Origin of the sequence: Sporosarcina sp. P29, assembly GCF_002743265.1 — a bacterium.
Classification (GTDB): Bacteria; Bacillota; Bacilli; order Bacillales_A; family Planococcaceae; genus Sporosarcina.
The window spans coordinates 1-57,671 of sequence record NZ_PDYX01000005.1; the positions used below are offsets into that span (position 1 = coordinate 1).

Here is a 57,671-nt window from a genome sequence, read left to right on the forward strand (position 1 = left end):
CAAACTCTCCATAAGAGAAATTCGATTAGCTCGAGTTTCATTTGCTGGCATCAATTAAGATACTCATTTTGTTTGTGTCACCGTTAGGTGCACAAACTGTATTTCGTTAACGTTTTGCTGTTCAGTTTTCAAGGATCATTTTCTTTTAAAAATAATGGAGCGGGTAGGGAGAATCGAACTCCCATCATCAGCTTGGAAGGCTGAGGTTTTACCACTAAACTATACCCGCATAAAAGTTGTAATTATATTGTAATGGTGAGAATGTTTGGTGCGGTAAAGAGGATTTGAACCTCCACGGGGTTAACCCCCACTAGGCCCTCAACCTAGCGCGTCTGCCGTTCCGCCACTACCGCTTTGTTTCAGCGACAATTACTAGTATACACCTTCAGTTTAATAAGTCAAGAACTTTCTCGAAAACTTTTTAAAATGAATGGTGAGCCGTACAGGATTCGAACCTGTGACCCTCTGATTAAAAGTCAGATGCTCTACCAACTGAGCTAACGGCTCGTATTAAAATGAAAGGAACAAATCGTTCCAAATACCTTTGATCTCTCTAGTGCGTGTAACACGCAGTAAAAATGGCTGGGGTAGCTGGATTCGAACCAACGAGTGACGGAGTCAAAGTCCGTTGCCTTACCGCTTGGCTATACCCCATCAATGATAACCTACTATCAAATCTTCAGGGATTTGTTCGTTTTATTGAAAGTGACCCCTACGGGATTCGAACCCGTGATACCGCCGTGAAAGGGCGGTGTCTTAACCGCTTGACCAAGGGGCCTTTATTATATTGTCGCTTCAGCAAGTAAATCGTTTGTTGCGCTTGTCTTAGTCGACTTTTACTATTATAGACAGGGTCTTGCCATTCGTCAACCTTTTTAAGCAATCTTTTTAAAATAACTTTTCGATATGCTTTAAAACACTGATGCGACAACCTTTCCACTTGAAATATTCTTTAATGAAATTGCCTTCTTTCACTTCTGTTTGCCTAATTATATAAAAGGCATCCAATCGCTATGATTGAATGCCTTTTATGCCTTACTTCACTTTTGTGATCTCCCCAGCACATTTTCCACAGCGATATTTCGTACAATCCATTCTTCTACGCCTGGGATAATCTAACCCACAAGCTGTACAGCGATATAGATGGATGATTGTACTTTTCGCTCTGCGTTCCGTAAGCGGCTTACAATGACGGGGGGAATTTGTCTCTTTAAGGAGCTCTTTAAAGTCTGGATCTCCATGTTTATATCCCTTACCTTCTATATGAAGGTGATAGTGGCAGAGTTCATGTTTAATGATCCCGACTAATTCTTCCTCATCATGAAGCTTAATAACTAACGGATTAATCTCTATAAAATGATTGCTTAATTTATAGCGACCACCCGTCGTTCGCAGTCTGCTATTAAAAATCGCTTGATGGACAAACGGCTTATGGAAGATTTCCAATGAGATCTGCTCAACCAGCTGCTGTAAATGTTCTTCTGACATGCTGATTCTCTCCTTTATTTCTTAAGAGGAAGCATAGATAATGCAATACGCCCTTTTTGACGATCGACAGAATCAATCCATACTGTAACAATGTCACCTGATGCAACTACATCTAATGGATGTTTGACATACCCATTTTTCATTTTGGATATGTGTACTAATCCGTCTTCTGAAACGCCAATGTCTACAAATGCACCGAAATCCACTACGTTGCGTACTGTTCCCTGCAGTTCCATTCCTTCATGTACATCTTTGATATCAAGTACATCCGCCTTCAATAAAGGCTGTGGATAATCGTCACGCGGGTCACGATTCGGACGCTGCAATGTCTGTATAATATCTTGCAACGTGATTTCCCCGACGTCTAGCAGCGTAGCAAGTTGTGGAATATCCACGTGTTCTAGAGCAGTCGTCGCTTCTTCTGTGCCGAGCTGGGATTTGTCGAGTTGCAACTCTTTCAATACTGCTTCCGCTACTTTATAACTCTCTGGATGAATGCCCGTCGAGTCAAAACGCTCTTTTGATTCTGGTATGCGCAAGAAGCCAATTGCCTGTTCGTAAGTTTTCGCACCGAGTCTCGGGACCTTTTTCAACTCTGTACGTTTCGTGAACTTACCTGCTTCCTCTCTTGCTTTTACAATGTTCTCCGCCACCGCTTTTGATAGACCAGAAACATACTGTAACAACGAAGATGAAGCAGTATTGACATTAACCCCCACCCGGTTCACCGCAGTTTCTACAACAAATGATAAAGATTCAGTCAGATTCTTTTTCGCTACGTCATGTTGGTATTGTCCTACACCAATAGATTCCGGGTCGATTTTTACGAGTTCAGACAGTGGATCTTGTAGCCTTCTCGCAATAGATACCGCACTTCTTTGCTCTACCTGCAGATCAGGGAACTCTTCTCGCGCTTTTGCAGATGCTGAATATACACTCGCTCCTGCTTCGTTGACAATTACGTAGGAAACAGGTTCGTCCACTTCTTTAATTAGATCAACGATGAACTTTTCTGTTTCACGTGATGCAGTTCCATTACCAATCGCAATAATGGATATCGGGTATTTCTTTAATAGATCCAGTATTACTTTTTTTGATGCTTCTTTCTGTGGTTTCGGTGGGTGAGGATAGATGACAGAGATATCATGAAGCTTTCCCATTTCGTCCACTACTGCCAGTTTACATCCCGTTCTGAATGCCGGATCTACACCTAGTACTGTTCTACCTTTTAACGGTGGTTGTAATAGAAGGCTACGAAGATTTTCCGAAAACACATGAATTGCCTGCGTTTCTGCTTTTTCGGTTAATGTCGTGCGTACTTCTCTTTCTATTGAAGGAGCGATTAATCGTTTAAACGAATCTTCTAACGCTTCTTTTATATACGTTGTAGATGAAGAAGGGTGTCGTTTTAGATACGTACGCTCGAGATCCCCAACGATGCGATCTGTTGGGAAACTCACCCCTACACGTAATACATCTTCTTTTTCTCCTCGATTAATAGCTAAAACACGGTGAGGCACTATTTTACTGAGAGGCTCTTCATATTCGTAATAGTTTTCAAAAACTTTCCGTTCATCTTCCGCGCCTTTTTTTAGGACAGCCGTCAGTTTCCCAGAGGCCCATGTGATTTTACGGATTTTCTCACGCATCGTTGCGTCTTCCGATACTCTTTCCGCAATGATGAACTTAGCACCTTCTAATGCATCTTCAATTGTATGGATTTCTTTTTCAAGATTGATATAGGTTTGTGCCGCAGCTTCAATATTCGCTGATGACTGTTGCATTAATTGGTCAGCAAGAGGTTCCAAGCCATTTTCAATCGCAATCATCGCTTTCGTACGTCGTTTTTGTTTATAAGGGCGGTACAAGTCTTCGATTCGTTGCAATACCGTCGCACGCTCAATATCTGCCTTTAACGTGTCATCTAACTTTCCTTGTTCATCGATTAAACGCAAGACTTCTTCTTTCCGTTGTTCAAGCGACTTAATATAATGATAGGCATCTTCAATATCTTTGATCTGCACTTCATCGAGCAAACCTGTTGCTTCTTTTCTGTAACGCGCAATAAAAGGTACAGTGTTGCCTTCTTCCAACAGAGCGATGACACTTGCCGTTTGGCGTTTACTGATTCCCGCTCGGCTTGCTGTTGCTTCCATAAAATCCTTTGACAATTCAACCACCCTTTCTTCTTTCCATATAATAGCATGTTTCCAATGCAGTTTCCTTCTGCAACCATTTGTTTTCAGACACAAAAAAGCCGCTTCAACTTAATGAAGCAGGCTAGCTGCGATGAATGTCGCATCATCAGTATCTTCAATCGTACGTTCCACCTTTTTATACAATTGATAAGGAGTAGAGTTTTCTTGTAAGTACTTTTTAGGACTTCGCAAGTTTACGCCATCAGAACGAAGGAAGAACCGGTCGTTCTTATTATAAGGATATCTTTGTGTACGGGGCGACTGTGGTCGTCCAGAAAGATAACCCATTACCGGTAAAGGATAAATCATCTGACCATTTGATTGCAGAATATAGATACGAATGTTACCAACACAACTATATTCTAGGGTTTGCTGTTCGAAATACACTTTAACAATCCCCACTGCTGCACCACGTTTATGCAACATCTGTTTATTGCAGCGTAGTAACAAATCGTCAGGTGATTCATGATGATACAACTTTAAGACTTGTGGAATTATTTCAGCAGATTCTTTCGCTTCCGTTCCACTACCCAATCCGTCTGCAATCGCACATATGAAATAATCTTCTTCTGAATGAATGTAGTATGCATCCCCAGAATCTTTATTACCTTTTTTGGACTGTTGGTATATATATGCCTCTACATAGTCATTCTCAAAAGTTTCCACTAATTTGCACCACCGCTCGTTAGGATTACTTCTCGTAACTTCTTGATAGCTTTACGTTGCAATCTTGAAACATGCATTTGGGAAATGTCTAGTAATTCCCCAGCTTCTTTCTGGCTCATTTGATCGATATATGTATATTGGATAATCTGACGTTCGCGGTCACTTAAAACGTTCAGTGCATTCAAAACAAGCATGCGCTGATCTGTTTTCTCAAAACCCCCATCAGTCTCACCGATGATATCGAGCAGTGTAATGGTTCCACCTTCTGAATCCGCATCTAGTGTATGGTCAATTGACAGCGCCTGATAACTTCTGCCCATCTCCATCGCTTCAAGCACTAATTCTTCGTCGGTACCAAGATATTCTGCTATTTCATAGACCATTGGCGAACGTTGAAATTCAGTCGTTAACGTTTCAACAGCCGCTTTTATTTTAGGCCCTAACTCTTTGATTCTTCGCGGTACGTGAACAGCCCATGTCTTATCACGCAAGAAGCGTTTAATTTCCCCTATTATTGTCGGTACAGCAAACGCTTCAAAGTTCCGTCCTTGTTCAGGATCATATCTTCGAATCGCTCCTAGTAATCCGAGCATTCCGGCCTGGACGATATCCTCATGGTGAGATTGCCCACGGGAATATTTGCGCGCGATAGAGTGTACCAGTCGCTCATAATGCAGGACTAGTTGTGTTTGCGCATCGTCGTCATTATTCTTTTGATATTCATGTATCCATTTAAGGACTTGTTCTTTTGTCTCGCTGTCACGAGAAGACTGTTGATTTGACATGGTCCTCTCCCCGCTCTCTGCCCAAATATTTGGTCATGAAAACAATGACACCCTCCCCATGGTCAACTTTGACTTCATCCATTAAAGTTTCCATCAAGTAAAGTCCTAAGCCACCTTCTCTAAGTGGTGATTCCTCATTCCAATCTTGATAGGGTCCAATTTTTTTCTTTGTTTCTTCAAAATCAAAACTCTGACCATGATCCGTCACGACAATTTCCAAGCGGTCTTTATAAAGGGCGCATCCTAAAATTACTTCACCCGTTTTTTCATCATTGTACGCGTGTTGCACAGCATTCGTCACCGCTTCACTAGCAGCGATCTTCAAATCTTCAATTTCGTCGTATGTAAATCCAATACGACTCGCAAGACCAGAGATAGCTAAACGTGCGACACCTACGTACTGGGCTTTTGCCGGAACTTTTATTTCGATATAATCAAACGCCTGCATTATCTTCGCCACCTTTAGATTGTTCTATCTCCATAATCTCACTGAGGCCCGTGATTTCAAACAATCGGTAAAGGCGTTGGTTTAGTCCTGTAATAACTAATTTCCCATTATACGCTTTCACTTCTTTATAGTATCCGACAAATACGCCTAGGCCTGTACTGTCCATGTAATTTACTTCGGATAGATCTAATTCTACTTCGATTCCTTCTACCAATTCTAATGTAGCCAAATGCTCTTTCAATTTTGGCGCTGTATATATATCAATCTCTCCGATAACTTTAAAGTTATGCACGAGATCTTTATCGACTTGCTCAACTTGTAAATTCATTTCGCCACCCCGATCGTTTTCTCTATTTTCTATGAATGTATAGCGTGATAATACCCACTACACACTCATTGTTTTATACCCAAACAAAATCTTTTTAAACCTTCATTTTGTTTTTTTCAAAATTACAAGTGTGAAATCATCATGCAATTCATAATTCTGCATTTTAGAAAGCTCGCTAAATAAATAGTCAACCATCGCTTGCGCACTTTCCGAACGCACTTCGCGCAATAAGTTTTCTATAACATTCATTTCAATGAAACCCTTATCGGTCCTAGTTTCAGTTACACCATCCGTCATAATCACAACAAAATCATTGTTTTCAAGACGTACTGTCCGTTCTTCATATACCGCTTCTTCTTGAACGCCAAGCAATAGTCCTTTGCTTTCTAGTAAACTGTAAGCGTCTTCTGAATCACGATAAAAAAGAGCCGGCTCATGTCCTGCCGAAGAATAGCGGAATACAGAGTTTTCCGTATCGTATTTTCCGTAAAACATGGAAATAAACATAGAATCAGCAATGCTCTGTTCTACCATTTTATTAATAAAGCTCAACACTTCAAAAGGATCTCGCTTCTCATATCGCAGACTATCCATACCAAATTTCACCATGGACATGTGCATAGCTGCAGACATGCCTTTTCCAATGATATCAGCAACTGCCAAACAAACTTCTTGTTCTGTTTCCTTTAGAAAGTATACATAGTCACCGTTCATTTGCTTCGATGGTCTGGAAATCCAACCTATGTCCAGACCCTCCAACACAGGAGTTGTCGTTTGCAACAAAGTATTTTGTACTCTAACAGCAATATCCATCTCTGTTTGAATAGCTTCTTGTTTGCGGATCAAGCTCTGATGCTCTTTAAGTGCTAAACCGTAATGAATCATCATTTCGATTAAAAAATCGAAAGACACGCTGACGTCGGCAGGTAGATCTTTAATTAACTCTTCAATAGACGTTTTATGAATACTGATGACATCTTCCGGTGCGATACTTTTTTCTATGAAGCTGCGGCTGAATTGCTGTCCCAAATAGAGATCTTCTTCTCCTTTGGAGTGCAGATAATTCTCCAGCATTTGCTTATACTGCTTACCCGCCTCTTGTGGCAATACCCTTCAACTCCTAGTGCAACCATTTAGTTGCTGTAATAGTGGTACCTACGCCCACTTCTGTTTCTACAGTAAAATCATCCATTAATCGTTTGACTCCCGGCATTCCTGCACCCAGTCCTCCTGAAGTCGTATATCCATCTGTCATAACTTTTTGCAAATCAGCAATTCCTGGTCCTTCATCAGAAGCAGTAATTAGTAAACCCACCCGTACACCTACTGTAATAGGCACAATTTCAATACGACCTTTTCCTGCGTAAAGATATATATTTCTTGCCAACTCACTAATGGCAGTCGTAATTCTAGCTTGGTCGACTGTCCCAAAACCCGTACTTTTCGCCTCATTACGGCCTAACTGTCTAGCGGCAACAATATCCCACTCTGTCTTGATCTCTATAGAAGACCTGTGTTCCATGGTCAGGCCTCCAATTCTCTAGTCAATTTCTCTAGCCCATTCTCTAGATCTAATGCAGTTGTCACGTTCTCTAAACGGATACCTAATTCAATTAGTGTGATGGCTACAGATGGTTGAATACCTGTGATGACAACTTTCGCCCCCATTAGACTTGTCATATGAATAACATCCCCAAGCACTTTTGCAATGAATGAATCAATGAAGTCGATTGGTGTCAAATCAATCACAACGCCCCGTGCAGACGTTTTATGCAACTGATTCAATAAATCTTCTTGGAATTGTAATGCCGTCTGATCATCAAGCTCCACTTGAATAGATACAATCAATGTGTCTTTTAGCTTTAGAATCGGAATTCGCATCTTCATACTACTTTTCCTCCTCCACAATTGTCCGACCTGTCATTTCAAGTGCTTTCTGCATACCTCTGCGCAACGTGCTTGTTGTTGAGAAATCTGTAAGGTTAATACCAAGCGTTACAATAGTCTGCGCAATTTCTGGACGAATGCCAACTAGCATACACTTTGCCCCAACTAAACGTACCGCGTCTGCCGCTTGGATAATATGATGGGCAACCATCGTATCGACTACAGGAACACCTGTAATATCAAGTAACACGACTTCAGCACGCTGCTTAACAACGCCTTCCAATAAATTCTCCATGATCAATTTCGCACGCTCTGTATCGATTGTACCGACCAATGGCATGACAGATATCTTGTCGAATACCGGAATCAATGAAGCCGATAATTCTTGCAATGCAATCTTCTGCAAAATGTCCGTACGCTCCCACTTCGTAGAATATTCTTCTATGATGCTTTCTCTTAACGGATTGATCCAGTTTGAGAAGATAGTAATTCCTTCACGCAAGTTGGACTCTCGCAAAATCCCCGTTTCAAAGAACAGGTCATATACGACCGTAGAAAACGTATCTATAGCCTGATTGATAAATTTAATAGACCATCCAAAATGAATGATTTTCTCCGTGAACTCATTTAATCTTGCCTTGTCCACTTTTTCGCGGTACGAAAGATTAGACGTCATCAGTTCCGTAAATTCCCTACTAGTTGTTGCTACTACAGATGCCGGCATCAATTCCAGAAAACGCTCATCAGCATTCTCTTTCATTCCCTCTACCCAGCGTGCAGTAATTGTGTCTATATTCTCGGCTATACCTTTTCTCATGACTTCGTTCATCGTTATTTGTTCCTCCCTACATCTTCAGTTATCTCCATTGTATCGAATTTCCCTCCAAACTACATGTTTTTAATCATTTTTTCTCAAAAATACTATAAAAAAAACACTATAACCGGTTGGCTATAGTGTTTTAAGCAGCCATTACTTACTGGCGCCGTCTGCAATAAAAGTTATTAGGATATGTATGCTAAAATTTAATAAGCCCGAAGCTTACTTGTAAAGCTTCATCGACTTGTTTCATTAACGCATCGTCTAAGTGTGTTATTTTGTCTGTGAGCCTCGACTTGTCGATTGTGCGGACTTGCTCGAGCAGGATAACTGAATCCCGCTCGAATCCATGCCTGGCCGCTGTAATTTCGACATGTGTCGGCAATTTTGCTTTTTGTATTTGTGCAGTAATGGCTGCCACAATCACTGTGGGACTGAATCGATTACCGATATCATTTTGGATGATCAGTACCGGTCTGGTCCCACCCTGTTCAGAACCGACTACAGGTGACAAATCTGCAAAAAAGACGTCTCCGCGTTTAATTGCCAACTTTTCATCCTCCGCTGACGCAACGTTCTACGGTATGCTGAGCTTCAAATTCCGCATATAAACATTCTGCCGCTATGTTGAGGTTGATTTGCGACATTTCCACATAACCTCTTTTCATGGCTTCACGTAATAGAGAAGCTTCACCATGTTCGATATGTTTCACATCTGTCATATAAACGAAATCTTCTTGCACTTGCTCCCATTGAAAGATTGCGTCTTCATTTTGCTGTTGCAATCTGGTTGAGGCTATACTAAGTATTCTTTTATCGTTTTTATCCGTACGCAAATCGAGCACCTCCGACAAACCCATCCCTCTATTTCTATATCATTTCTATCTTACCATTTATATTGGAATATGAAAAGACAAGGTTTGAAGTGTTTTGACAAGAAATACTAGTTTCGTCAGTAGAATGTCGAATCAAATGATCGTTGCGTCCTATATTTCGCCAGATAGTTTCGACCTTTTTTACGTATAGACTCTAGGTATCCGTGTAGAAAATGTTACAGCTAGTTCATAGGGTATTGTGTTTAGGCGTTCAGACCATTCCTCTAAAATTATTTCTTCGTTACCCTGTTTTCCAATCAATATTACTTTTTCGCCTTCAGGATATTTACGAGGTAATCGGATCATGCATTGGTCCATGCAAATAGTGCCGACAATTGGTACCCTCTTGCCATCAATTAGTACTTCTTGACCTTTAAGCGAACGCTTCAGCCCGTCGGCATAGCCGACCGGTAATGTACCGATCCATTCTCCTTCAACCGCTTGATACGTACCGCCATAGCTAATCTCCTCACCAGCAACCATCTGTTTCACGTAAGTTAACTCCGTTTCAATCGTCAATGCCCGTTCAAGCTTAAATGGCAACTGCTTTGCGACGGTATGAGACGGTGGTATGCCATATAAACTTATGCCAAAACGGACAGCGTCTAAAGCATATTCAGGAAACACCAATGTTGCTGCGCTATTAGACGCATGAACAAGACGCGGTTTTTCTGGTAAACAATTCACTAGGCGCATGAATCGTTCAAACTGTCGACGCGTCGGTTCTCGGTTTTCTTCATCTGCACGCGCAAAATGTGTGAATACACCATCAATAATTAGATCGGACTGTTGAATACACTTCACCAATTGCATGAATTCTTCTTCAGTCCGCACTCCAATTCTACCCATTCCGCTGTCGATTTTTACATGAACCCTGCATTTATTATCAAATGGTTGTTGTGCAATCACTTGATTTACCCAATCCTCACTTGTGACCGTTAAAATAATACGATGCTGTGCCGCTACAGCAGCAAATGATACTGGTGAAATTCCCAGCACGAGAATATCGGCTGTCGGCTGTGTTTTCCTAAGCGTCATAGCTTCATCTGGGGTAGCAACAGCAAACATTTCTGCTCCCGCTTGTAATGCAGCGGAAGCAGCCTGCGCGACTCCATGACCATATCCATCTGATTTAACGACTGCGATCAACTTGGTTTCTTTAGGTATATAAGAAATGAGGTGTTCTGCATTGTGTTTAATAGCAGCTGTATTAATAATCGCTCGTGTTGGCCGATATTGTGTTTCGTTGAACATTTCCTTCCACCTCGTTATAGGATAGACTGTTGCATGAAATAATTATCTATCCAAAGGCACAGTCTAGTCAATTGATTCAGTCGTTAATTACTTCGATTCTGTTGCCGTCATCGAATTTGCTACTGTAATCAGTTCTTCTTTGCTTAACATGTCGGATGCAACAAAGAATGCCATGCCATTTGCTTCCCAGTGAATAGATTGTTCTGTCAGTGCCGCTACTGCGAAACCTAGATCAACCGGGTCACCTTCTATGGATACCGGCATTTCATTCAATGGCTTTTCAGCTGGTTCCTGAATCACAACATATTCCTTATCTCCACTAAATGTCATGATTACGCGCTGGCCATTCTCGATTTCCACGCTTTTCTCTTCTGACAGTGTCGTGCCTTGTAAATTAGCAACCGGATAGTAGGTTTGTTGATTCGCCTTAGCCTGATCTTCCCCATCACCTTCTGTTGCTTCTTCATCAGAATCCGCTTTATCGCCTTCCGCTTTCGGTTTATCCATTTCTACTTTATACTCAGCAACTTTATGCTCTACACCTAGGGCAATTTTATCAAACTTAATAGAGATCTTTTCTTCACCTGTTTCATCGTGGATCGTCACCTTATTTGGTAACAATGTCTTTTTATCGATATGAATTTTCTGAGTTGGTAAAAGTGACTTATGATTATTGCGCGTAGCCGTTTCAAAGACATACTCTTTTTCTTTTTCTTCCATGACCGCTGCTTTGTCTGCTTTAATATCTTCAGCAAGCGTTCCGATTAGATACCCCTGACTGTTTTGTGCCGGCCAGTCACTTTGGAATTTGTACGTTTTTCCTAGTGACGGCGTAACTACGAACACGCCTTCTTCGTTACGAACGATCATTTGTGACTCTTCATTCCCCGATTGCGTCACATTCACTTTGTAAAACTCCGGCTTAGTATGCCATACTTCCACATTGTACACCCGAGGCTCTGAACCTGTTTTGATTTCCATCGAAGCATTTAACTCATAACCTTTTGTTTCATTCCACTTATTACTAAGTTTCTTCATGACATCTTCTTTGGAGGGTTTACCGCATCCTCCTAGTACTAACATAACTGCGACAACTGTTAACAAGATAATTTTCTTCCGCATTCTTTTCATCCTTTCTCCAATCAATTCGGGTAGCTTATCTTATGAGAGGGATGAATCGATTATGCGAGCTTGTTTTAAATTCTATTTACATGCTTTCAGGATTCCAGTAAGACCACTTGTGCAGCAGCTACAGTTTGAGTATGCGTAATGCTAATAAACCCTTGAACCAACTGACTATGGAAGTACAATATAGGACGACCACTTGCTTCCGACATGACTTCAATGTCCAAAAACCTGCAATCTGCTCCGATTCCAGTACCCCGCGCCTTGGAGAATGCCTCTTTGGCAGCGAATCGTCCCGCCAAGTATTCAATTTTACGGTGCCCACTCAGTGTTTCATAAACGCATAGTTCTCTTTCAGACAATATTCGTTCTCTGAATTTAGTGTTACGGCCATCCAAACGGGCTACGCGATCCAATTCCACGATGTCTAATCCAATTCCTTGAATCAAAATGAACAACTCCTTTCCCTTCAAGTTAAATAATATGTATAATCAGTACAGAAGATTGAGGTGAAACCATGTTTATACGAACGGAAAATTTTTCACAATATGTTCGCGCTTATCCTGTCGTGACATTTTTGCTTGCCCTGAATATCGGGATATTTATCTATACATTGATTCCCGGCATTGGTGATCAGCTCTTTTTATTCGGCTTGGGAGATAACTTGCTCATTGCGAACGGAGAGTATTGGCGCTTACTAACCCCCATGTTTTTGCATGGTGGCTTCATGCATCTACTATTTAACATGTTCTCGCTTTTCGTTTTCGGACCAGAGCTTGAGAAAATCGCAGGGAAAGCGCGGTTTATTACAGTGTATATGTTAGCCGGCTTGTTCGGCGATATCGCAACATACTTCATTCAACCCGTCGCTTATACGCACGTCGGTGCAAGTGGTGCGATTTTCGGTGTGTTTGGTGCTTTTGGCGCGCTTGTGTACTACACGAAGCATGCTTTCCCACAGCTGAGACAAGTTATTTTACCGATTATCGTCATTAGTGTTGTGATGACGTTTGTAGGGACGAATATCAACGTGACGGCGCATATTGCAGGGCTGATCACAGGCTTCCTAATTGGATTGAGCTTCTTCAACCCGAAGAACATTGTCAGTTGGCGAAAAAAATAGCGTTATGCAAAGTCAGACTGGGATTATCCTAGTCTGGCTTTTTGAATGGAGAATCGCGTGCAAGGTAACTCAGTAAGGACAATGGGATTTCCACTCCAGCTGAGGGACGCTTTTGAAGCGGCCCCTCCTTCTTCATCTGTTTGTATACTTTCATTTAGACCCAAAAGCCAGACAGGTTTAGTTGTCTGGCTTTGTTTGTGATTCTGCGCTTTCTGGATGGAACTCATACCAAGAGAGGAACTTTTCTGCGTCCTCCTGAGGCATATGACGAATAGATGGGGCATCGAGTGTCATTCCAGATTTCACATTGGCCGTAATGGTTGCAACCTTTTTCCTCCGATGGAAGTAATTTTGATCTAACTCCATGGACTGAATACGATTCTTCTCCGTAAATACCGTCTGCCGGCTAATTGTGCGAAAACGCATCGTCAACTGCTTCGGCAAGATGGTATAGGCTGCTGTCTTGTATTGCCAAATACCGTGTAATCCTACCAATGGCAACAGTAGTAACGTCAGCAAGCCGTACGGGAAAAAGTTATACGAAATAACCGCTATCGGAACTAGTGTCACAAGTAATTTAAAACGATAGTAGAAACGTTTTCCTCTTTTGTCAATTCTCTCTGTCGGTTCACTGAAATCTATATTCGGAAATAGCTCCTGCAATGGTTCAATGATGCTGTTTTTCTTCGCAAGCGGGAAAAGTTTGATTCGTGAACCTTCTCCTACTCCCCCTGCACTATTGATGATGACCGCTCCATAACCGAACAGCTGACGGATAGGATTTTCAGTAATTGTGATATTTTGCACACGTTTCAACGGCACAGTAACCCGCTTCTTCTCGAGCAACCCTCGCGTGATGACTAAATCATCTTTTTCACGCATGACTTTGAAATCATAATTCGCAAGGAACGTCATCGCGACGGATAGCAACCAAACAACGAGGAAGCCGAGTGCCACTAAAATCGCGATGACGAAGACACCGATGCGAATGAATGATTTCAGCTCCCCAAACAACCAGTCATATGGAATAAGTTCTTCAATTTGCGATAGGAATACGATCACACCAGATAAAATAACCCCAATTCCACCTGAAGTTGTGGCAAGCATAAGCAAGTTGCCTGTCGTCATAGAGAAAATTACTGGAGCTGGTTGTTGTACCACCTGTACTTCTTCCTCTGGCTCCTTAATCAATTGCCACTCTGTTTGGTCTAATAAAGCCAGTTCCGGCCCTATAATACTTACTTTTTTTGACTGTTTAATTTCTTTTTCAATCTGTTGTGCCGCTTCTTTCGTAATTGCAGTTAATTCGGCTTCTGCATCTTTACCAGAAGACGAACCCGCTGTTTCTATTTTAACTTTAACTAACTGAAACGGTCGGTGAAAAATACCTTCTGTGTAATCTAGACTTTGAATACGGTCGAATGGAATGTAACGCTTCTTTCTGACAAACAAACCCGATTCAATACGTAATTCTTGATCTTCAAACCAGTAATCAAAACGACGCCATTTCACAATTCCCGAAACTAACGTGAATATGATTAGTACACCAAACAAGATCAACGTCCAATACTGGATATACCACGGCGCTGTACTTTCTCCTTTGAAACCATTCACGAAAACCAAGATGACGAACGGCCCAATCAAATCTTTCAAAGCTTTCGCTGTCTCGACGACAGCTGATATCCAATGAAGTTTATAACGTTGCTCAGACATCATCTTTCGCCACCCTTGCAAACGTGGAAATACGGTTGCGCAGTTCATCTGCCTCTTCCGTCACGAGCGCAGGAATGGAATGATTAGTCGCTGCAGTAGAGATTGTGATGGAAGCTAGACCGTACTTACGTAAAATGGGTCCTTCCGCTGTATCCACGTGCTGTACGCGCACCATCGGAATGAGTGTACGATTGACGATGAATAACCCGTGTTGAAGCTCAATTTCCGCTTCACGCACTTCATAACGCCAGCGTTGCCAACGAATTTTCGGGAATAAATAAATTGATAAAAACGCATGCAATAGTACAACTATTGTAACGACGATCATAATCCAAATCGGCCAATCAAAAAAATATGATAAAAAACCTAAACCGATTGCGATTGCCAGTATAATTACGCTTTGAATCGTTCCATATAATCGCCAAACTGTTAATCCTTTTCTGGAGATTTGATTTGAAGGTTGTTGTCTCATAGGCCCACCTCTTTTCGAATTTCTACTCATATATACGCACCAATCATGAAAACGTTTCATTCTAATCGATCATATCATATTCACGACAAAAAAATCCGGGCTGCTATAATGCAGGCCCGGATTTCCCATTTCGTATTCTTATCTTTCTGAACGAGTGCTACTGCTACGTCTTGATGCGCCGTCTCTTCTTGCGCCATCACGAGGTCCGCTACTACGTCTACTTGATCCGCCAGTTGCTGAACCGCCACCGCTTCTGCCGCGTCCACCTTGAGAACGTCCGCCGCCACCGCTACGATTGCCGCCTTTATAGCCGCCACCACCAGAACGTGATGAAGAAGGTCTGCGTGAAGGTAGTGGACGCTCTTCTGAAATACTTACAGGCGTCTCATCAACATCTTTAGTCAATGACTTAAGTGCTGCTGCTACAATTTCTTTTGCATCATGCTTCTCAAGCAATTGTGCTGCTAATCCAGCATAATCCTCTGAGTTTTTCTGCTCAATTGTTTCCACTAATGAATCCACTGCATTTTTCTTCTGTTCAAGCAATGCTTCATCAGAAGTTGGTGGACGTAATGGTGTCATACGCTTCTTAGTCGTTTCCTCAACGATACGAAGGTAACCCATTTCACGTGGCGTTACGAATGTAACTGCAACTCCACTTTTACCAGCACGGCCAGTACGACCGATACGGTGAACATAGCTTTCCGGATCTTGTGGAATATCGAAGTTGTAAACGTGTGTTACGCCTGTGATATCCAAACCACGTGCAGCTACGTCTGTTGCTACGAGTACATCAATTTTATTGTCTTTAAACTGACGCAAAACTGACATACGTTTTGCTTGTGTCAAGTCACCGTGAATTCCTTCAGCAATATAGCCGCGGATACTTAGTGCATGAGCCAACTCATCTACCCGGCGCTTTGTGCGTCCGAATACGATAGCCAATTCAGGCTGTTGAACGTTCAACAATCTTGATAGCACATCGAACTTCTCACGTTCATGAGATTTTACGAAGAACTGCTCAATATTCTCAACAGTCATTTCTTTTGATTTGATTTTTACCATTTCTGGGTTTTTCATGAAAGTTTCTGCAATTTTACGGATTGGAGCAGGCATAGTTGCTGAGAATAGCAACGTCTGACGCTCAGCCGGTACGCTTGCAAGAATTGTGTTGATATCTTCGATGAATCCCATGTTCAACATTTCATCCGCTTCATCCAAAACAAGTGTTTGAACGTGATCAAGCTTCAATGTTTTACGGTTGATATGGTCCAAAATACGTCCCGGTGTACCGACAACAATATTTGGATTATTACGAAGTGCACGGATTTGACGTCCGATTTCTTGTCCGCCATAAACGGAAAGAACTTTCGCACGGCTACCGTAGCCTACTTTATAAATTTCTTCTGATACTTGAATTGCCAATTCACGTGTTGGTGCAATGACCAACGCTTGAACTGCAGTGCTCTTTGGATCCAATTTTTCAATGATTGGAATACCGAATGCTGCCGTTTTACCAGTACCTGTTTGTGCTTGCCCGATTACGTCGCGGCCTTCCATACCAAAAGTGATTGTACCCTCTTGGATTGGTGTTGCCTCTTCAAACCCCATGCGTAGCAAAGCGTTTTGTGTTGTTTCACTAATATTCAATTCTGAAAACTTCGTCAAAATATTCATTCTCCTTTATTTCTCCATTTGACAATTGGTTACATCTGCAAATGAAAGCGCGGCAAATTCGAGCCATGTACTTTGAAAGTTGGGAGCGTTTCCGATATATCCATCTCTGGTTTATAAAAAGAATCTCCTAGAAGGATTCTTGTGGTTGAGAGGGGTCATATCAATTACACCTATCGTAATTGCGTCCAGATTTTTATACAGCACAATGTAAAACCCGTGACATACAAGGAAAGCTCGGTCCTTGCCGAGCGGTGAAAACAGCAAATCATTGCTAGTTTGCCTACTAATCACCGTTTTATTCAAAAAAAAGTACTCTCCGTATAATATAACGGTAGAGTGCCGTGTAAATGTATCCAATTCCTTTCATCATTCTACCATGGCTTACACGAGACTGCAACGAATCCGCTTAAGTTCCATTAATCAGTCTTCGTTCATGAACTTCAGTACTTTCGCAAACCATACATGGCGATCTTCGCTATAACAAATATGGTGTTTCCCATGTTCAGAATAAATCAGATGTTTTTCTTTCGAGCCGAGTTTTTCGTATAGGTAATCTGCCGTGAATGCAGGAACAATACCATCTTGCTTCCCTTGCACGATACAAACAGGGGTTTTGACTTGATGGTGATACGGTCGCACTAAGCGAACGACGCGTAAAAACTCTAGCGCCACACGAACAGGAGTATTTGTCAGCTTATAATTATACAGATGATAGAACGAGTCGGGAGGATAATCTTTGTGTCTTAAGCTCCTCATCATGATCCTCGCGTCTTCCAATAAAATACGTGGACTAATATATTTGGCCGCAGCACTTAATAAGATAAGCTTTTTTAATGGATAGCGTAACGCCAAATACATGGCGATTAAGCCGCCCATGGAGAAGCCGACGACTATGACGTCGTCCACTTCTTTTTGTAGTCTTCTCAATTCTAATTCCGCGACCATCATCCATGATTTGGCTGTGCCCCTCTGTACGCCCCGATCCATTTCATGCCCCGGTAAAACAGGTACTGCTACCTTCCAATCTGTATGATTCTGTAGAAATCTTTTGAATGGGGCGACTTCAAAAGGACCACCAGTGAATCCATGAATGATGAGAACGCCTGTCGTCACAATTTTTCCTCTACGAGCAACTTTATGATCCGTTCTAGCTTCATTCCTCTAGATCCTTTAAACAGCACCACTGTCTGATCCGACAGTTTCGGGCGCAATGCATCTGCTAGTAACTCCGTATCGTTCGCTGTCCACATGATATCTCCTGGATAATCCTTCAATTGCTCCGACAACCACTTCATACGTGGTCCAAATAGCGCGATGCCATTTACGTTCATTTTCTTTAGTTCGTCCGCGAGCTCTTCGTGGTAACGCTGTTCATCGGTACCAAGTTCAAGCATATCGCCTAATACGAGCCACTTGTTTTGTTTGACGGCTGTTTCATCGATAAAACGGAACGCCGCACGCATAGAAGTAGGTGCTGCATTGTAGGCATCATTAATGAGTAATGAACCGTTTTTACCAGCTATAGGTTGCATACGCATATCCGTTAATGTCGTTTCACTTAATGACTCTTCAATTTGTTGTTCCGTTAGATCTAACTCTTTTGCGATCATAATCGCGGCCAGTGCATTCTTTACTTGATGAGAACCATATACAGGAATGGTAAACTGTCCTTCCAGCTTACCGTTTACAGTGAATGAACTACCTTTATCGGTAGATATAATTTGTTGCACAGTCAAATCTGCTTGTTCATAGCCAAATGACACATTGCGCAAACTCGGCTGTTGATGTACTAATTCATTTAATAACGGTTCGTCACCATCATAGAGCAACACACCGCCACTCACGAGACCGTCGATGATTTCAAACTTCGCCTTTGCAATTCCTTCACGAGAACCAAGGTCTTGCATATGCGCCTCACCAATATTCGTTATGACTGCAAACTGTGGTTTAGCAAGCCTTGATAGGAAAGAAATTTCTCCATAGCCGCTCATTCCCATTTCAAGAATCGCAACCTCCGTGTCGTCTTCGACAGCTAATAACGTTAGTGGCAAGCCAAGCTCATTATTGAAGTTTCCTTCCGTTTTTTTAACTTTGCGATAAGGTGACAATACCCCCGCAATCAGATCCTTTGTCGACGTTTTACCATTCGATCCTGTAACTCCGACGATAGTACACGTCAATTCACTTCGATAACTACGGGCCATTTGCTGTAGTGCGAGCTCTGAATCCTCGACGAACAACAGTGGTATATCTGCGGGCGGATTAGGTTCATCTTTCAGCCAAAGTGCGGCGACTGCACCTTGCTCAATTGCCCCATTGACGTATTGATGGCCATTTACTTGTTCTCCTCTAAAAGGGATGAACAAGTCACCTGCTTGCACATTTCGTGAATCAATGCTGACACCTGTAACAAGTTGCTCTGCGATATGCTGCCCTTCCGCCTGAAGCCATTTCTGGATCATTGATAGATTTCGTTTCACGTTACTTCCTCCACTCAGTCCATTGTATATTGCAGTTGTTGTTTTTCTGTATGGCGTTCTATTGCCAATTCAATTAGCTGATCGATTAATTCGGGATAAGTCAATCCAGATTTCTGCCATAGTAACGGGAACATACTTGTCGGTGTGAAGCCAGGTAATGTATTCACTTCATTGATCAATACTTCATCGTCTACCGTGACGAAAAAGTCTGCTCGTACGAGTCCTGAACAGTCTAAAACTTTAAATGCACGGATTGCCATGTCTTTCATATGCTCTGCGACTGCACCGGGCACTTCAGCTGGAATAGATAATTCCGTATTTTGGTCTTTATATTTCGCTTCATAGTCGTAAAAGTCAGCAACCGGACGGATTTCCCCCGCTACCGATACTTTAGGATAATCATTACCAAGAACCGCCATTTCAATCTCACGTGCCACAATTCCTTGTTCCACAATAATTTTGCGGTCAAATTTCAATGCCAACTCAATCGCTTTTTTAAGCGACTCGCGATCATCCGCTTTACTAATGCCAACGCTCGATCCAAGATTCGCAGGTTTAACGAACATTGGATAAGAAAGTTCTTGTTCCGCCTGATCTAATAATTGCTCCGCATGTTCTTTCCACGTACTGCGAATGAAATGGACATATGCAACTTGCGCTAATCCCGCTTGAGCGAATAATTGTTTCATTACAACTTTATCCATACCTGCTGATGAAGCGAGTACTCCGTTACCTGCGTATGGAATATTTAAGACTTCAAATAAACCTTGTACTGTTCCATCTTCCCCGTTCGTTCCGTGAAGAAGTGGCAAAATGACGTCGGGCATATCCCCTTGCAAAAAACTTTCAATATGATCAGGCTTTGGTTGTTCATTTTTCAGACGTAATGTCTCAATATCTGTAACCGGCCCAGTCAACGGACTACCTTTTAACCATTCACCTTGCATCGTTATATAGATTGGTAACACTTCATATTTATCTAAATCAAGCGCCTCTGTTACTGCGCGCGCTGTAGAAAGCGACACTTCATGCTCTGCGGATTTCCCGCCATATACTAAACCTAACCGTCTTTTCATGTAATCTCCTCACATTCCGTAGTTTTCATTCATACAGTTTACCATGAATAGAGCCAATTCATGAATGAAAAACCAACGTTCTTCATTCTTTTTACTTCTCGTAGAAACCAATCATTTCACAACTCGTCTATTAATGGGTGTACTTCTTAAAAAGTTTTGCGATATAATAGGTATTTATAGTAAGAGAATACTAGCTTAAGAAAAGGTGAGTTCATAATTGAAACAAACAAACAGGCTAGGTGAACGATTCGACTGGACACTTGCCTTTATCATTTTGCTTTTCGCGATTGTCAGTTTTTTCGTCATTGGATCCGCTCAAACCTCTGAGCAATATACACAGAACTTCGTTTTAAAACAAGTGAGATGGTATATACTCGGTTCTTTCATCGTAGCGATGGTCATGTACTTTGAACCCGATCAATATAAAAAGTTCGCTTGGTATTTCTATGGCTTTGGTATTTTCTTGTTGGTTTTTCTTATGTTAGCTCCCGGCGGTCCAGGCCAAATTGCCGAAATGCGCTACAGCGCAAAACGATGGTTGCATTTGCCTGTCATTGGGACAATCCAGCCTGCCGAGTTCATTAAGACATTCTTTATTATCGGACTTGCCAAGTTGGTTAGCACGCATAACGAACGCTCGTTAAACAGAACCTATGCGACAGACCTTGTATTACTCGGTAAAATCGCGCTAATGCTTATCGTTCCGTTGTTTCTCATCATGAAGCAACCCGACCTCGGAACTTCACTCGTCTTCATTTCGATTACTGCTGCCATCGTCATTGTTTCGGGAATATCATGGAAAATACTCGTGCCTGTCTTTTCATTTGGAGCGGCAGCAGCAGGAGGCATTCTTTGGATGTCTTTGTTCGCACAAGACATGCTCGACAAATTCGGGTTTTCACCTTATCAGTTCAAACGTGTCTATTCTTGGCTCGATCCGTACTCTTACCCGACTGACGAAGGGTATAACTTGATTACTGCGATGACTGCAATAGGCTCAGGACAACTGACAGGTAAAGGTTTTCTAGAACGCGTTGTGTACATCCCTGAGAATCACACGGACTTTATCTTCAGTGTAATAGGAGAAGAATATGGTTTTATCGGCGCTTGTTTGGTAATCACGCTATATTTCATTTTAATTTACCACTTAACGAAAGTTGCTCTTTCTTTGCATGATCCGTTCAGCGTGTATGTTTGTACGGGCGTCATTGCAATGATCGCGTTCCACGTATTTGAAAATATTGGCATGAATATTCAGCTGTTACCTATTACAGGTATCCCTCTCCCATTCATAAGTTATGGGGGAAGTTCTTTATTTAGTAATATGCTGGCGATCGGCTTAATTTTCAGCATGAAGTTCCATCAGCGAACGTATTTATTCGATGCGGATGACAATGATTAACTGTAAATGAATACTGCCTCCCTTTCCGAGCCTTCACAAATTGTGTAGAATGTATAGGAAAGGGAGGTTTTTTTATGTCAACTTTACCAAATTGTCCAAAATGCCAATCCGAATACACTTATGAGGATGGGAACCTTCTCGTTTGCCCAGAATGTGCATATGAATGGACACCTGGATCGATGGAAGAATCCGATCCATCAGGTATGCCGGAGATCAAGGACGTAAATGGCAATGTGTTGCAGGATGGAGATTCTGTGACAGTCATTAAAGATTTGAAAGTAAAAGGAAGTTCCAACGCTTTGAAGATGGGAACAAAAGTGAAAAGCATTCGCTTAGTTGACGGTGACCATAACATCGATTGTAAGATTGATGGATTTGGCGCAATGCAACTAAAATCGGAGTTTGTGAAGAAAATTTAAAACATAAACTAACGCAAAAAGCTCATCCTCGAATACATTCGGGGATGAGCTTTTTGTATGGTCTGTTAGTTAATTCGCTTGAACGGGTGGTGCTTGTACGGCAGGCGTCAATGCTTGCAACATATCACTTCTGGATTTTGTGAGTTTTGCGGAAACACCAAGCTTCGCCAAATTGGAAATAATTTTCTTGAAATCCATTTCTTTAGCCACTTCTTCCACCTCAACCTTCCTAGTTAGTTATATAGACGTTTGATCGCTCGTGAAGTTCTAGTTTTTATAGATTTTTTTTATTATCTTTATTATAACACTTTAACCACCTTTTAAATCTTTCATTTATGTTACATTTTCACCAATTATGCAAGTTTTAAACCTTAAAATGTAAAATCACATGCTTTGACATACCCCCCATACGTATATTAAAGTACATATATACGAAAGGTGGCAGATATCGAGTGACATTACTTCCTGAAGATCCTTCTCTGGATGAGGTAGAAATTTCTTGCCGCAAGAGTCATCATCCGGAAGAAATTAAGACGAACTTGACTCATCGTCTGAACCGCATCGAAGGTCAAATACGAGGTATTAAAGGTATGGTAGAGCGCGATGTTTATTGTGATGATATTATTACACAACTATCCGCTACACAATCCGCGCTGAACAGTGTGGCGAATGTTTTGTTAGACGGACACTTAAAAGGCTGTGTTAAAAATAGGTTAGCTGAAGGCGACGAAGAAGTGTTAGACGAGTTAGCTAAAACTATAGCTAAATTAATTAGAAAATAGGAGGAATTTTAAATGACTACAACTACATTGAACGTAAAAGGTATGACATGCAATCACTGTGTACAAGCAGTAGAAGGTGCATTAACAGAATTATCCGGAGTGGAACGTGCTTTAGTTGATTTGAAAGCAGAAAACGTAGTCGTACAATTTGATGATTCTGTTGTAACCGTTGATAAAATGACAGAAACCATTGAAGATCAAGGATATGACGTCGAAGCGTAACAAGAAAGGTGACCAGCATCATGAATGAGCAAAAAAAAGAAATTGCTATTACTGGTATGACATGTGCCGCTTGTGCAAATCGCATTGAAAAAGGGTTGCAACGAATGGAAGGTGTTTCGACAGCTACTGTCAATTTTGCTACTGAAAAAGCGGCTGTTACATTTGATTCCGAGCAAGTTGAATTAACAGAAGTGGAAGATCGAATTCGCAAGCTCGGTTATGACGTACTGATGGAAGAAGTGAACCTCAACATTAGCGGTATGACATGTGCCGCTTGTTCCGCGCGAATTGAAAAAGTGTTATCGCGTATGCCTGGCATTCAATCCGCCACTGTCAACTTGGCGCTTGAAACAGCTCATGTAAGCTATGATCCTGCCGCTATGGAATTGACAGACATTTTGCAGAAGGTCAAAAAAATTGGTTATGAGGCAGCACCCCGAGCAGAAGAATCGGAAGGTCAAACAGATCATCGACAGAAAGATATCGATGAAAAGACACGCAAGCTGATTATTTCCTCCATCCTTTCATTACCACTCTTGTGGACCATGTTTGCACACTTCTCCTTCACTTCTTGGATGTATGTGCCTGAAATTTTCATGAATCCATATTTTCAGTGGATATTAGCAACACCTGTTCAGTTTTGGATTGGTGCCACGTTCTATAAAGGTGCGTATGCAGCTCTACGTAATGGTAGTGCCAATATGGACGTACTGGTTGTACTCGGTACATCCGCCGCATATTTCTACTCAGTCTATCTGGTTTTGACGGGTTACGCACTGGACCATGGCTTATATTTTGAAACTAGCGCAGTGTTGATTACATTGATTTTACTAGGTAAATTATTCGAGGCGCGTGCAAAAGGTCGCTCTTCTGATGCAATCAAAAATCTGATGAAACTGCAACCGCAAGTAGCCATTCTTGAGCGCAACGGAGAAACTGTGGAAATATCCATCCACGAAGTAACACATGGAGATATTTTAGTCATTCGACCAGGAGCTTCTATACCCGTTGACGGCATAGTGCTATCTGGATCTTCCGCAGTGGATGAATCGATGCTAACGGGCGAAAGCTTACCTGTAGAAAAACAAGAAGGCAATGATGTGTTTGCCGCCACCGTGAATGCCAATGGTTCATTACGGATAAAAGCATCGAATGTCGGAAAAGACACGATGATTTCAAATATTATTCGCGTCGTCGAGGAAGCACAAGGTTCAAAAGCACCGATTCAGCGACTAGCTGATCGGATATCCGGAGTGTTTGTCCCTATCGTAGTCGGCATTGCGATTATTACGTTCCTTATATGGTATTTCATAGTTGCACCAGGTAATTTTGAAGCTTCTCTAACAAGCATGATTGCCGTTCTCGTCATCGCGTGTCCTTGTGCACTTGGTCTTGCTACTCCTACTTCCATCATGGCGGGTTCAGGACGTGCAGCGGAAGAAGGCGTGTTGTTTAAAACTGCTGAAGCGATGGAACAAACCCGCTCGATCAATACCATTGTTTTTGATAAAACGGGAACGATTACAAAAGGTCTTCCAGAACTAACAGATTTCCACGTTCGCGATGAAAAACAGCGTATATCTTTACTCTCACTTGCTGCGGCATCTGAAAGTGATTCCGAGCATCCGGTTGCAAAAGCTATTACGTCCCACGGATTGCAGCAGGTTTCTACATTGCCTATTGTGGATTCATTCGAAGCGATTCCCGGTTTCGGAATTCAAACTGTAATTGATGGGAAAAATATTTTGCTAGGAACAAAAAACCTACTGTCTCGCCATAATGTAGAATTTGATTCGACGATTGCGTCTGTAGAACAAATGGAAGGCGACGGCAAGACCGTTATGTTCATGGCGGTAGATGGCGTACATGAAGCAATCATTGCGGTTGCCGATACGATTAAAGATACATCGAAGCAAGCAATTGCTGAACTTCGTGCGATGAACCTTGAAGTCATTATGTTAACTGGAGATCAGCATACGACAGCTCAGGCGATTGCAAACACTGCAGGTATAGATCATGTTATCGCAGGCGTACTACCCGACCGTAAAGCAGAGGTGATCCGCTCCTTACAAGCTGAAGGTAAGCGCGTGGCTATGGTCGGCGATGGTATTAACGATGCACCTGCTCTTGCGGTAGCCGATATTGGTATGGCGATGGGTACCGGAACGGCGGTCGCGATGGAAGCGGCTGACGTGACGCTCATGCATGGTGATTTGTTGCGGGTAGTTGATACGCTGAAAATGAGTGAGTTGACAGTCCGAAATATTAAGCAGAACTTATTCTGGGCGTTGGCGTATAACTCCATCGGCATTCCAATTGCAGCAGTCGGTTTGTTAGCCCCTTGGCTAGCAGGTGCTGCGATGGCGTTTAGTTCGGTTTCAGTCGTGTTGAACGCTTTGCGTTTGCAGCGTGTGAAGCTGCACTAAGAAAAAGTATAGAGCTGTCCCAGGAGTCGTTAATGACTTCTCGGGGCAGTTTTTTCCGTTCTGAAGTTAGTGCCCTATAAAAATATATAGGAAAGCATCAGTAGTTTTCGGCGTGGGGATTTCCGTTACTAGGGAAATGCTTTTCCAACAGTCCCCTGCTGTAGGATCAATCCACTCATAAATATGAACTACCTCTCCCTTGCTGAGACTTGAATGCTCCACTTATTCATCGTACGATGAGAAAGAAACTATTCATTCAGAAAGCGGGTTACATATGAAGAAAACGATCTTATTATTGATGTCCGTCCAGTTTTTCGTTTATCTTGGTTTCGGCATTATCATTCCTATTTTACCTGAAGTCATCCTCGCTGAAGGCTTTTCAGAGGTACATGTCGGTGGCTTGTTGACAATTTATGCTCTATCTTCATTTTTCACAGCACCATTATGGGGTGCACTTTCAGACCGCACCGGTAGAAAGAAACTGATCATGATTGGGTTGCTCGGCTTCAGTGTTAGCTTCTTTTTATTCGCAGCATTCATGCATCACATTGTATGGCTATATGTTTCACGCGTAGTGGGTGGTATCTTCTCAGGCGCGCTGTATACGGCGGTAACTGGTTTTGTCGCTGATATCACGACGGAGGAAAATCGTAATAAGTACATGGGTCTGCTCGGTATGTCAATTGGGCTAGGATTCATCTTTGGTCCAGCAATCGGTGGTATTCTTGGGGACATTCATTTGCAATTGCCATTCATAGCGTCCGGTACTTTAACGTTATTATTAACAGTGTACGCTATGGTTATTCTAAAAGAGCCTGATCGTCATAGCGAAGGTAACAAACGGGCGATTATTCCGAAAGGCGCTTCTACTTTATGGACATATCGTATTCGTTATCTATTTATCACCTCATTTATTATCACCTTTTTACTCGCCGGTGTGGAAGCCACATTCCAGCTCTTCCAAATCGAAAAAATTCAAATTACACCTTTGCAACTAGGCTATTTGTTTATGGCGAGCGGTCTCGTAGATGCAGCTATTCAAGGCGGTGTGGTACGACGTGTGAAAAATGGTACCGAAACTTCTTGGATTATCGTTGCGCAGGTCGTTACAGCAATTGGTCTTATACTCATTCCATTTTCCACAAGCTTGCTATGGGCAGGTTTTGCAATGAGCGTATTCACTGCAGGTAACGCACTGGTCCGAACAGTACTCGTATCTCTTACTACTAAAGAGTCAGGTGGTATGTATGGTACCGCGGCAGGTCTCTCATACTCTATGGATAATATGGGCCGAATTATTGGACCGTTATTATTTACGTGGGTATTCACGATGCAGGCAGGTAATATGTACTTTGTTTCTGCCATTATAGCGTTACTATCTATAGGTCTCGTATTTATTTTCCGCAAATCCACACGCTCTTTGCGAAACACAACAGATTCAATTGCTTGATAGTAAGCAGAAGAAAGTTCACCTTCCTATATAAATAGGTTATTTATTCGCAACTCCGCTATACTAAAGGAATAGTATATATCCTACGGGAGGAAACATATGACTCAAGTAATTAGTTTGATTATTACAAGCACGTTGATCATTAATATATTTCTCGCGATTGCTTTAATATTTTTAGAGCGCCGGGATCCTACAAGTACTTGGGCATGGCTGCTCGTGCTGTTTTTTATTCCAATTTTAGGGTTCATTATCTATTTATTACTCGGTCGACAATTGCGTCAAAAGCACTTATTTCGCTGGGAAGGTAGGAGCAAGATTGGTATTGAAAAGCTAATTAATTATCAGCTTGAGGCCATAGAAAATGAGACGTTCGAGTTTTTAAAGACCGATACAGAAGAATATGACGATATGATTTATTTGCATTTACGCAATAATCATTCCGTACTGACACAAGATAATGATGTGCAAGTATATACGGATGGCCGCGATAAATTTGACGCATTACTTGAAGACTTGGAACACGCACGTGATCATATCCATATTCAGTATTATATTTTCCGGCTGGACGGTATAGGAAAGCAGATTGAAGAGATTCTAATCAATAAAGCGAAATCAGGTGTAAAAGTACGTATGCTTTTTGATGATATTGGTTCACGTGGTTTGCACGTAAAGAACTTTAATGAATTAATTGAAAGTGGTGGCGAAGTAGCAGCGTTCTTTCCGGCCTTGCTCCCCTTGATCAATCCTCGTTTAAATTACCGGAACCATCGGAAAATCGTCATTATTGACGGGCGGATTGGTTACATCGGTGGCTTTAATGTTGGGGATGAATATTTGGGACTCAGCAAAAAGTTTGGCTACTGGCGCGATACACATCTTCGAATCGAAGGAAGCGCGGTTCATCCATTACAAACCCGCTTTATACTCGATTGGAATCAAGCATCTCCTAAAACAAATCTTCAATACAATGAACGATTCTTCCCAGCGATTCCCCGCAAAGGAGATGTCGGCTTACAGATTGTCTCTAGCGGACCTGATTCCGAATGGGAAGACATTAAAGATGGCTATTTGAAAATGATATTTCAAGCAAAAGACTACATCTATATTCAGACACCTTATTTTATTCCTGATACGAGCATGCTAGATGCGCTTCGGATCGCGTGTCTGTCAGGTGTAGATGTACGGATTATGATCCCTAATAAACCGGATCATATGTTTGTTTACTGGGCGACCTATTCGAATGTCGGTATTTTACTAAAAGCTGGAGCTAGAATATATATTTATGAAAATGGTTTCATCCACGCCAAGCAAATTGTAGTAGATGATCAAGTGTCGTCTGTTGGAACAGCTAATATAGACGTTCGCAGTTTCCGCTTGAATTTCGAAGTGAATGCTTTCATCTATGATCGAAAAAAATCACATGAATTGGCAGAGATTTTTGAAGAAGATATTCAAAACTCAACCGAGCTGACACTAGATGCTTACTTGGGGCGTGAGCGATTGATTAAACTAAAAGAATCCATTTCACGCTTACTCTCCCCCATCTTATAATAAAAAATAGCCGACAGAAGATCACGATCTTCTGTCGGCTATTTTTATCGCACACCTAAATATTCTTCTAAAGTGATGTTTCGTTTAAATATTTGTTCAGCTTTATTTTTTCCAACATAACGATAGTGCCAAGATTCATGCATGTAACCAGTCTTATCTTCTTTTCCTTCAGGGTAGCGAAGGATAAATCCGTATTGATGGGCATTAGCAGCAAGCCACTTAGCTGCTTCTGTATCACCAAAGGAATTCGATGCCCAATGTTTTTCATGATTGACTTCCCCAATATCAAATGCAAGCCCTGTCTGATGCTCCGAATAGCCAGGACGCGCACTATACCGATCGGCCGCTTCTTGCCCATCTCTCTCCACATATCGGTTATATAAGGTGACTTGGTAGTCATACGAACGATACGTACTGAAAGCCTGCAGATTAATGCCAGATGTAACGGCGGATGCAGCTAACTCATCGAATGCCTCTCTTGCTTCCTCGCTTTCTCCAGGTGCATAGTCCTCAGGTAAAGGATATTGTTTATTGGCAAGTAATACACCTTTAATGAGCTTCGGTTCTTTAGGTAACTTCTGTCCTTTTATATAACCAGTGGGGTTAGAAGGCGGCACTGCCTCCCCTTCAGACTCTTCCTCCCGTACTTTCTCTTCTTTCGAATCTTCTTCGATTATTAGTTGTTCTGTCTCTCGAAGCAGTTCCTCACTCGGTACGTCAGAAGACGATGTGTTTTCTTCACTACGTCCTGTCATATCCGTACTATTTGAATCGGCAGGTTCATCTATCTCTTGAAAGTCAGTAGTTGATTCTGATTCATTTTGAATACTTTCAACCGCCTTTTCCATATTCCAACCGTTCGTTCCAATCCATATCACACTACTAATAAGGACAATAAAGAGTAGAAGGATCCCTCCATTTATCCATTTATTTTTCCGCCTACGTTTTCTGGAAGAAAGTTCATCATTTTTATTTCTCATACTATACCCTGCTTTCTTTCTGATTCACTTATCAATTTGCTACTCTCATTGGATGCAATTTATACATTATTTCAAACTATGTATTCTAGTGTATCACCATTTTTCTTTTTCGTCTGTCTATGCTAGTATTTACCTAACTTAAGATTCAACCAGTATTGTGAGGTCATGCATTTGAATAATCAACGTTGGCTCTCGATGAGTTTCTTCGTATTTTTCTTTACATGGGGTATCTTTTTACCCTATTGGACAGGTTGGTTGACTTCAGCAAAAGGTCTATCAGTTACACAAGCTAGCGTCTTGATGGGTGTAGGTATGATCGCTAGGTCCTTTTCCACATTCTTCCTATTTCCGTACGCTACGCGAAATATGTCACTTCTGCGTGTTATACGTTGGACTACTTTTTTATCCTTTATTCTCACGCTTGCTTATCTCCCGGAAAGTCCTTTTGCGGTTTTGTTTGGTTTAACGGTTTTATTCAGTTCCATATATCCTATCATCCTGCCAAGCGTCGAGAGTGGTGCTTCGTTATTGATGCAAAACGAACGAATACATTATGGCAAGAGCCGCTCATTCGGGTCAATCGGCTATACTGTCGCCTTACTATTAATTGGTACGGTAACGGCAATCTGGAGTGAACAAGCGATTTTATATATGATGATTATCGGCCTCGGTATGGGCTTGATATTTTTCTTTCAACCCGCTCCAGTTGCATTGCAACTTCATCCCGTTGTAGATTCGGCCGCTCAAAAGGGTCAATTACGGGCTTTGTTTGCCAATAAATCGTTTGTTACAGTTCTATGTATTGCGATTTTACTACAAGGCTCGCATGCTTCTTATTATAACTATGGTTTTATCTTTTTGGATGATATGGGAATTAACGGTTTTTATATCGGGTTGATCCTTAATATCGCCGTGCTGTTTGAAATTATATTTTTTACACAAGCAGATCGGTTGCTTGCAGGACTCAAGACGTCAACTATTTTCTTAATAGCCGCAACGGGTTCTACCATTCGTTGGATTTCCATCTTCCTCTTTCCTATGACTAGTGTATTTATCGCAACACAGGTTCTCCATTCAGTATCATTCGGCATGGCACATTTTGCATTCATTCAATACATATCGACAAACATACCGAATCACCTCATCGCTTCCGCACAAGGCGTCTATGCGGCAGTGGCATTGAGTCTCAGTATTGCCATTCTGACTTTCCCTGCTGGGTATTTATATGACCAATCGCCGCGCTTCGCATTTCTCAGTATGGCTGTTTGTGCCATAGGTGCATTAATTTTAATTTCGGGGACAAAGCAGCATATTTCTCGTAAAATTGAATAAAGGAAAGGCCGCTGATTTAATTGCGGCCTTTCCTTTTATTAAAATAGTAAGACGTACGCTAATGCGCCAAGTGAACCTATCCCAAAAAATAATGCCATCCAAAGCATCCATTTCGCTTCACGCATCAGACCTTGGTTTCTATACATAATAGTTCGTGCAGCATTGGTGAAGGTAAACATGATCAGCATGAACAAAATGGCAAACTCTAAATTTAACTTGATGATAAAATACAGCGCTGCCGCTGCAGAAGCTGTAATTGCCAAGCCCATGATCCATTTCAATTTCATGCGCCTCTTCCTCTCCATTGTTGGAAACAAAAAAAGCTGGTATGCACCAGCTTTCTCTGTACCTTACTTTTCTTCCACGACTGGCGGTTCAACATGTTTAAAGTAAAACTTGCGTCCAAGATATGTTTGGAAGATTAACAGTAATCCTCCGACTGCCCAATATAGCGGCAATGCAGCCATTACAGTATACGAAATGAACATAATCATAATCGGTGACATGTAAATAAATAACTTCATTTGTTTTTGTTGCTGTTCAGGCATCGTCCACAATGAAACGCGTGCTTGGACAAAGTATACAGCTCCGGCTACTAACATCATAATAATATCCGGTTCACCAAGTTTAAACCATAAGAATTCATGATTTTTCACTTCAGGTGGTGCATAAAGAATAGCAAAGTATAAGCCCATAATGATCGGCATTTGAATTACAAGTGGTAAACAGCCCATATTTAACGGATTGACACCATGCTTAGAATACAGTCCCATCATTTCTTGCTGAAGCTTCATTTGCTCTTCTTTATCCTGAGATTCCTTGGATGCTTTCATACGCTTTTGGATATCTTCCATTTCTGGTCGAAGTCCATCCATCTTTACCTTCATCTCTTGTTGAGATTTATAGTTCTTTAACATCAACGGCATCAAAACTACTCGTATTGCTACAGTAATCAGTACGATCGCAAAACCGTAATTACCATTGAACGCTTCCCCAAGATAATGAAGCAGCCAATCCATCGGTCTAACAAATGTACTGTAGAAAATCCCTGTTTTGTTTTCCACACCAGAACAACCGCTCAAAAACACAGCAGTAATTGCTAATAAACTTACGAGCCCTATTCTTTTCTTCAATGGTTTCACCTACGCTATCTCAAACTAAAGAAAAGTATACAGCAAACAGAGGTAAATTTACAGTGAATCACCTTTTTTTATAGTGAAACGAAAGTAATTTCCGTCCAAGTCCTTCCGAAAGCGTCGAGGGGTTAACCCCGTATACTTTTTAAAGACACGTGTGAAATAACTTTGGTTACAGAAATGAAACTTCTCTGCAATATCTGCTATCTTTAGATTAGTAAAACGTAAATAAAACTGGATATCTTCTATCTTGCGGATTGTAATATACTCTACTAACGTAACTGTTGTATGTTCTCGGAATATGCGAGAAAGATGACTAGTACTTACATTGAAATGTTTGGCGATTTCTTCAACGATTAATTGCTTTTCAACGTTTTCATTTATGTACTGAACCACTTCATTGACCGTTTCATGTGTTAGGGAAGGTTTTAGTTTTCCTTTGAGGATATAACAGTAGAACTCGACTAATTCGTCTCCAATTTCGACTAAGTTTTCTCTATGCAAATTGGTTTCGATCATTTCTATACAAGCGGCATTAAATATAAAGGCATTTTCATCATTGAAAATAGATTCTTTTTGTAATCGTCTGGTGATGACGGAAGAGAGGATCACGAAATAATATTTGATGACTCCAAATGAATGTTTCGGTTTATATTCATCCAAAATCTCCTCAATTTCCTTAAGCGTGGAGCGTGCACCATCTTTTTCTAGATTAAAAATTTGTGTAAGTAATTTATTTTCAAGATGAAAAAACAACTCTGCTTGCTCTCTATTTCCCTCTTTCTCAATAATACTGATCAAATCTATATTAGATGCTTCTGTACTCTTGCCAGTCATGAGTTTCACCCCACTCATTCTATATATATGACTATGCAAGGCATATATCTATATGTACATTATTTTACCTTATTCCCCAAGATTATCTACCCCTTTTGTATTTAACGCTATATATGTATTAAAGCGCCCCTTAAAAAGGAGCGCTTTTAGTATTTACCTATGATTAGTTTTAGTTGGAATTACTATCTTTTTCTGCTTCCTTCGTTGATTCATCCTTGTTATAAAGTGGCTTATTGTCGCTTGTGTCTTCATTTTTCTTATATAGACCATCTTTTTTCGAAGCCTTTCTATCTGGATCCTGTACTTCTTGATTGTAATAATGAACACTTGTCTGTGCTCCCTCGGATACCATGTTGTTATCTCCTAAGTCTGTTGGATCTGAATGTCCTACCTTTTCAGTCGCTTGGTCAACCAACTTATTGTTATTGACAAATGTGTCTACCTTTTCCTTCAACACTCCTACTGTCTCCATTGCCTTATCGCGATTTTCTTTTTTACTAAAGAAAGCGTAAGCCCCTGCTGCAAGTGTTGCAAATAATAACCCATTTGATTTTTTAGCCATATTTACCATCCTCCGTCGGAATTTAATTGTTAATGAATTTCTACCTACTGCTTAATATACCCTGCAGTCTTACTTTCAAACGTCTACAGTTCGTTTAGTTACTTAACAATTGCGAATTTGGGATACACATGTATTTTTGTTGTTTATTTCTCACTTAACGTATCATCTACAATTTTATCAGTAACACGAGTAGTTCTTGTTTTCATCGCATAGTAGTTTTGCAAAGCCTAATTTGTTATACTATGTAGAAAGAGAACTAGAGGTGAGATCACTATGATTCGTAAAATGACAGTAGAAGACATTCAAGATGTTCAACAGATTGCCCATACGTCTTGGCAACACACATTTCAACAACATATACCTGAAGAAGTGATCGAAGCATATATTGAGCGTACGTATTCTGATTTAATGCTGAAGAAGCAATTGGAAAAGACCATGGTATTACTCGCAATAGATGATCAAGGGAATTCTATTGGGTATTTGAGCTATACTCCGATCGATGTGGACGGTGAGAGTGAATTAACATCTCTTCACATGCTTCCTGAGTATTTGAATAGCGGATATGAGGAAGCATTGTTAAAAGAGGCACTAGGGACGTTACAGGAAGCTAAAAATGTTGATGTGTATGTCGATCAGAATGATATGGCACTTCAAGACTTCTATGCAAAACAAGGGTTTAATTTTGTTGAATCTTTCCCTGAGTTATTTGAAGGTATTTCCGTAAATACACTTCACTATTCATTGCCTATCACGCAACCTGCACATACGTGACAGAGGTGTAAATAAGTTAATAGGATGGGCTGTTTGATCAACATTGCCCGTCTTTCATTTATGATAACCTAACGTATTCTCTTATAATCAAAGCGTCTATCAGACCTAATAATAAAGACCCTTTTCTTAAAGAAAAGGGTCTTTATGTGTCTATAAACATTTAGTTCATCCAGTTAGATTCCGTGGAGACGTATTCATCAGGTGAAGGTCCTGGTGCCATTGATGGCTTCTTTGTGAAACAAAGAATGGCCGCAATGTAAAGTAGGATGGATGGTAAGGATAGAAATCCACCTAACAGACCTGCAATAATGAATAATATACCGGCTGTTTTAGCACTCTTATTGTTCCAGACTTTTACTAGACCGATAATGTTCAATATCAAGCCTATGAATGCTACAACTACCAAAACCCATATGATAGTAGAAAAAGAGCCCATAAACGACATGAACATATCCACTTCTTCAGTGTTTAATACGCCTTCACTCACAATGCCCTCGCGGAATTCATCCATGAATGTCGGATCCGTGCTTGCCATATTCCAAATGAACGCTAGTAAGGCAGTACCTAAAACACTCAGTGTCAATAAAACAGCTGATATGATACCGAGTACGCGCTCTGCTGTACGATTAATCATTCCACATCATCCTCTTCTTCTAATTTGTTTCCCTATTATCTATACGCAAGGAAATGAGAAAAGTCTCAAAAAGTGATGTGGAACATGTGAAAAAAACCGTTCCATCATACAACTTATGCTTTTACATCGTTATAATCATCACTTCGTTCGAACGCATTCACTACGTATGAACAGACTGCTTTCATCTTCAATCCTTTTTCACGTGCATTGTCAGCTGCTTGGTCAAGTAATTTTTTTGCGACTCCTTGGCCACGCAACGAATCATCTGTATAGGTATGCGTCATCGTCATGACTCCATTTTCTTCAGTCCACTCGATTTCTGCTTTTACATCGCCTGCTACTTTATATTGATACGCATATTTCGTTCCGCCTAAAACCACAAGCTCAAAGTCCATTCCCTCACGCTGCTCAGCATCCTTGTTTTCACTCATGCATATCTCTCCTTTGTAGTTATACTTCTACCCTATAACGTACCACAATGACAACTTAACTAAACAAAGATTTAAGAGAATCCGCCATATTTCTGAAAAACTCTTTTACCTTTTCCCAGAAACTCGGATCTATATCGCCTAATTTATCTTTAATTTTCGATGCCATATCGGACAGCTGTTCATTAAGCTTCGAGAAATCGATATCCAGTTTCGAAATCCGATCCATTAGGTCAATTAACAATTGACGATCTGCTTCGCTTAACTCTATATTGAATTTCTGCAATTGGTCTTGGACGATCTGCTCTACGTCTTCCTTTGTGGCAGGCTTTTGTTCAGAGATTTGTTTTTTGATTTCTGTCAGCAACTTAGCTACTTCGTCTTGATCGACGCCCGCTTTTTCTGAAAGCTTCGTTGCCAGACTCAATTCATCATTAGCTACATCCGTACGTTCAGTATCGAGAACCTCACCTGACACTTCATACGCTTTGTAGATTCCAACAAGAGCTGAGTGACCCGTTACCTTTTTGGGTGAGGCAACTTCTACAACAGCATCTTCAATACCTGCTGTCAACATAGCAGTAGCGTACATGTCCGCCGTTACTTGTGTGATATTATCCGGAGTCACAATGTTGATAACGAGGCCTTCGCCTTCTTCTTGTCTGGTAATTTTAGCGGATGAATACATTCGGGCATTTCGATCACCGCCAGGAATATATTTGATTAAATCATTGCCGTCCACTGATAATTCTTCCACTTCAGCTTCGTTGGCAACCGTTAGACTTTCTTTAACACTCGCTTTTTCACTATCCGATAAATTTGAACCATATACTACAATCGGAACTCCTAGCTTTTCATTAATGACTTCATCTGCTGATACTGCTGTTGGTGCTATGATCGCTACCATCATCATGAAAGCCAATAGAGAGGCTAATCCTTTTTTCATACAGTCAATCCTCCTTGTTCTATACGTATAGATACGTTGAGGCTCATTAAAAAGTTGCGTTTATTATAATATTAGTGTTGTCCAACCATCTTGTTGTGTAATTCTACGTTCTCTCATCAACGTACCTAGTGCCCGTTTGAAGGCTCCCTTACTCATCTGAAACATCTCATCGATTTCTTCAGGAGTGGATTTATCGGTAAATGGCATTTTACCACCTGATTGTTGTAAGTACGCTAGTATTTGTTCTCCATCTGTTTGTAAACGGTCTTGCTTTCTTGGCAATAAAGAACCGTTCATCGTACCGTCTTCATGAACTTCAATAATACGAACATCCACTTCTTCACCTAATCTTGGCTCTGCTTTACGCTCTGTTTCATGAACGAAGATACGTTGGATATCTTCTGTCAATAAGAATGTGCCGATTGGTAGCAAGCGGTACGCTCTTGCTTTGACATTCTGATTGTACATATCTGTTTCTGCCATTGTATAGTGCTCCTGGATTCTTTCTTCCGTTACTAGACGTCCGAATAAATTGCCACCTGGATCTGAACGAAGTGTCATATATAGTTCATCACCTGGTTGTGGCCACAGTTCTTTAATTTGCGGGAAGTCAGCTCGATTGATCAGTACTTCAAAGGATGCACCGATATCTACATAAGCCCCTTCACTTCTTTCCAAACGAATGACTTTTGCCCAACCGAATGAATGAACGGTAACTGAAGGAATTTGCGCAGTGCCTGTCAGTTCGCCCCTTCTGTTGATGTAAAGAAAAACTTCGATTGTTGATTGTTCTTGAGCATCCGGAGCTTCGGAAACGTTCATATAGATTTCTTCTCCGGCAGCGTCTAATACAAAGCGTGACCCTTCTTTGCGAAGAATTTTAAGTGTTGCGAGTGTACCTGGTTGTAGTAATGTCATATAAGATAATCCTCTCTAGAGTGCTTTACTTTTTAATTTTTTTATAAATTCAGGATCAGACTCGAGCGTCTCCACCAGATCGGTAATGCGATCCATCGCATTCCAACTTAGGTGATGTTCAATCCCTTCTACGTCTCCGTAGATATTTTTTTCTTCCACACCAATGATACGCAGAAATTGTTCTAGTAATTCATGGCGATGCACAAGTTTTTTACCAAAGCGCAAACCGCGGTCCGTCAATGCCAAACCCCGGTAGCGCTCATAATGCACATAGCCTTCACGATCTAGGCGTTGAGCCATTTTAGTTACAGATGAAGGTAGCACAGAAAGCGCCTCTGCCACGTCGGACACGCGCGCTTCACCTCTCGCTTCTAATTGCAAATAAATTTGTTCAATATAATCTTCCATACTCGGTGTAGCCAAACTATCGCCTCCTCATTTGACTGTCGACATCTACGATTTACTATCTTAAAAGTTTAAGATTTGAAAGGCTGGGTAAAATACTTACATAGCAAATAACAATGAAAAGGAGTTGATTCACTATGGGTCGTATATTATGGCTTGTTATTGTAGTTCTAATAGCATTATGGGTAATTGGTTTAGTAGCAAATATTGGCGGTGGCTTAATCCACACACTTTTAGTAATTGCCGGCATTATCTTTGTCATTCAATTAATAACTGGAAGACGTTCGATATAGTGACGTTTATAGTGCTCCTTCTGTGATCAGGTAACTATCGCATACACACATGTGTTGCGTAAGCCTTGCCCATTCGCAGAAGGAGCATTTTTACGTAAAATTCCTTCTAGTTCAAAACTCGTTCGTTTTGCAACTGCACGACCTTTACTGTGATTCTCATCGCAAACAAATTCTATTCGCGCTGCCGATAGATCTGTAATCGCAAACTCCACAAGCTCTTTGATCGCTTCTGTCATATAGCCTTCGCCTTCAAACTTCGTATCCAGCCAATACTCCACTTCAAATTTACGAATGCTCCAATCGATACGATAGAAACCGGCACAACCAATGAATTCACCCGTTTCTTTCAAAAAGAGATGAAAGTTCAAAGACGTTCTACCGATGAATTCCGAAACGGATTGACGAACATATTCTTCAGTCGATTCAATCGTCATTTCCTTCTGTGCCCATCCAGTCCACTTACGCAACGCAGGAATTGAATTCGATACCGCACCCCAAACATCCATCACATCGTTTAATTCAGGTGCTCGAATATGTAACCGCTCAGATTGCAGCCGCTCTTTGAAACCGGGTATGCTCTTTACATAACGTTCCCGGTCTTCCCAACGCACAGGCGTTGTCGTACCGGCCTCATAATCTTCTCTCGTCATACCGTACGTTACCGCATCATAATACGTATTTTCTTTCGGAAGGAACCAGGCTTGGCGCAAATGCGCTTCTTTTACAAAGCCAGCCCGCTCGAACGCTTTACGCATAGCTGCATTATCGTGGCGCGTATGTCCCTCTATACGAATCTTATGCTCCGGTAATTCGAACACGTATTGTGTAAGTTTTTTTAGCGCCCGCGAACCATAGCCATAACCCCTAAAGTGATCAGCAATTCGCAAGTCAAATAGCGGGACATCCTCTTGTAAGTCATAGACTTTTACGATTCCCACTTTTTCATTTTCATTATTCTCGATCCAGAACGTCTTTACGTCATCAGATGCATAGCCGCCTTCTTCAATCGACTTTTCAAGCAACTCGCGGCCAGGCTGACTACTATCATGGTAAGGCCATGAGTTTGTTGTCATAAACTGAATCAGCAAATCTTGTTCTTCTATCGTCCATTCTTGTAAGCGCATTAAAATTCCTCCATCATGCCTGCCTGTATGCAAGCGCCTCACCTGACATTACATCGTTTGCTGTGCTTCAATTGCATGTTCGTATGCAATTTTCACTAAGTCTGCAACATGTTCGTCTGCTAAAGAATAGTATACCATTTTTCCACGTCTTTCTGATTTGGCTAATGAATGATCCCGTAAATAACGTAAATGATGGGAAGCGGTAGCGGATGAAGATTGAATTACTGCCGCTACATCACAGACACACATTTCTGCTTCCAATGTCAGTGAATAAGCAATTCGTAAACGTGTCTCATCAGCCAATGCTTTGAATATTTGTACCATCTCCGTTACATCAGGAAGCTCTTTACGAATTTTGCGAACTACATCTTCGTGCACAACTGTTACTTCACAAGCATCTTGATTTACCACTTTTTCACCCCATTCATTCGCATATAGATTATGGCAATTATATAGATAAGGTGTTAGAAAATCAATTGACTCTTATGTTCATTTGAATCAACTATTACTCCATTTTATCTGTCTTTTGCCCATGGATTTTTTCATATAATTCATCTTCGGTAGAAATATCCGCTAGCTTAACATTCGATCGGTAAGCAGCACGGATAATTACATGCCCAGCCACTGGTGCTGTCAAAAAAACAAAGCCAATACCAAGAAGCAACCGTACACTGATAAAATTTTCGGAGAATAGAAAAAAGACGAACGCGCCGGATAATGTCAATAACACTGCCAATGTCGAACTTTTCGTTGCAGCATGTGATCGAGTATAGACATCCGGTAAGCGGATCAATCCAAAGACACTCAACATACTGGCAACTGCACCTGTCAAAATCAACAAAGCCCCTATAAATTCACCGATCTCGCTTGCGTTCAACTATTTTCCCCCTCTCAATAAATTTGGAAAATGCGATCGTCCCGATAAATGAAAGAATACCGAGGATCAAGATTGCTTCCAAAAATGCTTTTGTATTTAAAATCACTGACACGACGGCAATCGTTGCAATCAAATTCACTCCGATTACATCAAGTGCTACCACGCGATCTGGCAGAGAAGGACCTAGGATAATCCGGATGACTGCCACCAAAATAGTCAGCGCGAATAGTATGACCGATATCGTCAGCATACCTGCTATCATCGTGTCACCTCCATAATCGCTTTCTCGAAATTCTTCAGTTGCTTAATCAATCCATCCCGCGACTCTTCAACGTCCATTGCATGAATATATAACTCATTGCCCTCAGCAGATACTTCCATCACGACCGAGCCCGGTGTTAAAGTAAGCAACATGGACAGCATAGTCACTTCTACATCACTCGTCAAAATAGTTTTGTATTTAAAGATACCTGGTTTAATACGTAGTGTAGGCCGCACGATTTGGGAGATGACCACAATACTCGACTGCGTCAGTTCCCTGATAAAGATTAACAAGAGCTTGCAGGCAGCATATACTCTGCGTAAATAGAAATGCGTATCGAAAAAACGACTCATGACAAAAATAATGCCGAGTCCGACTAAAAAACCCATGAAAAATGTCGTGAATCTCAATTCATCTTCATCCATCAGCGTCATCCATAAAAATGCGATGAATAAATTCAGCAGAAGCTGTAACGGCATGTCGTCTCCCCCTCCCTACTCTAAATCGTCACCCATCACGGCGCGTATATACTCTTCGGGATTAGCTAATGTATTGGCTGCATCCTGGATATAAGGCGACAGCAGTTCTGCACCTATACCTAAGCCAACTACGAGTACCGCAAGTAATACGAGCGGCAAACCAATTTTCTTTTGAAATGGCTTTTGATCATCTTCACTAATTATCGTTTCTCCCCAAAAACTATTAAGGAAAATACGAAGGAGTGAATACAATACACCAATACTCGATAAAAACGACACCGCGAGCAACACGTAAGATCCTGTTTCAATTGCACCTAATCCTATATACACTTTTCCAATAAATCCGCTGAATGGCGGAATTCCGGCAATCGCAAGCATCGTCAAGAAAAATAACCAACCGACGAGCGGATAGTTACGAATTAGACCACTGATTTCATTAAACTTCGAACGTCCTGTCAAATATACGACAGTACCTGCCAATAGAAACAGCAATGCTTTACTAATCATGTCATGAACCAAATAATAGCTCGCACCTTGGAATGCAGTATTCGTAGCAATTGCCAAACCTGTCAACACAAAGCCAACAGAAATAATGACATTATACGAGACAATCTGACGAATATCTGAATATGCAATCGCCCCAAGAGACCCCGCAACCATTGTGACTATGGCTAGCACGCCAATGATTTTATAAATGATTGGATCATGTATAAATATTAATGTAAACATACGATACAGCGCATAAATACCTACCTTCGTCAGTAGCGCACCAAACAGTGCCGCGACCGCAGTAGGGGGTGCCGAATAAGAACCTGGCAACCAGAAATAAAGTAGCAAGCCCGCTTTCAAACTAAAGACAATCATGAAAATAATTGCGATTAGCGTCAGAAGCGGTCCTTGTCCCGTTTCTGCTACACGCACAGCGATATGGGCCATGTTTAACGTACCTAGTACACCGTAAATATACGCGATACCTAATAAGAAGAACCAGGAAGCCAGCACATTGATCAATACATACGTAATACCTTCCTTTAACTGTGTTTTGCGTCCTCCAAGAGTCAGCAACACATAGGAAGCCAGTAACATCACTTCAAAACAAACAAATAGATTAAATAAATCTCCAGTCAGAAACGAGCCGTTAACTCCTGCCATTAAAAACAGGAAGAATGGATAGAAGAACATCGTCTCTGTCTCAAACCCTGTCGTAGCGAATGCATACAGTAAAATAATACTAGAAACGATGCACGCAACTAGCACTAGTAGCATCGCAAATGAATCGCCCACAAATAAGATTCCGTGCGGTGGTAACCAATCTCCAAAATCCAAACGCATGATGCCATTTAGATGAATGTGCTGGAGACAATAGGCAGCCACAGCAGCAGAAGCAATCGTCGTCAGCACACTAAGTACACGTTGCACACGAATATACGGACGTAAAAACACTAATATAACACCCATTAAAATAGGCAAGATCATAGGCAATACTAATATATTATTCATCTTGTCGCCCTCGCAATCCAGGTCCACGGCCAGACTCTTGATACACACGGTAAGATAATACGAGTAAAAATGCCGTCACCGCGAAGCTGATGACAATCGCCGTTAGAATCAGCGCTTGCGGCAGGGCGTCTGTATATTCCGCAGCTGTCTCTGTAAGCAAGGGCACATCACCCTTTTTTAATCCACCCATCGTCAATAATAATAAATGAATAGCGTGCGATAAAATGGCTGTCCCTAAAATAATTCGCAACATTTCTTTTGATAAGAGCAAATAAACGCCTACTGCCACTAGCACACCAACCAGAAGGGTAATTAATGTCTCCATTACTCCACATCCTCACTGATTCCCAAAATAATCGTCACGACGACACCGAGGACAGTCAGTGCGACTCCTGCTTCGAAAATCGTCATTGTTCCAAGTTCCGTCTCACCAAAAACCGGTAAATCCACAAGCCATGTCGTTTGTGACAGGAAGGACTCACCAAACAAAATTGATAACATTCCTGTACCTACAGCCAGCAACACACCAAGTGCCGCCACTCGCTTAAAATCAAATGGCGTTCCCCGGTGAACAGTTTCTATGTCATAAACTAAATACAATAATACAAACGCAGAAGAGAGCACAAGGCCGCCAATGAAGCCGCCACCGGGATTATTATGCCCCGATATAAATAGCTCCACACCAAACGTCAAGATGATGAAAAACACAATCTTCGTCACTGTCTGTAAGATCACATCATTTTTCTTCAGTGTGATCCACTCCCTTCTTGCGACGCAGCTTAACTAATGAATAGACGCCAAGGCCTGCGATGAACAATACCAATACTTCAAGCATCGTATCGAATGCACGGAAATCACCTAGTATCGTATTTACTACATTCAAACCGCCTGCAAGTCGAGACGCTGTTTCATAATAGATAGAAATCGACGGATACATAGAATGGCCTTGCACGAGCAAAGCGATAACGGTAACAGCAACCCCGGACGCAACTGCTATCAACCCATTACGTACTCGCATGGAAATCGATTTGTGTTCGTTTTTCCACTCCGGTAAATAATAGAAGCACAGTAAGAACAACACCGTTGTAACCGTCTCAACAATTATTTGCGTTAACGCGAGATCCGGCGCACGGAATACGACAAATAGAATGGCGATTGAATAGCCCAGCACACCGTTAAGAATAATGGCAGTAATCCTGGACTTAGCAAATAAAATCGCTACACTTGAACACATCATAACGAAAATAATAATACCTTCATTAATCTCAATCACGGCATCATTCGAGAAGTCGAAAATAAATTGCTGGAAACCTAGCAATCCTATTCCAACAAGCGCAATGAAAAACAGCATGATATACGCGACGTAATCACGTACCGAACCCGTCATATATGTTTTCGTCACAACAGAAGCTACTCGTTCAATCCGTTGTAATGTAGCGTTATATAAACGATCAAGCGTCCATTGTAAAAACCCTAAACGGTAAATCCCTTTCCAGTAACGCAATAAACCATACAATAAGATTCCCAAGATAATCACACCGATCGTCATGAAGATCGGCATCTCCCAGCCATGCCACACTTGTATTTCTGGTACTAGACCAGGCATCCCTTCAAATTGCGGATATACCGCATTCATTGCTGGACCCAAAATATACGTACCTAGCAGATTCGGGAAGATGAAAATAAGTACGACTAGACTGCCAAGTACCATAGGTGATATCAACATTTGAATCGGTGCTTCATGTGCAGGTCGTTGTCCAGGGGCCGGTGCATGTACTTTGCCGAAAAACGTCTGAAATACTATGATCATACAATAAATGAATGTGAATATACTGCCGATCCACGCAACGATTGGAAACAATACGACCAACGAATCCATTGATAATAGATTGGCTTCTTTTAATGACAGCATCGCTTCAAAAAATAATTCCTTACTTAAGAAGCCATTGAATGGTGGTAGTCCTGCCATAGAGAAACTGCCAATGAGTGCAATGGTAAATGTGATGGGCATGATCGTTGCCAAGCCACCGAGTCGTTTAATATTACGCGTGCCCAGCTCATGATCTAAAATACCGACGACCATAAATAAGGAACCTTTAAAGGTCGAATGGTTAATCATATGAAATAATGCAGCGAATGTAGCGGCGGTGAATAACGCGATGTGCGCACTTTCAGAAGAAGCGAATGCTAATGAACCAATACCGAGCAAACTCATGATCATACCTAACTGACTCACGGTGGAGAACGCGAGCAACGCCTTCAGATCCGTTTGCTTCACCGCGTTGACAGACCCCCACAACATCGTCAATAACCCTACGCAAGACACGACATAAAACCATGTCGTATCACCTGCGAAAATCGGTGTAAATCGTGCTACTAAATAAATACCCGCTTTTACCATCGTGGCGGAGTGTAAGTAGGCACTAACAGGTGTAGGAGCCTCCATCGCGTCAGGTAGCCAAATATGGAAAGGAAACTGCGCAGATTTGGTGAATGCACCAATCAAAACAAGCAACATCGCGGGGATGAACAGTGAATCTGCTGCAATCACTTCCCGCATAGAAATAAGTTCCTGTAAGTTAAACGTTCCCGTAATTGCGTAAAGCATTAAAAATCCAACTAACATGAAAATACCGCCTGTGACGGTGATCAACATCGATTTCTTCGCTCCGTATCGTGACTGTTTTCGGTGATACCAGAAAGCAATTAGTAGGAAGGAAGAAATACTCGTTAATTCCCAGAACACATACAGAACAATCAGGTTATCGGATAATACAACACCTAGCATAGCCCCCATGAACAACAGTAAATATGTATAAAAGCGACCAATTGCTTCCCGTTCAGAAAGATAGTAGATTGAATATAATACAACCAAACTACCGATTCCTGTAATTAGCAACGCAAAAATCATACTCAGTCCGTCCAAATGCGTGGAAAAATAGACATCTGCAGAAGGTATCCAAGGGAACGTATATAAATAAGACGCCCCATCTGAAAGCGAAGGAACTAGACGAATCAATAAAATAAACAAGAACAACGGAATGGTGATTACAAACCAGCCGATCCGTCTTCCAGTCAAAATTTTGTGTATAAAAGGTACCAAACATGCTGCGATAAAAGGAATGAATATTGCCAGTAAGACGGTGATCAACCTAACACCTCCCGAAATTAATCAATTATACGTGTCGATAGAATACTCAGAGACTCTTGACTGAACACTGTACGTTATGCATAATGGGACTCTAAGCAAAGAGAACAATCTCTACTCGAAAGTATACACTACTTTATCGAAAACCGCATAAAAAGCGCGGTCAGCATACTGTAAGGCCAAGTTCGTAATCCTATATGCAGGATGAGGTTCTCTGGCGGAATTGCAGCGGAAAGCATTCCCCTAAAGTGTGAACCGGTTACAATGAATTTATAGAATTCGAAGAGGTGATGAGTCATTATGGGCAAAATGAAAAGCCGTATGGACGAGGGAATTCTCGTTTGTGTGTATTACGGTCCAAATGGTGAACGTCTCATTAATAGAGGATATAAAATTGCAACAATCATGGACTGTCCGCTTTATATCCTGACAGTCGATCCTGCACCGCTCGATGACTTTGATGTAGAGAAGTCGGAGTATGTAGACCGTTGGAAAGAGATCGCGGAAGAGTTGGATGTCGAAGCATTCATTATCCGCGACGATGAGAAGCGTCCAGCTGCAAAAGTCATCAAAGAAGTAGCTCACCAGTATGGCATTACACAGATCATCATCGGACAGACCGCGCAAAGTCGCTGGGAGGAAATCACAAAAGGTTCTTTCATGAACGTCTTGTTGAGAGAGATTCCTTTTGTTGATTTTCATGTAGTATCGGTTGATCGTGCGATAAAGAGTGAGACAGAAGGATCGTTTGAAAAAGGTGTACGCGCGTATTTGATCCCTGACGGCGACGGCTTCCGTATCAACTTCACGCTTTCGAAGCATTCGCAGTATGAAGGAATCTTCTTTAAAGAAGTTGGGACCGATTTCAACAACGGGGTCTTTAAGTTCATGCAAAATAGCAAGATATGCCAGGTGCAAATAGAGGATGACCAAGTACTCGACCCGAGCAAAGTCCAGTGCAAGATACAAAATTAACATCACGAGAGATGCCCCGGAATGGGCATCTCTTTTTTGCATAGATTTCAGTTCAAGACCTAAGAACATATACAGTTAGAGTGGAGTACGATGGGGTTGGCACGTAGGTGGAGCGACTCCCCCACCCCGTCAACCCATCCCCCTGCCAGAATTTCTCCACAACTTTTTACATTAAAAAGAGCTGTCCCGAGAGGTCATTATAATAATGACTTCACAGACAACTCCTGTTACTTCTGTTATTCAGAAAGTTCTTCCCCTACAATTTTCACTTCCATCTCCAGATCAACGCCGAAATTCTTCTTCACTTCCGCTTTGACCATATCAATCGTCTGAATATAATCTGCCGCCGTGGCATTATTTTTATTGACGATGAACCCCGCATGTTTAGTAGACACTTCTGCTCCACCAAATCCTTTTCCTTGCAAGCCACTGTCCTGAATCAATTTTCCTGCGAAATAGCCTGGTGGACGTTTGAACACACTTCCTGCAGATGGATATTCAAGTGGCTGTTTAGATTCACGTTGGAATGTTAAATCAGCAACCACCGCATCGATATCACACTGTTCACCTTCAGAGAGCCAGAACTCTGCTGATAGCACATAATAACCTTCTGTAGTAATAATACTTTTACGATATCCTAGTTCCAATTCTTCTTTGGAGAGCTCGAAAATTTTCCCTGTTTCATCCATTACAGTTGCGTGATGAATAATATCTTTGATTTCTCCACCGTACGCTCCTGCGTTCATAGCCATTGCGCCACCAATTGAACCTGGTATTCCGCACGCAAACTCTAGACCGGTTAAACAAGCTGTCGCTGCTTCTCTCGATGCATCAATAATATTCGCACCAGCTTCCGCTATCATTCTATTACCATCAATCTTGATATCATTGAGGTTTGCCATATACATTACAATGCCACGAACGCCACCATCACGAACGACCATATTCGAACCGTTCCCGAGCAATAAAATTGGAATTTCATGATTATACGCATAGCTAACAACCGATTGCACTTCTTCTATAGTGCCAGGCGCCGCGACGACATCCGCTTTACCGCCAAGACGTGTTTTCGTATATTTGTTTAGTGGCTCATCAAGTAATAACCAACCGCTTTTTATATTCTTTTGAAGATCTTCAAACCATCGATGTTTTGACATCTACATCAAGTCCTTTCAGTATACGTGTCTCCAGTTTTACGGAAACAATCTTATCCATCTATTAGTATGCTTGCAAACGGTCCTTTTGACAAGGTTTTTCATTTTGACTTTTGGCGTTTTTTCAATTACAGTTTAGCTACTTAAATATCCACAAGGAGGAGTGAAAGTGAATACATGGAAGGTAGATCCTATCGCGTCCACTGTCGGCTTTTCCGTCCCACACATGATGGTAACAACTGTCACAGGAACGTTTGAAGAGTTTTCAGGAGAATTACAAGGTAACATAGCGGATCTAACGAAAACGAAGATTAGTTTTCGAGTAATCGTTTCTTCCATCCAGACGAAGAATAGAGACCGTGATCTACATCTATGCTCCGGAGACTTTTTTGATGCTGAAATTTTTCCCGAAATGACATTCACTTCCCGAGCAATATACAGCGATACAGACGGTAGATATCTAATGTCAGGAAACTTGACTGTTAAAAACACGACAAAAAGAGCCATTTTCTATATCACCCCTCAAGAAGTTACCGTATTCGGCGCTACTTATCTCGTTAAGGGTAAAATCAAACGAAAAGATTTCGGATTAATGTGGAATCGTGCAATCGAAGCTGGCGGGGTAATGGTTGGAGATATAATTGATATCAATATGTCGATTGTAATTTGTAAGGACGCAAGATAACAGAAAGCACCTTTAATTGACGTTCCAGCGGGACCCATTCCACTTACAAAACTAACGTACTGTTGCGGAACAGAAACAAGATCCATCATAAATAAGACTGAAGACAAAACTCCACTTCATTCTTCAGAGTTTTCTTCAGTCATTTAAAACAGTTTACCTATTGTGTTTATTATTTTTTAGATATCACATGCCCCATCATCACATAGCCCGCCTTCATCTGTACCGAGTACTTGCAACTTAGGTTTCGCCATTCCCTCTTCCTTAGCAATCTTTTCAAGCGCTTCAACAAATGCTTCTGTAGGTTGCGCTCCACTTATAGCATATTTACGATTAATTACGAAAAACGGTACACCTTGGACACCAATTTCCTGCGCTTCTTTGATATCGTTTTTTACTTCATCCCCGTAATCATTACTATACAGCATCTCTTTAGTTTTCTGAGCATCCAATCCAACTTCTGTTGCGATCGCTACGAGGACTTCTTCCGTATCGATACGCTCTCCTTCCACGAAGTAGCCATGCAAAAGACGTTCTGTTACTTCCTTCTCTACGTCGTGTGACTTAGCGAATTTCGCTAGACGATGTGCATCGAACGTATTAGATGTTTTCATTTTATCCACTTGATAGTGAAGATCAACCGTTTTTGCTTGTTCCTCTATATTTGTCATCATGTTTTCCGCTTGTTGTTTGCTGACATTATATTTACCGGCTAATCCTTCCACTACTGATAGGTCTGAAGCTACTGGTGTATTCGGATCTAGCTGATACGCCTTGAATACAACCTCTGATGTTTCCTCCAGTCCTAATTGTTTCAAAGCATGCTCCAAACGTCTTTTTCCAATATAGCAAAACGGACAAACATAATCCGACCATACTTCAATTTTCATTTTTTTGCCCCACCTTTCTATTCTCTATTTTAGATTCAAGTAAAGTTGGCAACAATGTTAATGCTTGGGCTATGTAATTTTACAGAATGAGGTGTCGGAATGAATGAATCTTTATGGCTTGCCACCGCTTATCCAAAGTCCGCATATCCAACAGTAGATGATGATATAACTTGTGATGTGTTAATCATCGGAGGCGGGTTGAGCGGTATAGCAAATGCTCATTTTTTATCTAAACAAGGAAAGGACGTTGTGTTGCTTGAGAAAAACAGTTTATTGCATGGAGCAACGGGAAATTCTACAGGTAAATTAACCGCCCAACATGACTTAGTATACGCGGACATGATTGAACAGTTTGGTGTGGAGAGCGCAAAACAATATTTCAATGCAAATGAACAGGCTGTTGATTTCGCTCGATCTATTGCGGAGGCGGATCAGCTACAAACTGCACACTCCGCGCTATATTCCCAAACAGCTGAAGGTACGGAACGCTTATTGGCAGAGAAAAAGGCATATGAAGCGATTGGGATTCCATTTACACTTGCAGGCAATGCATCCTATTTACCTTTTGAAACAGCTCACACTTTACTGATTGAAGACGAAGCTCAAATACATCCAGTACGTTTTGGGCAACAATTAGCACAGCTCGCTGTGAAACAAGGTGCACGTATTTTTGAACATGCACAAGTAGCTGCTCTGGATACGGATCGTCATTTTGTCAAACTGTCTTCATCTAAAGTAGTTAGTTATCGACAACTAGTTATCTGTTCCCATTATCCAATTGAAGCACTAGAAGGCATGCAAATTCTTAAACTGGATGTCGAGCGCTCCTATATTGCCGCGGCAAAAACAGATACTCCGTTTGATCATCAATATATCTCGGTTGATGAGCCGAAACGCTCGATACGGACAGCGACGATCGATGACCAATCTTACTTGTTGCTATGCGCTCAATCTCATCCTGCTGGCTCGGAAAAAGAAACTCAACTACATTACGACAGCCTAACAGAGGATATAAAAACGACTTTGGGGCATCCTGAAGTTGTCTACAAATGGTCGGCTCAAGATCCGTCCACACCTGATTTAGTGCCTTATGCAGGAGCTATTTCAAAGTCTTCGCCAGACGTCTATATTAGTACTGGCTATCGAAAATGGGGATTATCTAATTCATTAGCTTGTGCGGAAATTATCTCGGATGCGATTATCGGTCGCTCGAATGCCGCGAGCGAGTTATTCTCTCCTGGCAGAACAGATTTCGGCTCTTTATCTAGTCGCGCTTTACTATTAGCGGGACGTACCGTAAAGGAGTTTGCTGGTGGCCATATTGCGCGGACTGACTCCCCTATCTGTACGCATATGGGATGCCGCACCCGTTGGAATAAGGGAGACCAAACGTGGGACTGTCCGTGTCATGGATCACGTTTTCGTGCGGATGGAACCGTGTTAGAAGGTCCTGCCACACAGCCACTAGATTTAGGATAAAAAAACTGTCATAGAAGATCGGGCTACCGATTTCCATGACAGTATGGGGATTACGAAAGTGCTTCAGTCAATACAGGCACAATTTGCTTCTTACGTGAAACAATACCTTTTAACAATGCCGAATTATTATTGAATGCCACATTAAATGCAGATCCTGCACGTTCAGCTTCTTTTCCTAGCGCAATGATAACAGAATCGCTATTGATGATATCCGTCACAACAAACAGGAATAAATCTAGCCCTTTTTGTTCGATTACTTCATTTAATTCCGCTTCCAGTTCGTCTTGTCGACCAAGGATATCTTGCAAGTCTACTGCATTTACTTGTGCGATTTCCATTTTCACATCACCGAATACAAACTCTTTCGAATCCAGACTAGCCAAATCCTTTACAGGTATAGCGCTTAAGTCTGCTCCAGCTTTCAACATGTCCAAACCGTAGACAGCGGCATCTACTTCTGCAATCGCAGCAAGTTCTTCAGCTGCTGTCTTGTCTTGATCTGTAAATGTTGGAGATTTGAATAATAATGAATCCGATACAATTGCAGAAAGCATTAAGCCCGCAATGTTCTTTGGAATTGCAATGCCATGCTCTTTGAATAATTTGTTCAAAATCGTTGCCGTACAACCTACTGGCTCCGCGCGATAATACAATGGATCGCTTGTCTGGAAGTTCGCGATACGGTGATGATCAATCACTTCCAACACTTGTACATCATCCAAGTCATCCACACTTTGTTGTTTCTCATTATGATCGACTAAGATGACTTGAGATGTTTCAGGTGCCGCTTTTTCAATTAAGCGTGGTGCTTCAAAACCAAATGTTTCAAGCGCATACGCTGTTTCTTTTGTAATATTTCCTAGACGGACAGCTTCTGCATCCACTCCGATTTGTTGCTTGAGATAGGCATACGTAATCGCAGATGCGATAGAATCTGTATCCGGGTTTTTATGCCCAATGACTAACACTTTTGACATTTTTTAATTCCTCCTATTTCACTATGTTTACTCACTATATTCTACCACACTATTCAGGATTGACTAGTGGGAAATAGTAAAGAATGTATTTCTTCCTTATTGTGAAGGAAATCAGCAATCGTGTAACGGTCTAGCACTGCGAAGTACGCTTGAAGTGCTTCATATAATACACCCCTTAGCTGGCAGGCTTGCGATAACACACACATATTTTTATTTGGATCAAAACATTCGACTAAGTGAAAATCGTCTTCTGTTTTCCGAACTAGTTCCCCTACATTAATGCTATTTGGATCAACACTGAGACGAATTCCACCACCACGACCACGAATGGTTTCAATCAATTCCAGTTTTCCTAACTCATGGACTATTTTGGTGAGGTGATTTTTCGAGATTTGATAAGCATCCGAGATTTCTTGAACAGTGGATAATTTATCCGATTGCTTAGTAGCTAAAAAAATCAGAACTCGCAGCGAATAATCTGTATACATCGTTAAACGCATAATATCACCACTTTCTACTCCCTCCCCATTATAGCATTTTCAATTGAAAAATCATTGATTGACACTGAGCATTTCAGGCAAAAGCCTGACTACTTTTTGAATAGAATGTGACAACATTCACATTTCTTTTTTAAACATGTATTTATAATGTATCTTTTGGATTCAAATTGATTTATGATAGAGATATCAAATACGGAGAGGTTGTGCATTATAAATGTTAGATCAAAAAACTATCGACGTTATTAAATCCACAGTACCAGTATTAGAGGAACACGGAACAGCTATTACTACAGTATTCTATAAAAACATGTTCGTGGCTCATCCAGAATTATTAGATATATTCAACCACGCTAATCAATCCCAAGGGCGTCAGCAAACAGCTCTTGCAAACACAGTATACGCAGCAGCGCAACATATCGATAACCTAGAAGCCATTCTACCGGTTGTTGTACAAATCGCGCATAAGCACGTATCTCTTGGAATCTTGCCGGAACATTATCCAATTGTCGGAGAGTATCTGTTAAAAGCCATCAAAGAAGTACTTGGCGATGCAGCGACTCCTGAAATTATGGATGCATGGGAAGCCGCTTACGGTGTAATTGCTGGCGCATTCATCGGTGTAGAAAAAGATATGTATGCGAATACAGAGAAATCCGATGGCGGATGGCACTTATTCAAAGACTTTGAAATCATTGACAAAGTAGAAGAAAGTGACGTCATTACTTCATTTTACTTAAAACCTGTTGACGGCAAAAAATTACCATACTATTTGCCAGGACAATACATTACGATTCGTATGGAAATCCCAGGCGCGAAAAATATTGTCAACCGCCAGTACAGCTTGTCTCAAAAATCAAACGATGAGACTTTCCGTATCTCGGTTAAACGCGAAGATACATTATCACCAAACGGCGTAGTATCATGCTACTTGCATGAAAATGCGAGTGTAGGCGACATCGTGGAAGTGAGCCCACCAGCAGGTGACTTCTACTTAGATCCTACTGGTACAGCACCTGTTACTTTAATCAGTGGTGGAGTTGGTATTACACCAATGAAAGCTATGTATTCAACTATTGCAGACTTGTCTCCAGAACGTGAAGTAGCATTCTTGCACTCCGCACGTACACGTAGTCAACAAGCATTTGCGAATAAACTAGAGCAATTAAATGCAAAACTACCGAACTCTACGTACAAAGCTCTTTATTCAGAAGAGGGAGACGGCATGTTCACACGTGAGTTCCTGGAACAAAACGTTATTGCGGGCAGCGATGTCTATGTATGTGGACCAACTGGCTTCATGGAGTTCGTACTGCAACAACTTACTGCTATGGGTATACCTGAAGATAAACTTCACTTCGAGTTCTTCGGCCCGGCTGTAGCACTTCAATTACAATCTGTTTAAGCAGAAACAACCCCCGCGAATGAATCATTCGCGGGGGTATTTTTATATTCTCTTTGGCATACGAATCGAAGCCCTAATGAGTGCAATTACTAAAAACAGACCTAAATAGCCAACAACCGGATACAGTGTATTGACCAATTTTGTAAATCCAAAAAAGCTTAATGCATAGCCTATTACTAATGAAAATGCTACAAACAGCTTAAACTTCATCGTTCCACTTTGAATGAAGCGAGCACCAAACGCATAGAACATACTAACTGCTGTATTGAAGATCATGCCGTATAAAATAACTGCCATGAAGATCGCAAAGATTGGTGAAATATTATTGATAATGGCAAGCATCGGTAAATCTGCTCCCGCCACATTTTCCACTTGTGAAAAAATAGCCAAGTGACTTAACAGAATTAAAATACCTAACCCAAGCCCCCCTACAAATCCACCCCGTGCTGCAATCTTTTCATCTTTTTCCGCCCCACCCATGACAATAGCCATTGAAGCGCCTACCGCAATATTAAATGACACATAGTTAATTGCGGATATGAACCAGTTAGGCAATGTCGTTGGCAATGCTTTTGCAACAGGATCAAGAACTGCGAATGTTGTATCCATCGTGACGATACTGTAAACAGATACGGCAACTACTGTAATAATTAAAAACGGTGTCACACTCCCGATTATAGCCACCACTTTATCTACATTTAATAATATCGTCAAGAACACCAAGATGATCATAAGCAAACTACCTACAAACGTCGGCAAGCCAAATTGCTGATGTAAGTTGGCACCGGCACCCGCTAGCATCACTACACCCACGCCAAATAGGGTAAAAATGATAATACCATCCACAATTACACCTAAGTAGCGGCCACTAATTTTATAAATCACTTCTTTATGTGAAGGTGTTCGCATTCGACTTCCAAGACGTGTTAATGTCATGCCTAAGTAAGCGAATAGTGCCGTACAAATCACTGCGCCAATCATGCCTAAGTAACCGAAACTCGTAAAATACGTCATGATTTCATTACCGGAAGCAAATCCCGCCCCTACGATAATCCCAATAAACGCACTACCCATTCTCAATATTTTCTTCATAATTTCCCCTATTCTTCTCTATAACCACACAAATTCGAGATGTTCTATAATCTATTTTCTGTATTTTGAGACGAACGGGTTGTCTTTTTCATAGAAACGCCAAGGATAATGCACGGCTTCACCAGTGTTGCCAATCCCTACCCGCGGACCCGCTTCTATTTCAGCCTGTGGAAAGCCTTCTGCTATATAGAGAGGCCTCTGTGTCCAATGATGGCCGTAGTATGCCATCGTCACGCCAAGAGCTTTGGAGAGCTTGCCGGGCCCATTTGTAAGATCCGTTTCTTTCTTAATGTGTATGCCGCGGCGTTGTTGCATATGACTTACTCCCTCTATTGGTTCGCCCGCCCGTAGTAACACAGCATGCGGTGTTCCCTCTTGTGCACAGACAACATTCATTAGTGTGTGGGTATGCATCTGATATGTATAGACAGAACCAGGACGGCCAAACATCACTTCTGTGCGCTTCGTTCTCCGATTGCCATAACTATGCGCAGCACGGTCTTCAGCTCCGTGATACGCTTCTGTTTCCACAATTCTCACCACTGATAATCCTTCGGGTTGCTCATGGACAATATATTGTCCGACTAAATTACGAGCAAGTTCGAGTACGGGTACATTAAAGAAAGATGAATCAATCGGTTCATACATATTTTCTTCTCCCTTCAGTTTTCATGCCAATCCTTGTCCTCTCGCAAATTCACGGTAAAGATCATGTGTTTTCAATAGTTCGGCGTGATTTCCTCTACCGGTAATCTGTCCATTCTCTAAAAACAGTAATTGATCCGCATGCAATACAGTTGCCAGCCGGTGTGCAATAATAAGCGTAGTTCTGCCTTGCATCAAGTGGCGTAATGCTTCTTGTACATGTGTCTCCGAACCGCTATCTAAATTCGATGTAGCTTCATCTAACAATAAAATCTCAGGGTTATGCAATAAGGCACGCGCGATCGCAATACGTTGGCGCTGGCCGCCTGATAACTTCATACCACGCTCTCCTACCATCGTATCAAATTGATCCGGCATATCTTTGATGAATGTATACGCATTGGCTGCTTTTGCCGCTTCAATGATCTGTTCAAGGGGTGGTCTCTTTTCCAAACCGTACGCAATATTATCTACTATGGTTCCGCTCAATAACGGGCTTTCCTGCGATACGTAACCTATACGTTGGCGCCAATCAGATAACGGAATCATTTGGATTGGATCTGCTCCAAGCCGTATTTCCCCCGCAGTCGGTTGATAAAATCTCTCCATCAAGGAAAAGATTGTGGTCTTCCCTCCACCGCTTGGTCCGACGAATGCCGTTACAGTTCCTTTCTCAGCAATGAATGAAATTCCGTTCACTACTCCTTTTCCCTCTTCATATGAAAAATGAACATTTGAAAATGCAATGGCACCTTCCGTCTCCGATAAACGTTCACCGTCAGACGGCTCAGAATTCATTCGCAGAATCCCTTGAATTCTTTCTGTCGCCCCTACTGCTTTTTGAAATGAAGTGAAAAATTGAGCCATTTGTGCGAACGGCACGATAATCTGAAATAGCAAGAAAATAATTGCAACCAACGTTCCTGCAGATAATTCTCCTTTTGCAACTTGAGCTCCTCCATATCCGAGAATCACTACTAGGATGCCCATCATCGTCAACATCATGATAGGTGAAATAACCGCCTGGATTTTCGCTTCTTTCAGCCCATATCGGAATAGCGATTGAATGGCAACTTTGCCTTTCTCTCCTTCAGTAGGTTCTGCGCGGTATGCTTTCACTAAACGGATATCTCCAAGCACACGGCCAAGATGCCCCGAAAATTTTGCCATCTCAGCCTGTGTCGCTTTTGCTACTTTGTGCATTAGGCGCCCAAGCGGATACAAGATCGCCATACTTACAGGCACACTGATCAACATGATAATCGTCATCTTCCAATCGAGTACCAATAAAATAATGATCGCCCCAACAATCGAAATCATCCCCGAGATGAACGATACTAGGTGCTCTGAAACAAGGGATTTTAATACGGTCGTATCTTGCGTAATCCGACTCATCGTTTCACCCGTTTCATTTCGATCAAAATATGGAACAGGTAAGCGCAGTACTTTTTGCCATAATTGATTACGCAAATCCGCAACTACCGTCTCACCGATAAAGGCTAGCATATAGTAGGAGAAGCCTCCGGCGATTGCTTGTACCACGAATAAAACGAGCAGAAAAACACCCGTTTTCCAGTTCAATAATTCACTTGTAAACGAGTCCACTAAATCTTTAGTAATCAGTGGCACGGCTAGTCCCGCAGCTGTTTCAACTAGGGATAACAAGAGGGCAAAGATTGTTACAGCTACCGGCCAATGCAATGTCTTGACCAGGCTCATAAAGTTTTTAACGGATCCTTTAGGTTTTACTTGAGCATTCATGATGTTTCCTCATTTCTATCTCATTCAAACGGATGTTGCACTTTTCTTTGAAGGTATTCACCTATGCGGTGCCAATCGGCTTCCAAGTCAGGTCTAAGGGATGGGCGATAAAACACCGATGCCGGATGGAATGTCGGTAATATAGTGTACGATTCGTCCGTTAAACTATATTGTTTATCTTCTAATGCTGCTAAATATTGCACAGGTTGCGTCAGTACTTGCCCATGAAGAGCTGTAACCTTCGCATGTTTTCCTAGCAATCGTTGCAAGCCAATATTCCCTAGTGTTACGATGAGCTTTGGTTGAAGATTGGCTACTTCAAAATCGAGCACTTGCGCATGAGCCAATTGCTCTTTTTGTGTGGGTGGACGATTATACTTACGTTCCGTCAAACTACCATCCCGTTCTTTCTTTGTCCCCCATTTGTACGGTCTACTGCGAAACGAACTCGTCATATAAACATCTTCACGTGTTAACCCGATCGATGCAAGGGATTTCATCAATTCATCACCTGCACGACCGATGAACGGAACACCATGTATTGCTTCATGTTCCCCCGGTGCTTCTCCAATTAGTAAGAGTGTCGGTGATTTCGGACCTTCCCCGTGAACAAAGCCTTCTACTGGAAATCCTTCGCTGCGTTCTAAAGCTATACGCGCAATTTCATCTGGTACACGAAACATCGTATCCACTCCTTTCTGTAATTATAAAGGTTTCGATGTCGAATCAAAAATGTTAACCATCGAAAAAGCCGCCCCCATTTATGTAAAATGGAAACGACTTACTTTATACTATGTTAACTCAGTTTGTTTTGTTTC

General features: G+C 41.5%; 65 protein-coding genes and 5 tRNA genes (1 of these 70 running past the window's edge). 15 read left to right on the forward strand and 55 right to left on the reverse strand.

Annotated elements, in window-relative coordinates; genetic code table 11:
* Positions 1-155: 155 nt before the first annotated feature.
* The 20 genes from CSV68_RS05915 to acpS all read right to left on the reverse strand — a co-directional run bounded on the left by CSV68_RS05915 (position 156) and on the right by acpS (position 12,320).
* A tRNA-Gly gene (locus CSV68_RS05915) sits at positions 156-229 on the reverse strand.
* Between the two features lie 37 nt (positions 230-266).
* Positions 267-353, reverse strand: a tRNA-Leu gene (locus CSV68_RS05920).
* A gap of 78 nt (positions 354-431) precedes the next feature.
* Positions 432-507 (reverse strand) — tRNA-Lys (locus CSV68_RS05925).
* 72 nt (positions 508-579) lie between these two features.
* Positions 580-654 (reverse strand) — tRNA-Gln (locus CSV68_RS05930).
* Positions 655-706: 52 nt separating this feature from the next.
* Positions 707-778, reverse strand: a tRNA-Glu gene (locus tag CSV68_RS05935).
* Between the two features lie 257 nt (positions 779-1,035).
* Positions 1,036-1,488, reverse strand: a complete 453-nt coding sequence (locus CSV68_RS05940; RefSeq protein ID WP_099633906.1) for a SprT family protein — start codon at positions 1,486-1,488, stop codon at positions 1,036-1,038.
* A 14-nt stretch (positions 1,489-1,502) separates the two neighbouring features.
* Entirely contained in the window at positions 1,503-3,644 is a 2,142-nt protein-coding gene (locus CSV68_RS05945) for a Tex family protein (protein ID WP_099661753.1), read from the reverse strand.
* A gap of 111 nt (positions 3,645-3,755) precedes the next feature.
* On the reverse strand, positions 3,756-4,352 hold the full coding sequence (locus CSV68_RS05950; protein ID WP_099661702.1) for a PP2C family serine/threonine-protein phosphatase: 597 nt from the start codon (positions 4,350-4,352) through the stop codon (positions 3,756-3,758).
* Positions 4,352-5,137 (reverse strand): RNA polymerase sigma factor SigB, encoded by a 786-nt coding sequence (gene sigB, locus CSV68_RS05955; RefSeq protein ID WP_099633904.1) that lies wholly within the window; start codon positions 5,135-5,137, stop codon positions 4,352-4,354. Before sigB ends, CSV68_RS05950 begins: the two co-directional genes overlap by 1 nt.
* Positions 5,112-5,585 carry an anti-sigma B factor RsbW gene (gene rsbW, locus CSV68_RS05960; RefSeq protein WP_099633903.1) on the reverse strand — a complete coding sequence of 158 codons (474 nt, stop codon included), beginning with the start codon at positions 5,583-5,585 and terminating at the stop codon, positions 5,112-5,114. Before rsbW ends, sigB begins: the two co-directional genes overlap by 26 nt.
* Entirely contained in the window at positions 5,572-5,913 is a 342-nt protein-coding gene (locus CSV68_RS05965) for an STAS domain-containing protein (RefSeq protein WP_099633902.1), read from the reverse strand. Before CSV68_RS05965 ends, rsbW begins: the two co-directional genes overlap by 14 nt.
* Before the next feature lie 102 nt (positions 5,914-6,015).
* Positions 6,016-7,020, reverse strand: coding sequence for a PP2C family protein-serine/threonine phosphatase (locus CSV68_RS05970; protein ID WP_199168433.1), 1,005 nt, complete (start codon positions 7,018-7,020; stop codon positions 6,016-6,018).
* Between the two features lie 13 nt (positions 7,021-7,033).
* Entirely contained in the window at positions 7,034-7,435 is a 402-nt protein-coding gene (locus CSV68_RS05975; protein WP_099633901.1) for an anti-sigma regulatory factor, read from the reverse strand.
* A gap of 2 nt (positions 7,436-7,437) precedes the next feature.
* Positions 7,438-7,800, reverse strand: coding sequence for an STAS domain-containing protein (locus tag CSV68_RS05980; RefSeq protein WP_083034138.1), 363 nt, complete (start codon positions 7,798-7,800; stop codon positions 7,438-7,440).
* Between the two features lies 1 nt (position 7,801).
* Complete coding sequence (locus tag CSV68_RS05985; protein WP_099661703.1) at positions 7,802-8,629, reverse strand: RsbT co-antagonist protein RsbRA; 828 nt, start codon at positions 8,627-8,629, stop codon at positions 7,802-7,804.
* Between the two features lie 187 nt (positions 8,630-8,816).
* A complete protein-coding gene (locus tag CSV68_RS05990) occupies positions 8,817-9,167 on the reverse strand; it encodes a type II toxin-antitoxin system PemK/MazF family toxin (RefSeq protein ID WP_029054722.1) in 351 nt (116 codons plus the stop codon).
* A 4-nt stretch (positions 9,168-9,171) separates the two neighbouring features.
* Complete coding sequence (locus CSV68_RS17580) at positions 9,172-9,477, reverse strand: transcriptional regulator (RefSeq protein WP_099633899.1); 306 nt, start codon at positions 9,475-9,477, stop codon at positions 9,172-9,174.
* A gap of 156 nt (positions 9,478-9,633) precedes the next feature.
* Positions 9,634-10,746: an alanine racemase gene (gene alr, locus CSV68_RS06000; RefSeq protein WP_099661704.1), complete on the reverse strand. Its 1,113-nt coding sequence runs from the start codon at positions 10,744-10,746 to the stop codon at positions 9,634-9,636.
* 87 nt (positions 10,747-10,833) lie between these two features.
* Positions 10,834-11,868 (reverse strand): LolA family protein, encoded by a 1,035-nt coding sequence (locus CSV68_RS06005; RefSeq protein ID WP_099661705.1) that lies wholly within the window; start codon positions 11,866-11,868, stop codon positions 10,834-10,836.
* Positions 11,869-11,963: 95 nt separating this feature from the next.
* Positions 11,964-12,320 carry a holo-ACP synthase gene (acpS, locus tag CSV68_RS06010; RefSeq protein WP_099661706.1) on the reverse strand — a complete coding sequence of 119 codons (357 nt, stop codon included), beginning with the start codon at positions 12,318-12,320 and terminating at the stop codon, positions 11,964-11,966.
* Positions 12,321-12,388: 68 nt separating this feature from the next.
* Here acpS and CSV68_RS06015 point away from each other — a divergent pair, with 68 nt between their 5' ends.
* Entirely contained in the window at positions 12,389-12,994 is a 606-nt protein-coding gene (locus CSV68_RS06015) for a rhomboid family intramembrane serine protease (RefSeq protein ID WP_099633895.1), read from the forward strand.
* A gap of 177 nt (positions 12,995-13,171) precedes the next feature.
* On the opposite strand, the gene CSV68_RS06020 is transcribed toward CSV68_RS06015, so the two are convergent.
* The 6 genes from CSV68_RS06020 to CSV68_RS06045 all read right to left on the reverse strand — a co-directional run bounded on the left by CSV68_RS06020 (position 13,172) and on the right by CSV68_RS06045 (position 20,412).
* The gene (locus CSV68_RS06020; protein WP_099661707.1) at positions 13,172-14,707 is read right to left on the reverse strand and encodes a PH domain-containing protein; all 1,536 of its coding nucleotides are present in this window, start codon (positions 14,705-14,707) and stop codon (positions 13,172-13,174) included.
* Entirely contained in the window at positions 14,700-15,179 is a 480-nt protein-coding gene (locus tag CSV68_RS06025) for a PH domain-containing protein (protein WP_099633893.1), read from the reverse strand. The genes CSV68_RS06020 and CSV68_RS06025 overlap by 8 nt, the downstream gene beginning before the upstream one ends.
* Positions 15,180-15,317: 138 nt before the next feature.
* Complete coding sequence (gene cshA / locus CSV68_RS06030; RefSeq protein ID WP_099633892.1) at positions 15,318-16,847, reverse strand: degradosome RNA helicase CshA; 1,530 nt, start codon at positions 16,845-16,847, stop codon at positions 15,318-15,320.
* Between the two features lie 429 nt (positions 16,848-17,276).
* Positions 17,277-17,969 (reverse strand): alpha/beta hydrolase, encoded by a 693-nt coding sequence (locus CSV68_RS06035; RefSeq protein ID WP_099633891.1) that lies wholly within the window; start codon positions 17,967-17,969, stop codon positions 17,277-17,279.
* Complete coding sequence (locus CSV68_RS06040; protein ID WP_099661708.1) at positions 17,966-19,336, reverse strand: UDP-N-acetylmuramoyl-tripeptide--D-alanyl-D-alanine ligase; 1,371 nt, start codon at positions 19,334-19,336, stop codon at positions 17,966-17,968. The genes CSV68_RS06035 and CSV68_RS06040 overlap by 4 nt, the downstream gene beginning before the upstream one ends.
* Positions 19,337-19,350: 14 nt before the next feature.
* Positions 19,351-20,412: a D-alanine--D-alanine ligase gene (locus tag CSV68_RS06045; protein WP_099661709.1), complete on the reverse strand. Its 1,062-nt coding sequence runs from the start codon at positions 20,410-20,412 to the stop codon at positions 19,351-19,353.
* Between the two features lie 217 nt (positions 20,413-20,629).
* On the opposite strand from CSV68_RS06045, the gene CSV68_RS06050 reads away from it, so the two are divergent.
* Positions 20,630-21,814, forward strand: coding sequence for an FtsW/RodA/SpoVE family cell cycle protein (locus CSV68_RS06050; RefSeq protein WP_099633888.1), 1,185 nt, complete (start codon positions 20,630-20,632; stop codon positions 21,812-21,814).
* A gap of 74 nt (positions 21,815-21,888) precedes the next feature.
* A complete protein-coding gene (locus CSV68_RS06055) occupies positions 21,889-22,233 on the forward strand; it encodes a zinc ribbon domain-containing protein YjdM (RefSeq protein ID WP_099661710.1) in 345 nt (114 codons plus the stop codon).
* Between the two features lie 69 nt (positions 22,234-22,302).
* Here the strand turns inward: CSV68_RS06055 and CSV68_RS17140 are convergent, their stop codons facing one another.
* The gene (locus tag CSV68_RS17140) at positions 22,303-22,452 is read right to left on the reverse strand and encodes an Lmo0850 family protein (RefSeq protein ID WP_156890545.1); all 150 of its coding nucleotides are present in this window, start codon (positions 22,450-22,452) and stop codon (positions 22,303-22,305) included.
* 233 nt (positions 22,453-22,685) lie between these two features.
* Between CSV68_RS17140 and CSV68_RS06060 the strand changes: the two genes are divergently transcribed.
* From CSV68_RS06060 to cls, 5 genes are all read left to right on the forward strand, one after another.
* Positions 22,686-23,015: a metal-sensitive transcriptional regulator gene (locus CSV68_RS06060; RefSeq protein WP_304442242.1), complete on the forward strand. Its 330-nt coding sequence runs from the start codon at positions 22,686-22,688 to the stop codon at positions 23,013-23,015.
* Between the two features lie 12 nt (positions 23,016-23,027).
* Positions 23,028-23,237, forward strand: coding sequence for a copper chaperone CopZ (gene copZ / locus CSV68_RS06065; RefSeq protein ID WP_099633886.1), 210 nt, complete (start codon positions 23,028-23,030; stop codon positions 23,235-23,237).
* 20 nt (positions 23,238-23,257) lie between these two features.
* Complete coding sequence (locus CSV68_RS06070; protein ID WP_099661711.1) at positions 23,258-25,663, forward strand: heavy metal translocating P-type ATPase; 2,406 nt, start codon at positions 23,258-23,260, stop codon at positions 25,661-25,663.
* A gap of 274 nt (positions 25,664-25,937) precedes the next feature.
* The gene (locus tag CSV68_RS06075; RefSeq protein ID WP_099633884.1) at positions 25,938-27,113 is read left to right on the forward strand and encodes an MFS transporter; all 1,176 of its coding nucleotides are present in this window, start codon (positions 25,938-25,940) and stop codon (positions 27,111-27,113) included.
* Between the two features lie 99 nt (positions 27,114-27,212).
* Positions 27,213-28,664, forward strand: coding sequence for a cardiolipin synthase (cls, locus tag CSV68_RS06080; RefSeq protein ID WP_099633883.1), 1,452 nt, complete (start codon positions 27,213-27,215; stop codon positions 28,662-28,664).
* Between the two features lie 44 nt (positions 28,665-28,708).
* On the opposite strand, the gene CSV68_RS06085 is transcribed toward cls, so the two are convergent.
* Complete coding sequence (locus CSV68_RS06085) at positions 28,709-29,644, reverse strand: M15 family metallopeptidase (protein WP_099661712.1); 936 nt, start codon at positions 29,642-29,644, stop codon at positions 28,709-28,711.
* 165 nt (positions 29,645-29,809) lie between these two features.
* Between CSV68_RS06085 and CSV68_RS06090 the strand changes: the two genes are divergently transcribed.
* Complete coding sequence (locus CSV68_RS06090; protein ID WP_199175010.1) at positions 29,810-30,976, forward strand: MFS transporter; 1,167 nt, start codon at positions 29,810-29,812, stop codon at positions 30,974-30,976.
* A gap of 38 nt (positions 30,977-31,014) precedes the next feature.
* Here CSV68_RS06090 and CSV68_RS06095 read toward each other — a convergent pair whose 3' ends face one another.
* The 4 genes from CSV68_RS06095 to CSV68_RS06110 all read right to left on the reverse strand — a co-directional run bounded on the left by CSV68_RS06095 (position 31,015) and on the right by CSV68_RS06110 (position 33,511).
* Entirely contained in the window at positions 31,015-31,263 is a 249-nt protein-coding gene (locus tag CSV68_RS06095) for a hypothetical protein (protein ID WP_099633880.1), read from the reverse strand.
* 63 nt (positions 31,264-31,326) lie between these two features.
* On the reverse strand, positions 31,327-32,109 hold the full coding sequence (gene yidC, locus CSV68_RS06100; RefSeq protein WP_099633911.1) for a membrane protein insertase YidC: 783 nt from the start codon (positions 32,107-32,109) through the stop codon (positions 31,327-31,329).
* A gap of 57 nt (positions 32,110-32,166) precedes the next feature.
* Positions 32,167-32,949 (reverse strand): helix-turn-helix transcriptional regulator, encoded by a 783-nt coding sequence (locus CSV68_RS06105; protein ID WP_158233008.1) that lies wholly within the window; start codon positions 32,947-32,949, stop codon positions 32,167-32,169.
* A gap of 169 nt (positions 32,950-33,118) precedes the next feature.
* Positions 33,119-33,511 carry a hypothetical protein gene (locus CSV68_RS06110; protein WP_233190413.1) on the reverse strand — a complete coding sequence of 131 codons (393 nt, stop codon included), beginning with the start codon at positions 33,509-33,511 and terminating at the stop codon, positions 33,119-33,121.
* 273 nt (positions 33,512-33,784) lie between these two features.
* On the opposite strand from CSV68_RS06110, the gene CSV68_RS06115 reads away from it, so the two are divergent.
* The gene (locus tag CSV68_RS06115; RefSeq protein ID WP_099633877.1) at positions 33,785-34,282 is read left to right on the forward strand and encodes a GNAT family N-acetyltransferase; all 498 of its coding nucleotides are present in this window, start codon (positions 33,785-33,787) and stop codon (positions 34,280-34,282) included.
* 160 nt (positions 34,283-34,442) lie between these two features.
* Here the strand turns inward: CSV68_RS06115 and CSV68_RS06120 are convergent, their stop codons facing one another.
* The 5 genes from CSV68_RS06120 to mntR form a co-directional block, all read right to left on the reverse strand.
* On the reverse strand, positions 34,443-34,916 hold the full coding sequence (locus CSV68_RS06120) for a DUF4064 domain-containing protein (RefSeq protein WP_099633876.1): 474 nt from the start codon (positions 34,914-34,916) through the stop codon (positions 34,443-34,445).
* Between the two features lie 113 nt (positions 34,917-35,029).
* On the reverse strand, positions 35,030-35,311 hold the full coding sequence (locus CSV68_RS06125; RefSeq protein ID WP_099633910.1) for a GNAT family N-acetyltransferase: 282 nt from the start codon (positions 35,309-35,311) through the stop codon (positions 35,030-35,032).
* 91 nt (positions 35,312-35,402) lie between these two features.
* Positions 35,403-36,290 (reverse strand): DUF1002 domain-containing protein, encoded by an 888-nt coding sequence (locus tag CSV68_RS06130; RefSeq protein WP_099633875.1) that lies wholly within the window; start codon positions 36,288-36,290, stop codon positions 35,403-35,405.
* Between the two features lie 63 nt (positions 36,291-36,353).
* Complete coding sequence (locus CSV68_RS06135; protein WP_099633874.1) at positions 36,354-37,208, reverse strand: CvfB family protein; 855 nt, start codon at positions 37,206-37,208, stop codon at positions 36,354-36,356.
* Positions 37,209-37,223: 15 nt separating this feature from the next.
* The gene (mntR, locus tag CSV68_RS06140) at positions 37,224-37,631 is read right to left on the reverse strand and encodes a transcriptional regulator MntR (protein WP_099633873.1); all 408 of its coding nucleotides are present in this window, start codon (positions 37,629-37,631) and stop codon (positions 37,224-37,226) included.
* Positions 37,632-37,750: 119 nt separating this feature from the next.
* Between mntR and CSV68_RS17060 the strand changes: the two genes are divergently transcribed.
* A complete protein-coding gene (locus CSV68_RS17060) occupies positions 37,751-37,906 on the forward strand; it encodes a lmo0937 family membrane protein (protein ID WP_143560424.1) in 156 nt (51 codons plus the stop codon).
* 26 nt (positions 37,907-37,932) lie between these two features.
* Here the strand turns inward: CSV68_RS17060 and CSV68_RS06145 are convergent, their stop codons facing one another.
* The 9 genes from CSV68_RS06145 to CSV68_RS06185 all read right to left on the reverse strand — a co-directional run bounded on the left by CSV68_RS06145 (position 37,933) and on the right by CSV68_RS06185 (position 45,299).
* The gene (locus tag CSV68_RS06145; RefSeq protein WP_099633872.1) at positions 37,933-39,030 is read right to left on the reverse strand and encodes a GNAT family N-acetyltransferase; all 1,098 of its coding nucleotides are present in this window, start codon (positions 39,028-39,030) and stop codon (positions 37,933-37,935) included.
* 48 nt (positions 39,031-39,078) lie between these two features.
* A complete protein-coding gene (locus CSV68_RS06150) occupies positions 39,079-39,441 on the reverse strand; it encodes an ArsR/SmtB family transcription factor (protein WP_099633871.1) in 363 nt (120 codons plus the stop codon).
* A gap of 94 nt (positions 39,442-39,535) precedes the next feature.
* Entirely contained in the window at positions 39,536-39,907 is a 372-nt protein-coding gene (gene mnhG, locus CSV68_RS06155; protein WP_099633870.1) for a monovalent cation/H(+) antiporter subunit G, read from the reverse strand.
* Positions 39,885-40,169, reverse strand: coding sequence for a Na(+)/H(+) antiporter subunit F1 (locus CSV68_RS06160; RefSeq protein WP_029054753.1), 285 nt, complete (start codon positions 40,167-40,169; stop codon positions 39,885-39,887). The genes mnhG and CSV68_RS06160 overlap by 23 nt, the downstream gene beginning before the upstream one ends.
* Entirely contained in the window at positions 40,166-40,648 is a 483-nt protein-coding gene (locus tag CSV68_RS06165; RefSeq protein WP_099633869.1) for a Na+/H+ antiporter subunit E, read from the reverse strand. The genes CSV68_RS06160 and CSV68_RS06165 overlap by 4 nt, the downstream gene beginning before the upstream one ends.
* A 15-nt stretch (positions 40,649-40,663) precedes the next feature.
* Positions 40,664-42,148 (reverse strand): Na+/H+ antiporter subunit D, encoded by a 1,485-nt coding sequence (locus CSV68_RS06170; protein WP_099661715.1) that lies wholly within the window; start codon positions 42,146-42,148, stop codon positions 40,664-40,666.
* The gene (locus tag CSV68_RS06175) at positions 42,141-42,473 is read right to left on the reverse strand and encodes a Na(+)/H(+) antiporter subunit C (RefSeq protein ID WP_099633867.1); all 333 of its coding nucleotides are present in this window, start codon (positions 42,471-42,473) and stop codon (positions 42,141-42,143) included. Before CSV68_RS06175 ends, CSV68_RS06170 begins: the two co-directional genes overlap by 8 nt.
* Positions 42,473-42,898 carry a Na(+)/H(+) antiporter subunit B gene (locus CSV68_RS06180; RefSeq protein ID WP_029054757.1) on the reverse strand — a complete coding sequence of 142 codons (426 nt, stop codon included), beginning with the start codon at positions 42,896-42,898 and terminating at the stop codon, positions 42,473-42,475. The genes CSV68_RS06175 and CSV68_RS06180 overlap by 1 nt, the downstream gene beginning before the upstream one ends.
* Positions 42,885-45,299 (reverse strand): Na+/H+ antiporter subunit A, encoded by a 2,415-nt coding sequence (locus tag CSV68_RS06185; protein WP_199168429.1) that lies wholly within the window; start codon positions 45,297-45,299, stop codon positions 42,885-42,887. Before CSV68_RS06185 ends, CSV68_RS06180 begins: the two co-directional genes overlap by 14 nt.
* Positions 45,300-45,596: 297 nt before the next feature.
* On the opposite strand from CSV68_RS06185, the gene CSV68_RS06190 reads away from it, so the two are divergent.
* Positions 45,597-46,271, forward strand: a complete 675-nt coding sequence (locus CSV68_RS06190; RefSeq protein WP_099633865.1) for an adenine nucleotide alpha hydrolase family protein — start codon at positions 45,597-45,599, stop codon at positions 46,269-46,271.
* Positions 46,272-46,507: 236 nt separating this feature from the next.
* Here the strand turns inward: CSV68_RS06190 and murB are convergent, their stop codons facing one another.
* On the reverse strand, positions 46,508-47,428 hold the full coding sequence (murB, locus tag CSV68_RS06195; protein ID WP_099661716.1) for a UDP-N-acetylmuramate dehydrogenase: 921 nt from the start codon (positions 47,426-47,428) through the stop codon (positions 46,508-46,510).
* Between the two features lie 166 nt (positions 47,429-47,594).
* Here murB and CSV68_RS06200 point away from each other — a divergent pair, with 166 nt between their 5' ends.
* Positions 47,595-48,110: a YceI family protein gene (locus CSV68_RS06200; protein WP_158233500.1), complete on the forward strand. Its 516-nt coding sequence runs from the start codon at positions 47,595-47,597 to the stop codon at positions 48,108-48,110.
* A 176-nt stretch (positions 48,111-48,286) separates the two neighbouring features.
* On the opposite strand, the gene CSV68_RS06205 is transcribed toward CSV68_RS06200, so the two are convergent.
* The gene (locus CSV68_RS06205) at positions 48,287-48,997 is read right to left on the reverse strand and encodes a DsbA family oxidoreductase (RefSeq protein ID WP_099633862.1); all 711 of its coding nucleotides are present in this window, start codon (positions 48,995-48,997) and stop codon (positions 48,287-48,289) included.
* 99 nt (positions 48,998-49,096) lie between these two features.
* Here CSV68_RS06205 and CSV68_RS06210 point away from each other — a divergent pair, with 99 nt between their 5' ends.
* Positions 49,097-50,476 (forward strand): FAD-dependent oxidoreductase, encoded by a 1,380-nt coding sequence (locus CSV68_RS06210; RefSeq protein WP_099661718.1) that lies wholly within the window; start codon positions 49,097-49,099, stop codon positions 50,474-50,476.
* Between the two features lie 50 nt (positions 50,477-50,526).
* Here CSV68_RS06210 and CSV68_RS06215 read toward each other — a convergent pair whose 3' ends face one another.
* The gene (locus tag CSV68_RS06215) at positions 50,527-51,453 is read right to left on the reverse strand and encodes a manganese-dependent inorganic pyrophosphatase (protein ID WP_099661719.1); all 927 of its coding nucleotides are present in this window, start codon (positions 51,451-51,453) and stop codon (positions 50,527-50,529) included.
* Between the two features lie 53 nt (positions 51,454-51,506).
* Positions 51,507-51,953 carry an RrF2 family transcriptional regulator gene (locus CSV68_RS06220; protein WP_099633859.1) on the reverse strand — a complete coding sequence of 149 codons (447 nt, stop codon included), beginning with the start codon at positions 51,951-51,953 and terminating at the stop codon, positions 51,507-51,509.
* A gap of 214 nt (positions 51,954-52,167) precedes the next feature.
* Here CSV68_RS06220 and hmpA point away from each other — a divergent pair, with 214 nt between their 5' ends.
* Complete coding sequence (gene hmpA / locus CSV68_RS06225) at positions 52,168-53,355, forward strand: NO-inducible flavohemoprotein (RefSeq protein ID WP_099633858.1); 1,188 nt, start codon at positions 52,168-52,170, stop codon at positions 53,353-53,355.
* A gap of 42 nt (positions 53,356-53,397) precedes the next feature.
* Here the strand turns inward: hmpA and CSV68_RS06230 are convergent, their stop codons facing one another.
* The 5 genes from CSV68_RS06230 to CSV68_RS06250 all read right to left on the reverse strand — a co-directional run.
* Entirely contained in the window at positions 53,398-54,447 is a 1,050-nt protein-coding gene (locus CSV68_RS06230; protein ID WP_099661720.1) for a YkvI family membrane protein, read from the reverse strand.
* Positions 54,448-54,498: 51 nt separating this feature from the next.
* Positions 54,499-55,095 (reverse strand): DNA-3-methyladenine glycosylase, encoded by a 597-nt coding sequence (locus CSV68_RS06235; RefSeq protein ID WP_099633856.1) that lies wholly within the window; start codon positions 55,093-55,095, stop codon positions 54,499-54,501.
* 21 nt (positions 55,096-55,116) lie between these two features.
* Entirely contained in the window at positions 55,117-56,853 is a 1,737-nt protein-coding gene (locus tag CSV68_RS06240) for an ABC transporter ATP-binding protein (protein ID WP_099661721.1), read from the reverse strand.
* A gap of 20 nt (positions 56,854-56,873) precedes the next feature.
* A complete protein-coding gene (locus CSV68_RS06245; RefSeq protein WP_099633854.1) occupies positions 56,874-57,536 on the reverse strand; it encodes a uracil-DNA glycosylase in 663 nt (220 codons plus the stop codon).
* A 108-nt stretch (positions 57,537-57,644) separates the two neighbouring features.
* Positions 57,645-57,671, reverse strand: partial view of an MFS transporter gene (locus tag CSV68_RS06250; protein ID WP_199168441.1) — the 3' end only. The gene runs 1,116 nt beyond the window's last position; 27 of the gene's 1,143 nt are visible here — the last part of the coding sequence; its start codon lies beyond the right edge, outside the window; its stop codon occupies positions 57,645-57,647.

Coding starts and splice junctions, on each gene's coding strand:
- CSV68_RS05940 (WP_099633906.1), bottom strand. CDS start 1,488: ATGTCAGAAGAACATTTACAGCAGCTGGTTGAGCAGATCTCATTGGAA.
- CSV68_RS05945 (WP_099661753.1), bottom strand. CDS start 3,644: ATGGAAGCAACAGCAAGCCGAGCGGGAATCAGTAAACGCCAAACGGCA.
- sigB (WP_099633904.1), bottom strand. CDS start 5,137: ATGTCAAATCAACAGTCTTCTCGTGACAGCGAGACAAAAGAACAAGTC.
- rsbW (WP_099633903.1), bottom strand. CDS start 5,585: ATGCAGGCGTTTGATTATATCGAAATAAAAGTTCCGGCAAAAGCCCAG.
- CSV68_RS05965 (WP_099633902.1), bottom strand. CDS start 5,913: ATGAATTTACAAGTTGAGCAAGTCGATAAAGATCTCGTGCATAACTTT.
- CSV68_RS05975 (WP_099633901.1), bottom strand. CDS start 7,435: ATGGAACACAGGTCTTCTATAGAGATCAAGACAGAGTGGGATATTGTT.
- CSV68_RS05980 (WP_083034138.1), bottom strand. CDS start 7,800: ATGAAGATGCGAATTCCGATTCTAAAGCTAAAAGACACATTGATTGTA.
- CSV68_RS05985 (WP_099661703.1), bottom strand. CDS start 8,629: ATGAACGAAGTCATGAGAAAAGGTATAGCCGAGAATATAGACACAATT.
- CSV68_RS17580 (WP_099633899.1), bottom strand. CDS start 9,477: ATGGGTTTGTCGGAGGTGCTCGATTTGCGTACGGATAAAAACGATAAA.
- alr (WP_099661704.1), bottom strand. CDS start 10,746: ATGTTCAACGAAACACAATATCGGCCAACACGAGCGATTATTAATACA.
- CSV68_RS06005 (WP_099661705.1), bottom strand. CDS start 11,868: ATGCGGAAGAAAATTATCTTGTTAACAGTTGTCGCAGTTATGTTAGTA.
- CSV68_RS06015 (WP_099633895.1), top strand. CDS start 12,389: ATGTTTATACGAACGGAAAATTTTTCACAATATGTTCGCGCTTATCCT.
- CSV68_RS06020 (WP_099661707.1), bottom strand. CDS start 14,707: ATGTCTGAGCAACGTTATAAACTTCATTGGATATCAGCTGTCGTCGAG.
- CSV68_RS06025 (WP_099633893.1), bottom strand. CDS start 15,179: ATGAGACAACAACCTTCAAATCAAATCTCCAGAAAAGGATTAACAGTT.
- CSV68_RS06045 (WP_099661709.1), bottom strand. CDS start 20,412: ATGAAAAGACGGTTAGGTTTAGTATATGGCGGGAAATCCGCAGAGCAT.
- CSV68_RS06055 (WP_099661710.1), top strand. CDS start 21,889: ATGTCAACTTTACCAAATTGTCCAAAATGCCAATCCGAATACACTTAT.
- copZ (WP_099633886.1), top strand. CDS start 23,028: ATGACTACAACTACATTGAACGTAAAAGGTATGACATGCAATCACTGT.
- CSV68_RS06070 (WP_099661711.1), top strand. CDS start 23,258: ATGAATGAGCAAAAAAAAGAAATTGCTATTACTGGTATGACATGTGCC.
- CSV68_RS06075 (WP_099633884.1), top strand. CDS start 25,938: ATGAAGAAAACGATCTTATTATTGATGTCCGTCCAGTTTTTCGTTTAT.
- cls (WP_099633883.1), top strand. CDS start 27,213: ATGACTCAAGTAATTAGTTTGATTATTACAAGCACGTTGATCATTAAT.
- CSV68_RS06085 (WP_099661712.1), bottom strand. CDS start 29,644: ATGAGAAATAAAAATGATGAACTTTCTTCCAGAAAACGTAGGCGGAAA.
- CSV68_RS06090 (WP_199175010.1), top strand. CDS start 29,810: ATGCATTTGAATAATCAACGTTGGCTCTCGATGAGTTTCTTCGTATTT.
- CSV68_RS06095 (WP_099633880.1), bottom strand. CDS start 31,263: ATGAAATTGAAATGGATCATGGGCTTGGCAATTACAGCTTCTGCAGCG.
- CSV68_RS06105 (WP_158233008.1), bottom strand. CDS start 32,949: ATGACTGGCAAGAGTACAGAAGCATCTAATATAGATTTGATCAGTATT.
- CSV68_RS06110 (WP_233190413.1), bottom strand. CDS start 33,511: ATGGCTAAAAAATCAAATGGGTTATTATTTGCAACACTTGCAGCAGGG.
- CSV68_RS06115 (WP_099633877.1), top strand. CDS start 33,785: ATGATTCGTAAAATGACAGTAGAAGACATTCAAGATGTTCAACAGATT.
- CSV68_RS06120 (WP_099633876.1), bottom strand. CDS start 34,916: ATGATTAATCGTACAGCAGAGCGCGTACTCGGTATCATATCAGCTGTT.
- CSV68_RS06125 (WP_099633910.1), bottom strand. CDS start 35,311: ATGGACTTTGAGCTTGTGGTTTTAGGCGGAACGAAATATGCGTATCAA.
- CSV68_RS06130 (WP_099633875.1), bottom strand. CDS start 36,290: ATGAAAAAAGGATTAGCCTCTCTATTGGCTTTCATGATGATGGTAGCG.
- CSV68_RS06135 (WP_099633874.1), bottom strand. CDS start 37,208: ATGACATTACTACAACCAGGTACACTCGCAACACTTAAAATTCTTCGC.
- CSV68_RS17060 (WP_143560424.1), top strand. CDS start 37,751: ATGGGTCGTATATTATGGCTTGTTATTGTAGTTCTAATAGCATTATGG.
- CSV68_RS06145 (WP_099633872.1), bottom strand. CDS start 39,030: ATGCGCTTACAAGAATGGACGATAGAAGAACAAGATTTGCTGATTCAG.
- CSV68_RS06160 (WP_029054753.1), bottom strand. CDS start 40,169: ATGATAGCAGGTATGCTGACGATATCGGTCATACTATTCGCGCTGACT.
- CSV68_RS06165 (WP_099633869.1), bottom strand. CDS start 40,648: ATGCCGTTACAGCTTCTGCTGAATTTATTCATCGCATTTTTATGGATG.
- CSV68_RS06170 (WP_099661715.1), bottom strand. CDS start 42,148: ATGAATAATATATTAGTATTGCCTATGATCTTGCCTATTTTAATGGGT.
- CSV68_RS06175 (WP_099633867.1), bottom strand. CDS start 42,473: ATGGAGACATTAATTACCCTTCTGGTTGGTGTGCTAGTGGCAGTAGGC.
- CSV68_RS06190 (WP_099633865.1), top strand. CDS start 45,597: ATGGGCAAAATGAAAAGCCGTATGGACGAGGGAATTCTCGTTTGTGTG.
- murB (WP_099661716.1), bottom strand. CDS start 47,428: ATGTCAAAACATCGATGGTTTGAAGATCTTCAAAAGAATATAAAAAGC.
- CSV68_RS06205 (WP_099633862.1), bottom strand. CDS start 48,997: ATGAAAATTGAAGTATGGTCGGATTATGTTTGTCCGTTTTGCTATATT.
- CSV68_RS06210 (WP_099661718.1), top strand. CDS start 49,097: ATGAATGAATCTTTATGGCTTGCCACCGCTTATCCAAAGTCCGCATAT.
- CSV68_RS06215 (WP_099661719.1), bottom strand. CDS start 51,453: ATGTCAAAAGTGTTAGTCATTGGGCATAAAAACCCGGATACAGATTCT.
- CSV68_RS06220 (WP_099633859.1), bottom strand. CDS start 51,953: ATGCGTTTAACGATGTATACAGATTATTCGCTGCGAGTTCTGATTTTT.
- hmpA (WP_099633858.1), top strand. CDS start 52,168: ATGTTAGATCAAAAAACTATCGACGTTATTAAATCCACAGTACCAGTA.
- CSV68_RS06230 (WP_099661720.1), bottom strand. CDS start 54,447: ATGAAGAAAATATTGAGAATGGGTAGTGCGTTTATTGGGATTATCGTA.
- CSV68_RS06235 (WP_099633856.1), bottom strand. CDS start 55,095: ATGTATGAACCGATTGATTCATCTTTCTTTAATGTACCCGTACTCGAA.
- CSV68_RS06240 (WP_099661721.1), bottom strand. CDS start 56,853: ATGAATGCTCAAGTAAAACCTAAAGGATCCGTTAAAAACTTTATGAGC.
- CSV68_RS06245 (WP_099633854.1), bottom strand. CDS start 57,536: ATGTTTCGTGTACCAGATGAAATTGCGCGTATAGCTTTAGAACGCAGC.